The organism is Shewanella sp. SP2S2-6 (assembly GCF_031931965.1).
Taxonomy (GTDB): Bacteria; Pseudomonadota; Gammaproteobacteria; order Enterobacterales; family Shewanellaceae; genus Shewanella; species Shewanella baltica.
Genome location: NZ_JAUOEQ010000004.1, coordinates 57396 through 115066, shown reverse-complemented (window position 1 = coordinate 115066; position 57671 = coordinate 57396). Strand labels below are relative to the sequence as shown.

The following is a 57671-nucleotide window of genomic DNA, read 5'->3' as shown; positions in this document are numbered from 1 at the left end:
TTAGCAAAGCGGCAATTTTACTTTCTAATGCTTCGGGTTTCGTGGTCGATGCAAATCGTTCAATCGCTTCGCCTTGGCGATTAACTAAAAATTTGGTGAAATTCCATTTGATACCTTGAGTACCTAATACACCGGGAGCAGCTTTCTTAAGGTATTGATAAAGTGGATGAGTATGTTCGCCATTCACTTCTATTTTAGAAAATAGCGGAAACGTCACGCCAAAATTCAATTCACAAAAGGCTTGAATTCCTTGCTCATCGGCTTTTTCTTGGGCGCCAAATTGATTGCAAGGAAAGCCTAAAATCACTAATCCTTGATCTTTGTATTCTTGATATAATGCTTCTAATCCCTTGTATTGCGGTGTAAATCCACATTCACTGGCGGTGTTAACGATCAAGAGTACTTTGCCTCGATACTGCTCTAAACTTACTGTGTTGCCTTGAATGTCAGTCGCTGATTGGCTGTATATATTCGTAGTCATGTTCACCTCCATAGGATCTTAGTCAAACAGCATAAACCCAAAAATGATTTTCAGCAATATAGTTGTGTGCAATTCATTTTGCGGGTTTGCTAATTTACTTAATTATCAATATAGTTACAGCAATTTTGTAGCTAAAGAAAAGGGCATCTGTGTGACAGAAAATGACGCAGAATACGAAACAAACATGCAAGCGGACGTGGGGCAGGTTGTTCAACAACTCACTGAAGTTGAAGGCGAAGAACAAGCTGAAGTGTTTAGCGAAATTTTGAATGACTCAGAACCTGGAACCATAGCCTTAGCGCTTGAATCCTTGCCCTTGGATGAGCGTTACGAGCGTTGGCAGCAAGTTGAATTTGCTGACCGAGTGACAGTGTTGAGCTTAATGCGTGCCGATCCGCGCATGGGGATCCTCAAACGGATGCCCGACAATGAAGTGGACTTGCTATTTGCTCAGTTAAGCCCAGAAGATTTAATTGAGTGGAGTGATTATCTCCCTGAAAGTTTTACCGATCGCGCCTTGGCTCAGATGGGCGAGCGTCAGCGACAACGATTCGAACTCTACGATCAGTACTCTGAGAATGAAATCGGCCGTTATACCGATCATCAAATGTTGGTGCTCAGTGATAAGGCGAGCGTTGCGCAGGCACAGCGCTTTTTCCGCCGTATTGAACTCGATTGTAACGACAATTTGTTTATCGTTGATGATCAGGATAAGTATCAAGGCACAGTGCGTCGGTATGACATTTTTAAACATAATCCCGATGAATTATTGATTTCACTCTTGTCCGAGGATAGCCGTGCGTTATCCGCTGACACAAGTTTATTGGAAGCGGCCGAAGCGATAGAGCACAGCCGCGAAATCGAATTGCCTGTGATCGATGAGTCTGGAGAGTTAATTGGTCGCGTGACGCTGCGAACTGCGACCGCTTTAGTGCGTGAACATTATGAAGCGCAGTTGATGGCAACTGCGGGTATGGATGAGTCCGACGACTTGTTCGCGCCGATTATGAAAGGCGCCCAGCGCCGCGCTGTGTGGCTCGGGATCAATTTACTGACGGCTTTCCTCGCTTCGGCGACGATTGGCTTATTTGAAAATGTGTTATCCCAAGTGGTTGCGTTAGCTGTATTGATGCCGATTGTGGCTTCTATGGGCGGCATTGCGGGTAGTCAGTCGTTGACGCTGATGATCCGCGGCATGGCTATGGGACAGATTTCAGCGGGTAACTTGTTTTCGTTAATGAAGAACGAACTCGGCATTGGCATAGTTAACGGTTTTTTGTGGGCGATAGTTATAGGTTTAGTCGCGGGCTGGTGGTTCGGTGAAGCGACCATAGGCATAGTGATTGGCTGCGCAATTTTGATTAACATGGCCGTGGCAGCAATTGCTGGTGTGGTCGTGCCTATGGTGCTGCAGAAGTTTAATCAAGATGCGGCGCTGTCGGGTTCAGTGATCTTGACCACAGTGACAGATGTGGTGGGCTTCTTTACTTTCTTAGGTATGGCGACCCTCTTGTATCTGTAGTGCATTGGTATATAAACAGTTATAGCAATAGTGCTCTGTTAGATTTGTAGTTTGAGAGTGAAAGCGAAGTGGGATATGAGTGCACAGCTAAGTGGCGTGCATTCCTCGTATGTTGGCAACATTAACGGTTTAATCTGGATATGAGTGACATTCAGTTTGTAATAAGTGAACAGCCAGAGGAATTAGCGCTGGCGGCACAATTGATTGATGGGCGTGATGATAACGCCCATCCGCTGGACCATCAGGTATTTTTCGATTCTCGTGCGGTGATCTTAGCGAAAACCCTTGAGGGCGAGATAGTCGGTTGCGCTGCGATAAAAGCCGGTAAAAGCACTGTTGGTGAACTGGGTTATCTGGTGGTGTCGTCCCATTATCGACGTCAAGGCATTGCCCAAGGTTTAACGCAAAAACGTATCGAAGTGGCGAAGGCTTTAGGGATCTCGATTTTATACGCCACTATTCGCGCCGAGAATACGTCGAGCCAAGCCAATTTGTTGAAGGCGGGCTTTCAATTTTGGCGTGATTATTTGAGTATCCGCGGCACGGGCAACACAGTGGGTTGGTATTATTTAGCCTTAAGTGCCAATGTCGACGCTGAAGCGATAATGCAGTCTTTAGTGGGTGATCGTATTCAAGCGGTGTAATTGTGCTGTAAGTGAAAAGGCTTAGATCTTCAACTGTTTCGAGTTTGTTTTACATTTGTATATCCATCGCGAAAAATCCCCATTTATACGCAAATAGGCTGATTTTCTTTATTTATTCGGTATGATCCGCGGCTATTACCCACAGTCATTTATTGAGGTGTTTTTATGGCTAAGTTCAGAGTAGCAAGTGTTTTATTATTGAGTGCGGCAGCGCTGCAAGTGAATGCGTCAGAATTTAATCTTGGGTTGAATAACGATGTGGTTTCTACTGAGTTAGAACTGCAATTGAGCAAAGATACTAACGCAGTGTTAGGTTATATCTATGCTGACGAGGGCGGCCATATTGCCCAAGGTGCAATGCACATGACCCATGATGTGGGCGTGCATCACTTTGAAGTTGGCGCTAAGTTAAGCCAGCTTTGGTCTGATTATTCTCCAAATGGTAGCGCCATTTCTGTTGGTGGCCGTTATGCGCTATCTATGGGACCTAATATTTCATTACACGCCGCCGCTTACTACGCACCGTCAGTCTTATCGTTTGGTAATGTTGATGGTCAATATGAGCTCGATTCAAAAGTACAATACCGCGTAACGCCAAACATGGCGTTTTATGTTGGTTATCGCAAGATTGCCTATGAGTACGATGATGCGCGCGATTTTACTTTCGAAGATGGCGTGTATATTGGCGGCAAATTCCGCTTCTAAAATCAATCGTTTTATCTCACTGCGTTAATTTAGCAGTCGATGACAAGAGCCGGCCGAGGTCAACTTCGCCGGCTTTTCCATTTTGCTTTTAGCTCGCTGTAGCTGGGCAATATGGATGAGAAAATGACTAATCCGATACCGATTAACATCACTAGGCTGAGTTCTTCATCAAGTATCCACCAGCCGAACAAGGCCGCAAAAATCAATCCGGTATATTCTACAGGCGCCATTTGGCTCGCATCGGCACGTCGATAGGCATGGATGATGAGATAAGTCATACCAATATAAAATAGTCCCAACGTTAATCCCACCTGTGCTACTGGCAAACTAAAATCCGCGCCTTCGTATAAGGTCGCTGGTATCAGAAATATCATCGCAAAGGCATTAGACCAAAAGAGCATAGAGAAAGGATGTTCATGGGTCGAATAGGCCTTTAAAATCAAACTATTCAATGCCGACGTCATGGCACCGAAAATGGCTAAACCTATATACAGGTTAAACTCTGTTGGTTGGCTGATGAGTAAAATGCCAGTAAAGCCAATGATCCCCGCAACTGAGCGTCGATAGCCGATGCGTTCATGTAAAAATAACGCAGAAAGCACCAGAAGTAACAAAGGTGAGGTATAAATCACGGCGGTTACTGTTGCGAGGGGAAGATGCAAAATGGCGAGCATAAAAATGGCGTTGCCGAGCCCAATCAATAGGGCGCGGGAAAGATGCACTTTATAATAAGGGCTCAGCTTGAGGTTACCCTGTAAGCGCCATACGAAAGGCAGCACTAGCAAGGTGGCAAAGAGTTGTCTGTAGAGCACCAGTTGGAACACGGGTACATCATTTTCAAGCAACTTCACTAACAGGTTGCCACTGGCAATCAGTAATTGTGCGGCTAAAATCATCAATAGAGGCAGCATAGGAACCCAGCAAAAAATAAGTCAGTATTAAGTTGTATTTTTGATTTCAGGCCACGGTTTGGATTTTGAGACTAAAATACCTCCATACGACATGGGATATTCGACTAATTTAGCCTAATTGATTGTAAAAAACTAAATGTAGCCATAAAGTTAACCTACAATTCCAACTATCGACTAAGATTGACAGCATTAGCATTTACTTCATAGCTGTTTAAATGATCTATGGCCCTTTAACTTAATAAGCCGATGAACAAACTTAAACAAACCCTATTTTGGTGTTTTTTACTTTTTATATGGACATTAAGTCCCTCTGTATTAAGCGCTGAAATTGCGTTCGATTCGCCGTATTTGTTCCATGCTCAAGCGGATCAACAGCCCCCGAAACAGTTTGATGCTGTGCCCAATTGGATGGGCCAACTCGATGAAGCTAATTCTGTGAGTTTAACTGGCGGTGACTATTGGATGATCACGCCTGTGATGGTCAATCAGCGTCAGTCGAATTGGGTAGTGGATGCGAGTAATTCAATTATCGAATCTGTTGATTACTGGATACTCGGTAGTGATGGCAGTACACAACATGCCCACAGCGGTTACACCGCCCCCTACGAATTTTTATTCGATTATGGCCGTAAGGTTACCTTAAATATGGGTACGGATTATTGGCTGTTAGTTAAGCTGAGTAGCCGTTATTATTCATCGCCTCCCGAGATTGCCCTACAAAGCGTGACGGATCATCAGTTGATGTCTGATCGCCTCGCCATGGCCGTGCTGCTGTGCCTAGGCGGCTTATTATTTATCGCCTTATATAATATTCTGATTTATATCTCTATTCTCGATAAAGCTTTTCTTTATTATGGCCTTTACGTCTTCGCGTATTTTGGTGGCTGGGCACTGACCTTCCATTTGCCAGCGCACTTGTTTAATTTCCATTATCTTGAGTTGCATCATCTGTTTTTCATCAGTTTGCCCATTTTTAATATCATGTTTTACAAGCACTTCTTGCAGTTACCTAGCTACTCACCGCGACTGTGGCGCCTCAGTCAGTATTTAATGTTTGCTTGTATTGTGGCTTTGCCGACCAGTATTTGGTTGTTGTCCTATACGGCGATTATTGCCTCTGTGCTAATTATGCTGTGGATTGCCCTAGCGATTACCTGCGGTAATGTATGCTTGATGAAAGGCTTTGCTCCTGCGCGTTATTTTATTCTCGCCTTTACTTGTTTACTCTTGCCTGCGGTAATTATTTTACCCGGTAATATGGGGCTAACCCCTGATTTCATTGAACATGCTGAGCTGGCGACGCTGATGGGTGGCACGGCCGATGCGCTGCTGTTGTCCTTAGCGTTAGCGAATAAGCTTAAGTTACTGGCGGAGGAACGTAAGGCGCATATTGAAGAGTTAGCGATTGCATGGGAAAAGGCACGTTTAGATGGTTTGACCCGAGTAGGTAATCGCTATGCCTTTGATGAGTATATGAATTCGCAACTAGGCTTCGCCGATAAAGTAGTGCAGCCAATGGCGTTAGCGCTATTGAATATTGATAGTCTGAAAAGTGTTAACGAAACGCTCGGCCATCAAGAGGGCGATAGGCTATTGCAAATGATAGTGAAATTATTGCAAGCAACGGATCTCGCGCATATAAAGCTTTATCGTATTAGTGGTGATGAGTTTGTAGTTGTGACACCTTCTGTGGGTATCCCACTATTACTGAGTACATTGAATGGGTTAGGCGAACAATTAGCCAGCCAAGGCTTTAAGGATTGTCAGTGTAGTTTCGGAATATCGTTAAATTCTGAGGTGGCCGATCCCCATGAATGGCTGCGTTCTGCTGATACTCATTTGTACCAATCGCGAATAGATAAGCGTCGCCAAGAGTATGCCGATACCCGTGGTGTCGATGTGAGACTGCATTTAAGCTAGCCAATTCAGCATTCAATAAAATCATTTTCATGGGATGCTAGAACAAAACTAGACAACATAGAAAGGCGCAGATAAATTCTGCGCCTTGTTGTTTTTACCTTAAGTATAAAATTGCTTATCTAAGCTATAAATATCAGTATTCTAACTATCAACTTACTCAAGCGGCTTTATCTGAGTGACGGTTGAAATCACTTGTCCATGGCGCAAGCGGGTTTGCAGGCTATCACCGATTGTCAGCTTATCCGTGGAGTCGACCACTTGATTGTGGATGTCAGTGGTGATGCTGTAGCCACGGCTCAAGGTCGCAAGCGGGCTGACGGTTTCGAGTTGATGGGCCGCGTATTTTATCCGTTGCTCACTTTGGCTGAGTTTGTCCTGTAATGCATCCTGTAAGCGACTCGCAAGATAACTTAGGCGGTTCCCCTCAATGGCGAGCTTATGCTTGGGAGATTGCTGTTCAAGGCGACTTGCGAGCAACTGCTGACGGCGGCTGAGTATGTGCAAGCGATTCGACAGCGCCGACTCCAGTCTTAATTGCATCTCATCGAATCTTTGCTCGAACTGCTGCAAGGTCCGTTTGGGATCTTGGCGCTGCAATCTGTGCTCAAGCAAGCTGAGCCGTCTTTCTTGCTTAAGTTGATAATGTTTCGCACTTTGTTGCAGGCGAGATAAAGCTGTTGCGAGTTTTTGCGTCTTATTGTCGCTATCTTGGGATAACAACTCTGCACCTGCAGATGGTGTTGGGGCGCGAATATCGGCAACGTAATCACTGATGGTGGTGTCGACTTCGTGGCCGACGGCGCTGACCACGGGCAGGGCGCTGTTATAAATTGTGTGGGCGAGGGCTTCGCTGTTAAAACACCACAAATCTTCAAGCGAACCGCCACCACGGGTAAGCAATAATACGTCGACCTCTAAACGTTGGTTGGCGATATTGATTGCCTGACAAATACTCTGTGCCGCAGTTTCGCCTTGAACTTGAGTCGGATAGATAATGACTTCGATTGAAGGGTCGCGCCTTGCGAGTACGTGTAAGACATCGCGAATCGCTGCGCCGGTTGGCGAAGTAATTACGCCAATGCGTTGGATGTTTTTTGGCAGCAATCTTTTGGTGTCGGCGGCGAATAATCCTTCGGCGGCGAGCTTCATTTTGAGTGCATCGAATTGCTGGGCGAGTAGTCCATCCCCTGCTGGCAGCATGGACTCAATCAATAATTGATAGTCGCCTCTGGGTTCATACACGCTGATCGCGCCTTTGACTAACACTTGCTGACCATTGATGGGCTTAAAGCTGACCGTTTGGTTACGGCCTTTAAACATGGCACAACGGATCTGGGAAGAGTGGTCTTTTAAGGTGAGATACCAATGACCTGAGCTGGGGGAGGAAAAGTTGGATATTTCACCATTTAGCCAAATTTTACCCAGTTGTCCCTCGAGAATTTGTCTGACTTCACCATTGAGTCGCGAGACAGTATAAATATTGTTTTTGGCGCCTTGCATCGAATTACTCAATTAAATGGGGATATTTGCTATTTTCCATTTACCAGTGCCGATATGCAAGGTATAATCCCGCCGCAATATTTCACCTCTAAATCCTACTCAACTGGGGAGATGTTGCATATGCTACGTTTAATTAAAGAAGCGCTTACTTTTGACGATGTGTTGCTTGTTCCTGCGCATTCGACTGTACTCCCAAATACCGCCATTCTTAAAACTCGCCTGACCAATACCATTGAATTGAATATTCCGCTTGTGTCTGCCGCTATGGACACAGTCACCGAAGCTCGTCTTGCGATCGCTATGGCGCAAGAAGGCGGTTTAGGTTTTATTCATAAAAACATGAGCATTGAAAAACAAGCCGAAGAAGTGCGTAAAGTAAAAATTTACGAAGCGGGCGTGGTTCAACAACCTGTGACTGTGACGCCATCTACGACCTTAGCCGATCTGAAAGTATTAACACTGAAGAATGGTTTTGCTGGTTATCCCGTGGTTAACGAAGCAAACGAGTTGGTTGGTATCATTACTGGCCGTGACGTACGTTTCGTCACAGATTGGAGCAAAACGGTAGAAGAAGTGATGACGCCTAAAGCGCGATTAGTCACAGTTGCCGAAGGCACTAAATTAGATGAAGTGCAAAAATTGATGCACTCACACCGTATCGAAAAAGTCCTTGTTGTTGATGATAACTTCAAACTGAAAGGTTTGATCACAGTTAAAGACTTCGAGAAAGCCGAACGTAAACCTAACGCCTGTAAAGATGAGTTAGGTCGTCTACGTGTTGGCGCCGCCGTTGGCGCGGGTGCTGGTAACGAAGAGCGCGTTGATGCACTGGTTAAAGCTGGCGTTGACGTATTACTTATCGATTCTTCCCACGGCCATTCTGAAGGCGTTTTGCAACGCATTCGTGAAACGCGTGCTAAACACCCAACATTGCAAATTATTGGTGGTAACGTAGCTACGGCTGAAGGTGCATTAGCACTGGTTGAAGCTGGCGTTAACGCAGTTAAAGTGGGTATTGGCCCTGGCTCAATTTGTACGACGCGTATTGTAACCGGCGTTGGCGTGCCACAAATCACAGCAGTTTCAGATGCAGCCGCAGCCGTAAAAGGCTTAGGTATTCCGGTTATTGCCGACGGTGGCGTACGTTTCTCTGGCGACTTAGCTAAAGCATTAGCGGCCGGTGCATCTTGCATCATGGCTGGTTCAATGTTTGCAGGTACCGATGAAGCGCCGGGCGAAACTGAACTTTATCAAGGCCGTGCGTATAAATCTTATCGCGGCATGGGTTCACTAGGCGCTATGTCTCAAGGTTCATCTGACCGTTATTTCCAATCTGACAATGCTGCCGACAAACTCGTGCCAGAAGGCATTGAAGGTCGCGTACCTTACAAAGGTAAGTTGAAGGAAATCATCCATCAGCATATGGGTGGCCTACGTTCATGCATGGGCTTAACCGGTTGTGCCACCATTCAAGAATTGAATGAAAAAGCCCAATTTGTGAAAGTAACTTCAGCTGGTATGGGGGAGTCCCACGTGCACGATGTGACTATCACTAAAGAAGCGCCGAACTACCGTTCAGGTTCTTAATCGTTTGATAAAAGGGGCGGCGATAAGCCGCCTCTTTGTAAAGCGTGTGATCCAATACTCAAGGCTGGCTATCGCCGCGTTGAGCAATGTTAAAACAATAGATGAGATAAAGGTTACCCATGAGCGATATTCATGAGCACAAGATACTGATCCTCGATTTTGGATCTCAGTACACTCAACTGATTGCCCGTCGTATCCGTGAAATCGGTGTGTACTGTGAATTATGGGCTTGGGATGTAACAGAAGCCCAAATCCGCGAATTTGCCCCGAACGGTATTATTCTTGCTGGCGGACCTGAAAGTGTAACGGCTGAAAACTCGCCGCGTGCGCCTGAATACGTATTTACTGCGGGTGTGCCTGTACTGGGCATTTGCTACGGCATGCAAACCATGTCTGAGCAGCTGGGCGGTAAAGTGAACCAAGGTGTGGGCGAAGGTGAATTCGGCTACGCTCAAATTGAAATGCTGACAGATTCGTTACTATTCAAAGGCATAGAAGACGCAGTTAACAGCGAAGGCAAACCCTTACTCGACGTATGGATGAGCCACGGCGATAAAGTATCGGCCATTCCTGAAGGATTTGTGGCGGTCGCTAAAACGGATACTTGCCCATTTGCTGCTATGGCAAACGAAGAGAAGCAATTCTTCGGCGTACAGTTCCACCCAGAAGTGACCCACACTCGCCAAGGCATGCGGATGTTATCGCACTTTGCCTTAGACATTTGTGGTTGTGCGGCGAACTGGAAACCTTCCTCTATCATCGAAGATGCGATTGAGCGCTTGAAGAAGCAAATCGGCGATGATGAGGTGATTTTAGGGCTATCGGGCGGTGTCGATTCTTCGGTTGTGGCTATGTTGCTGCACCGTGCTATCGGTAAAAAACTGACCTGCGTATTCGTTGATAACGGTTTATTGCGTTTGAACGAAGCCGAGCAAGTGATGGAAATGTTTGGCGATCATTTCGGCCTGAATATCATTCACGTTGATGCGGAAAACCGTTTCCTTGACGCGATGAAAGGCGAAGCCGATCCAGAAGCTAAGCGTAAGATCATCGGCCGTGTATTTGTGGAAATTTTCGATGAAGAATCGAAAAAATGCGCTAATGCAAAATGGTTAGCGCAAGGCACGATTTATCCAGACGTGATTGAATCTGCTGGCAGCGCCACAGGTAAAGCACATGTGATCAAATCTCACCATAACGTTGGCGGTTTGCCAGACGATATGGAACTAGGATTAGTTGAGCCACTGCGCGAACTGTTTAAAGATGAAGTGCGCAAAATTGGTCTTGAGTTAGGTCTGCCATACAACATGCTTTATCGTCACCCGTTCCCAGGACCAGGTCTTGGTGTGCGTGTATTAGGTGAAGTGAAGAAAGAATACTGTGACTTATTGCGCCGCGCCGATGCTATCTTCATTGAAGAACTGCATAAAGCCGACCTGTACAATAAAGTCAGCCAAGCCTTTACCGTGTTCTTACCTGTACGCTCAGTCGGTGTTATGGGTGATGGCCGTAAATATGATTGGGTTGTGTCACTGCGCGCCGTTGAAACCGTTGATTTTATGACGGCCCATTGGGCACATCTGCCCTATGATTTCTTAGGTCGCGTATCGAACCGCATCATCAACGAAGTCGATGGTATTTCCCGTGTGGTTTACGATATTTCTGGCAAGCCGCCAGCGACGATCGAATGGGAATAAGTTAATTATTTGAATTAACGATTAAAAGGCGCCTAGTGCGCCTTTTTTGTTGTTTGATAGATTAACTTAAGTTGAATGGCTCAACCGTGAAATATCTGTGTTTGACTGATATAATCCGGCATTATTTTTTGGCTAATCGGTAGAGGGTGTGAGTGGATCAAACGCAGCAAGATGAACAATCGCAGCAGGACGAACATTGGATGCAAGTGGCTATGTTGATGGCCGAGAAAGCTGAAGCCGAGGGCGAAGTACCTGTGGGTGCGGTATTAGTCAAAGACGGCCAGCAAATTGCGACGGGTTACAATTTATCCATTAGCCAACACGATCCTAGCGCCCATGCGGAAATTTTATGTTTGCGGGAAGCGGGGCGTTTGGTCGAAAACTATCGCCTGTTAGACGCGACTTTATATGTCACCCTTGAACCTTGTGCTATGTGTGCCGGTGCCATGGTGCACAGCCGGATCGCGCGGGTGGTTTTTGGTGCTCGGGATGAAAAAACCGGTGCAGCGGGGACTGTAGTGAATTTACTGCAACACCCAGCATTTAATCATCAAGTTGAAGTGACATCGGGTGTATTAGCCGACGCTTGTAGCGCGCAATTGAGTCGTTTTTTTAAACGGCGTAGAGAGGAAAAAAAAGCCCTGAAACAGGCTCAAAAGGCGCAGCAAGCGATTGAGTAAACAGAGGTAAAAGCGACAGGATTAATCCTGAGACTGTATAAAAGTAAAGAACAGTTTCTGACGATTCAAAATACGACGATGGCGAACTTTAAGTAAAGTACGACGACGCGCGACAGTATTGCTGATGGTTTTTCTTCTCATATTGACCCCATTCATTGTTATTATCGATGCCCTGCAGAGATGTATCGCAGGTCATAACCCTAAGACAGTAGCAGTTGCACTTGAGTGCAGCAATAGCACTGGTCAGATAAGCTGATCTAAGTGATGTTTTAATCGTAAACCTGAGTTGGATTCAGCCCAGTTAAGCCAGCTTGGTTCTGGATCTATTTTTGGCTCTGGCTCTAGCTTCTAAACCTAAGCTCACTGAGATCACTGAGCTTAGGTCTAGAAGCTCGGCTCTTGACCTAAGTGTCTAGAAACCTAGCTCTAACGCTTGGCTCAGGCGATGCAGATTACTTAGGTTGTTCTGGGCTCAATGTTCCAGCGGGAATGGCGGGTTCTTCCGACGCAAGATCGCTCGGTTCTTCTTCGGGGTTTTGCTGTTTCGACTGATTATCCACCCAGACTAACGTGTCGTAGTAGCGGCGAATACTGTCGACGTAATGGACGGCTTCACTGCCACGGGCATAGCCGTAGCGGGTTTTTTGATAGTATTTACGCTTTTGCAGTAGCGGCAGCACTTTCTTTAAATCTCGCCATGCATTGGGATTTAACTCCATCGATTCGGCTAGTTTACGCGCATCTTCAACATGGGCGTATCCAATGTTGTATGACGCCAGTGCAAACCACATACGTTGACTCTCGGGAATCGATTCCGGCAGACGATTGATCATATCGTTCAAATAAGCCGCGCCGCCGCGGATACTTTCTTCCGCATCCAAACGATTGGTGATGCCAATTTCTTTTGCCGTAGGTTGAGTCAACATCATCATGCCGCGCACCCCCGTTGCCGATCGGGCATGGGGATTCCAATGGGACTCTTGATAGCTAGTCGCCGCAAGCTTACGCCAATCTAAATTGCCCGCATGGGTTTCAAATAACTGACGATAGCGAGGCAAAACGGTTTCGATAGCGCGGATAAATGCCCGAGTATCGACATAATCGAAGCGTTTCACATGGCCAAAGTATTTCTCGTTGAGATGATCGAGCGTACCAGCCAGTTTTTCTTGGTGCCAAAAGGCCAGCAATTGGCTCATGAGTTCATCACTGCGGGTCGGCGGCAACAGCCAGACTACATCGAGCTTTTCTTCAAGTACGGGGCCTGAGCGTAGATCGGGTAAGTAGCGGCGGTTGATTTGTACGCTGCTGGAATCGGCTATGGTGTAGTCAATTTCTTTGTTGGCGATCATCGCCAGCAATTCTTCGCTGTCTTTGTCGGTAATTTGATCCCACACCAGCGTTGGATAATGCTTTTGCAATTGAGTTAATGTCTCGACAAAGGAAGAGTCGGCGATGACAGTGATCTTACCTTTTAGGTCGCTGATGTCTTTGGGCGCTGGCATGCCTTCGCGATACACCAATACTTGATTAACGCGGTACAGCGGCGGTCCTAGGCGGAACTGTTCACGCCTTGCGGGTGTTTCTGTCATGCCCGCAGCAATCAGGTCGATTTCATTCTTTTTAAGGGCTTCGTACAGTTCGGTGCGGTTAGTGTAGGGCACCATTTTCAAGGGCACATCTAAGTATTCGGCGAACAATACCGCCATATCGTAATCGAAACCGCTATCACCTTGGCCCGATGTCATATAAATCTGTGGGCCGTAAAGTGTGCCGACTCTTAACTCAGTTAATTTTTTCGGCACGAATTCTGTTTCGTCCACGGTCACCTGCTGACAGGCAGTCAGTAAGAAACCTAAGATAAGAGCGAACAGGAATCGTGTCATTAAATATGCTTATAGTAAATAAAATCAATATTATAGATAGCGAGTTAACAGTGGGACATGCGTGGTGAACTGGCCGACATTGGTGGGATTATATCCGTTTGTCTGCGATAACGTAAAAAAATCATTCGTGGGGGGAAAATGGCGGCTTAAAATGGTCGCGTTTTTTATATCACAGGAAACACTGTTTTGCGTAAGGTCACAGGTGATTTGTGGCAGACATTTCCTTATAATAGCGCCACCTCTGACCCCTGCAATAATAAATAATAAGGTGAATAGACGTGATGGAGATCATCCGCGGAGCCCCTGCACTCTCGACGTTTAGGGTGCAAAAGCTGATGGAGGCCTGCGAAAACGCTGCGCTTCCGGTACGCCAAATCTATGCTGAGTATGTTCATTTAGCGGATTTGAGCGAGTTGCTCGACACAAATGAACGCCAGCAGCTTGAAAAAATTCTCACCTATGGACCAGCGATAGAAGCTCATATCCCCCAAGGTTCACTCCTGTTTGTCACTCCTCGCCCCGGTACTATTTCTCCTTGGTCTTCAAAAGCCACTGACATCGCGCACAATTGTGGCCTTGGTAAAGTGAAGCGTTTGGAGCGAGGCGTTGCGTATTATGTCGAGTCAGATGTACTGACAGTGGCGCAGCAACAAGTCTTAAATGCGCTGTTGCACGATCGCATGGTTGAAATCATGCTTGATGATTTTGCCAAAGCCGATGTGTTATTCAAACGCACTGAGCCTGCGCCGTTTAAAAGCGTCAATATTCTTGCCGAAGGTCGCCGCGCACTTGAAATGGCTAACACAGCATTGGGCCTTGCCTTAGCCGAAGATGAAATCGACTATTTAGTCGAAAACTTCGTCCGTTTAGGCCGTAATCCCCATGACATCGAATTGATGATGTTTGCTCAAGCGAACTCTGAGCATTGTCGTCATAAGATTTTTAACGCAGATTGGACCATTGACGGTGAAGTTCAGCCTAAGTCATTGTTCAAAATGATTAAGAACACCTTTGAAACCACGCCTGATCACGTGTTATCTGCCTACAAAGATAACGCCGCTGTGATGGAAGGCTCGGTTGCCGGTCGTTTCTTCCCCGATCCTGATGGGGTGTACAACTACCACACTGAACCTATGCACATCCTGATGAAAGTGGAAACCCACAACCATCCAACCGCCATCAGCCCCTATCCTGGCGCTGCAACCGGTTCAGGTGGTGAAATCCGTGATGAAGGCGCAACGGGTCGTGGTTCTAAACCTAAAGCTGGTTTAACGGGCTTTAGCGTATCAAATTTAAAAATCCCGGGTTTTGTTCAACCATGGGAAGGGAACTACGGTAAGCCAGATCGTATCGTTAGCGCGCTCGATATCATGACCGAAGGCCCTCTGGGCGGTGCGGCATTTAACAACGAGTTTGGTCGTCCTGCGCTGGTCGGTTATTTCCGTACCTACGAGCAGGAAGTCAGCAGCCATAACGGCGTTGAAGTGCGTGGTTACCACAAGCCCATTATGTTGGCCGGTGGTTTAGGTAACATTCGCGAAGAACATGTACAGAAGGGCGAAATCACCGTTGGCGCTAAGCTGATTGTGCTGGGTGGCCCAGCGATGAACATTGGTTTGGGTGGCGGCGCCGCTTCATCTATGGCATCGGGTCAATCGAGTGAAGATCTCGACTTTGCTTCTGTGCAACGTGAAAACCCCGAAATGGAACGTCGTTGTCAGGAAGTGATTGACCGCTGTTGGCAGCTTGGCGATAAAAACCCTATCCAATTTATCCACGATGTGGGCGCGGGCGGTTTGTCGAACGCTTTCCCTGAACTTGTGAATGACGGCGAGCGCGGCGGTTTATTTAATCTGCGTAACGTGCCTTCAGATGAGCCAGGCATGAGCCCGCTGGAAATCTGGTGTAACGAATCACAAGAGCGTTATGTGATGTCCGTTGCCCCTGAAAACCTCGCACTATTTACTGCAATTTGTGAGCGCGAGCGCGCACCGTTTGCGGTTGTGGGTGAAGCGACGGCGGAGAAACACCTGACGCTTAGCGACAGCCATTTCGATAATAATCCTATCGATTTACCGCTTGAAGTCTTATTAGGCAAAGCGCCTAAGATGAGCCGCGATGTGGTATCGGCTAAAGCGGTATCACCCGCGTTAGCGCAAGATAATATTGAAGTTAAAGAAGCGGTTAAACGCGTACTGAGCTTGCCTACCGTTGCGGATAAAACCTTCCTTATCACCATTGGTGACCGCACTGTTACGGGTTTAGTTAACCGTGACCAAATGGTGGGTCCATGGCAAGTGCCTGTGGCCGATTGCGCGGTCACAGCGGCAAGTTTTGATACCTACGCCGGTGAAGCTATGTCACTGGGCGAGCGTACACCGCTGGCACTGCTTGATTTTGGCGCCTCTGCCCGTATGGCAGTGGCTGAATCCATCATGAACATCGCCGGTGCCGATATCGGTTCATTTAAGCGTATCAAGCTTTCTGCCAACTGGATGTCTGCCGCGGGTCACCCCGGTGAAGATGCGGGTCTTTATGAAGCGGTGAAAGCCGTGGGTGAAGAACTGTGTCCAGAGCTCAGCCTGACTATTCCGGTCGGTAAAGACTCTATGTCGATGAAGACCGCATGGCAGCAAGATGGCGCGGATAAAACCGTGACATCGCCTATGTCATTGGTCATCACTGCCTTTGGTGTGGTGCAAGATATTCGCAATACAGTGACGCCAGAGCTGCGCACAGATAGAGGCGAAACGTCTTTGCTGTTAGTGGATTTAGGCGCGGGTAAAAATCGTTTAGGCGGTTCTTGTTTAGCTCAAGTGTTTGGTGAGTTGGGTGATGTTGCGCCGGATCTTGATGATGCTGCACTGCTGCGCGGTTTCTTCGAAACCATGCAAAATCTAGTGGCTAAGAAATCCGTTATTGCTTACCACGACCGTAGCGACGGCGGTTTATTCACTACCTTAGTGGAAATGGCGTTTGCGGGTAATACAGGTCTGAATATCGATTTAGAAGATCTACAGGGTACGGATTTAGAGCGACTCTTTAATGAAGAACTCGGCGCTGTGCTGCAAGTGAGCCGCGACAATGCGGCGAAAATTGCCGCTCAGTTTGCTATCGCAGGCGTGCCTTGCCACGTGATCGGCACGTTAGCTGAAGATCAACGCATCACCATTAACGATGGCGCGCGTGAAATCTTCAGTGATAGCCGTGTAGCGCTGCGCACTGTGTGGTCAGAAACCACCTATCGTATGCAAGCACTGCGTGATAACCCAGCCTGCGCACTTGAAGAGTTCAAACTTAAGCAAGACGAAACCGATTTAGGCTTAACCGTTAACTTAAGTTTTGATCCAAGTGCTGACGTTGCCGCGCCTTATATCCTTAAGGGCGCTGCACCTAAGATGGCGATTTTGCGTGAGCAGGGCGTTAACTCCCACGTAGAAATGGCCGCTGCTTTTGACCGCGCTGGATTTGAAAGCCGCGACGTACACATGTCGGACATTTTATCTGGCCGTATTAGCCTAGAGGATTTCCAAGGTCTTGTGGCCTGTGGTGGCTTCTCTTATGGTGACGTATTAGGCGCAGGTGAAGGTTGGGCTAAGTCGATCCTGTTTAACGAGCGTGCCCGCGATGAGTTTTCGCGTTTCTTTGAACGTGACTCAAGTTTTGCCCTTGGCGTGTGTAACGGTTGCCAAATGCTGTCAAACCTGAAAGAAATTATTCCAGGAAGCGAACATTGGCCGCGTTTTGTGCGTAACCGCTCAGAGCGTTTCGAAGCGCGTTTCAGCTTAGTTGAAGTGCAACAGAGCCCGTCGTTATTCTTCCAAGGTATGGCGGGTTCGCGTATGCCTATCGCCGTATCACACGGTGAAGGTTTGGCTGAGTTTGCCAGCGCTGAAGCGCTGGCGATGGCCGAAGCGTCAGGCACAATTGCCCTGCGCTTTGTCAATGGCAAGGGCGATATCGCAACTCAGTATCCACAAAACCCGAACGGTTCTCCAAATGGCCTAACGGGCATTTGTACCACTGACGGACGCGTTACTTTGATGATGCCGCATCCTGAACGTGTGTTCAGAACGGTCGCTAACTCTTGGCATCCTGATGCTTGGGGTGAAGATAGCCCTTGGATGCGTATGTTCCGTAATGCGCGAGTGACCTTAGGTTAAGCGAGTAAACTCAGCGGCTTTTACCTGTATTGATGGGTAAAAGTGGGTTTAGTTAATCGTAAAAAAGGAGCGATAATTTCGCTCCTTTTTTTATATTTAAAATGCACTTTTATGAAATATCTTTGATTTCAAATCATTAACACTTATTGCAAATAATCTAATGGACCAAAGTGAAAAAATAGCTTCTTTCATCGGTAAATACCTATTAATAGGTATGTTGCATACTTGATGCTGGAAGCGACGTTTTATGGGGTTCTAGAGTTGAAGGCAGATGTTGCGGCTTTAGAATAGAAAAAGCCCCCACTCTCAAAGAGATGGGGGCTCGTTTTGCGCTAACAAAACTTCAAATTAATGCAATAAATTTCACGAGTAATTCTGGGGATTATTTCAGCTCATTAGCTGTATAAAGTTCAACAAAAACACGCTTGTAGCTGTTAACCAGACGTTCAAATAATTTAGTCATATCGATATCTCCACACCAAAAGTTAATACCTATGTGCGCGAAGTTGGCATTGACTGGGCTACGACACCAGTTCTACCAAATTGTCTCCTTAACACAGGACATATATTAAACAACTCAGGTTAGCTTCTCAAACGAGAAAAAATACAATTATTCATTATTAAAACTAATGAATTTTGATGCTGTTTTTATATTCTCATTTCTATGTATGTATTTATATATTGATTTTAAAGGTTTTAAATTAATTTTCGCTGAAAATATTTTTATGTTTTTTTAGTTAATTTGTTGCAACATTATTTGTTTGTTAGTTTTTTGGCAGCTGGAGCTGATTTGTGGTGGCTAATCAATAAAAGTAGGTGTTTACACTAATTAATGCGTGCTCACTACTCCTGTTTTGTGTGGTTGTCAATCCCTCTCAATGGGGAAGTGTGTGCCTCACCGCAAAACCCACCTAAACCACTGAGTTTGATTGATTTGCATCAAAGCGAGGTGGTATAAAATAGCCACAAATGAAAGCGAATAAATATCTTAACTATCTGATATTTATATCGATGAGATCATTTGATTGATTAAGTGGTAGGGTGTTGGTCTCAGTTACTTGCGATAGTGTGACTCGCGTCTCAATATGCGACGGATATTGGTACTTTTTAACCCTTGCTGCTTCGAACTAATGAAAAAGATTAAATTTAACGGTTTATACTGATGTTCAGATATAAACACAAAATGAAAACTCACTATCCTACAAAGGCACTTGCTGTGATTGACGCGGGTTTTGTCATAGCAATTGGACGCACCAAGTAAGGAGTCACCGATGATTGTTGAAGAGGTTGTTGAGCTATCGCGGTTGCAGTTTGCGCTGACAGCCATGTATCACTTCCTGTTTGTTCCCTTGACCTTGGGGTTGGCATTTTTGCTGGCTATCATGGAATCACTGTATGTGATGACAGATAAACAAATTTATAAAGATATGACTAAGTTCTGGGGTAAGTTATTTGGTATTAACTTTGCCTTGGGGGTTACCACAGGTTTGGCAATGGAATTCCAGTTTGGTACTAACTGGTCTTACTATTCGCATTACGTAGGGGACATCTTTGGTGCGCCTCTGGCTATTGAAGGTTTAATGGCCTTCTTCCTCGAATCTACCTTCGTCGGTATGTTCTTCTTCGGTTGGGATCGTTTCACTAAACGTCAACATTTAGTGGTGACTTGGTTAGTGGCCTTTGGCTCTAACATGTCGGCATTGTGGATTTTAGTGGCAAACGGTTGGATGCAAAACCCTGTGGGTTCTGTGTTCAACTACGAAACCATGCGCATGGAAATGACCAGCTTCGCAGAAGTGGTGTTTAACCCTGTTGCGCAGGTGAAGTTTGTTCACACTGTGGCTTCGGGTTATGTGGCGGGTGCCATGTTTGTGCTGGCGATCAGTGCTTATTACATCCTCAAGAAACGTGACTTACCTTTTGCCCGTCGCTCATTTGCTATTGCGGCAAGCTTTGGTATGGCGGCGATTTTATCGGTTATCGTCTTAGGTGATGAATCTGGTTATAAAGTCGGTGAAGCACAGCGTGTTAAGTTAGCGGCAATTGAAGCTGAATGGCACACAGAACCTGCTCCTGCGGCCTTTACTGCGGTTGGTTTCCCAAATCAAGAAACCATGCACACGGATTATGCGATCAAAATTCCTTATGCGATGGGCATTGTGGCAACACGTTCATTGGATGAAGAAGTCACGGGGATCCGTGATTTGATTGCTGAGCATGAAGTGCGTATCCGTAACGGTATGAAAGCTTATGCCATGTTAGTGAAGCTGCGTGCGGGTGAAGAAACCCCTGAACTGCGTGCGGCCTTTGAAGAAGCAAAAGTCGACTTAGGCTATGGTTTCTTACTGAAACGCTACACAGACAAAGTGGTTGATGCCACTGAAGAGCAAATTAAAGCAGCAGCTAAAGATTCTATCCCGAACGTAGCACCGATTTTCTGGAGCTTCCGTGTGATGGTGGGTCTAGGCTTTATCATGTTGTTCGTATTTGCTGCGGCTTTCTGGCAAAGCACACGTCATCAAATCGCTGAGAAGAAATGGGTACTTAAAGCTGCACTTTATAGCTTGCCATTACCTTGGATCGCGATTGAGTGTGGTTGGTTTGTGGCTGAGTATGGTCGTCAACCTTGGACGATTTCTGAGGTACTACCGACCTTTATGTCTGCATCGAGTTTAACGACTGGCGACTTATGGTTCAGTATCCTTTCTATCACCCTGTTCTACACTGTGCTGCTGGTGATTGAGATGTTCTTGATGTTTAAGTTTGCCCGCATTGGTCCGAGCAGTTTAAAAACTGGTCGTTATCATTTCGAGAACCTAGAAGCCTAAGCAGAGGATTTCATTATGTTTGATTATGAAATATTAAGAGTTATCTGGTGGGCTCTGATCGGCGTACTGTTCATCGGATTTGCGGTTACTGACGGTTTTGACATGGGTGTCGGTGCGTTACTGCCAATCATAGGCAAAGACGATACTGAACGCCGTATCATGGTCAACACTATTGCTCCCCATTGGGACGGCAACCAAGTGTGGTTAATCACAGCAGGTGGTGCGTTATTTGCCGCTTGGCCTATGGTGTATGCAGTGTCTTTCTCTGGCTTCTATGTCGCCATGATGTTAGTGCTGTTTGCCCTTTACATGCGTCCAGTCGGATTCGATTACCGTTCTAAAATTGAAAATCCAAAGTGGCGTAAGTCGTGGGACTGGGCCTTGTTTGCCGGCGGTTTTGTACCTCCACTGATCATAGGCGTAGCCTTTGGCAACTTGTTACAAGGCGTACCGTTTGAATTCGATGAGTTCCTACGTGCGACTTACCACGGTGGTCTATTCGGTCTGTTGAATCCTTTCGGTCTACTGGCAGGTCTTGTGAGCGTGAGCATGTTTATGATGCAAGGCGCTTCTTGGCTACAAATGAAGACTGATAGCGAGCTGCGAGTTCGTGCTGCGAAAGCCACGCAATTCTTCGCACTATTAGTGGCTGTGTTGTTTGCAGCAGCAGGCGTGTGGTTAGCCAATGGTATTGATGGTTATGTCGTGACATCAGTCCTTGACCATAATGCGGTGTCTAACCCAGCAATGAAAACAGTCGCGATTGAAGCGGGTGCTTGGCTTGCCAACTATGACAAATACCCCATCACTATGTTGTTCCCTTTCTTAGGTGTGCTATTGCCGCTGTTAGTGATTCTGGTGAGCCGCTTTAACCGTTCAGGTTTTGCGTTCCTATTCAGTTCGCTGACTGTCGCTATGGTGATTTTGACGTGCGGTGCAGCTATGTTCCCATTCGTTATGCCATCATCACTAGACCCTAACGTCAGTTTGACTATGTGGGATGCAACAGCCAGTAAAACTACCTTAGGGGTGATGACTGCTGCCGCTGCGATTTTCGTCCCTATAGTATTGAGCTACACTGTTTGGACTTATTTCAAAATGTTTGGCCGTATCGGTCGTAAACATATTGAAGATAACAAAGCCTCACTCTATTAGGCATTAAGGAGCATCTGCTATGTGGTATTTTACGTGGATATTAGGGGTTTTGTTGGCCTGTTCTTTCGGGATTATCAATGCCCTGTGGCTTGAGAATACTGAGAACATGGACAGATCGGCAGATGATGCCGAGTAACGTCTAAACTCGATTTAAAAAACCTCGCACTAGCGGGGTTTTTTATTGGGATTTATTTACTGGGTGAGGTAAGGTTTAGCCTGTGTTGGGCTCTTTTAAAATAGCTATCCTCAATAACTATCTCCTCAAGTCGCTTTCTTGAATGATGCCCAAAACTGTTGGAATCGCGGCCATAAAAAATGCCACCCAGTGTGGGTGGCATTTGATAAACAACTCATTAAAAATTTGAGCTAGTGGTGTTAATTGAACCTGTCGAGCGAGTCTATCTAGGCCTTAAACTGGCTTATTTGGCGTTTTAAAGCCGCCGCTAAGGAAGACAGTTCATTGGCTGAATGTACGGTTTCAGTGGCACGGTGCTCGCCCTCATTTGCTAGTTCACTGATCTGATGCAGATTGTGAGTAATTTCCTCTGCAACACTGCTTTGCTGTTCAGTTGCTGAGGCGATATTACGTGAACTAATGGCGAGTTCACCAATCCGGCGGGTGATTTCCTTAAGCTGCTCGCCGGTTGCTTCGCCCTGTGCTGCGGATTCCATACCTAATTGATGACTCTGACCCATTTGCTCTGTGGTGCTTTTCACTTGGGTTTGTAGCTTTCCAATTGTTTGGCCAATTTCTAAAATGGATGATTGGGTGCGCTGGGCTAAGGTTCTCACCTCATCGGCAACGACCGCAAAGCCTCGACCTTGATCGCCTGCGCGCGCCGCTTCAATCGCCGCATTGAGTGCCAGTAAGTTTGTCTGCTCGGCAATGCTGTTAATCACTTCGGTGACTTTACTGATGGCTTCACTTTCGTGACTGACTTTTTCAACCGACTGATGACTGTTACTGAGCTGTTCACTGAGCTTGAGTAAATCTTGCACTACTTTAACTTGCTGATCTTGGCCTTCTTTGGCTGCGGCATCCACTTGCTGGCTCTGAACTGCGCCGTCTTGGGCATGGTTCGCCACATCACGAATAGAGGTCGACATTTCTTCAATGGCTGTGGCAATTTGATCCGTTTGTAGCATTAAGGCCTGAGCTTCTTCGCCATTCTGTTTGGCGATACTTTGTGCCTTAGAAGCCTGCTGCTCTAAACTCATCACCGAATCCTGCAGGGCAATGATCAACTGCCTTAACTCTGAGGACATGGTCGATACACTGGTGGTGATGCGATCAACTTCGTTTTGACTCTGTGGTTCCGATGGCGCTAAGTGATGACTAAAATTGCCACTGCCTAGCCTTTCCATATGCACTTGTAGGGCATGTAACGGTTTAAGTGCACGGATTAATACTACTGAAAGCAGTGCTGTGATCAGCGCAATCCCTGTGAGGGCAACGATAGCGTTGATAGTGAGTAACTGCATACTTTCTTCATTGAGTTCACTTGCCTTAACTTGGCCTACCAACATCCAATTCCAGCCGGTTACGGTTTGGCTATAGGCAAACATAGGCTCATTTTTACTATTGCTATAACTGTACTCAGAATCATCTTTCGTGGCCTCAGCCACACTTAACCCATCGAGCATACTCTCGGTGATAACGTCGCCAGCATTAAACTGAGGATGCGCGACTAGTACATTGTCCGCTTTACGCACTAACAGAAAACGGCCGCTTTCTTCTAGGGTGAGTCTGTTTACTGCATCTTTTAATTGTTTTAACGAGCTGGTGATGTCAAAGCCAATATATAAGATACCAATGACTTGGCCTTGGACGTCCTTTACTGGGCGATAGACTGTCATATAGTCTTTGCCGAAGAGTTTGGCGTAGCCTTCGTATTCTTGGCCGCTGATCAGCGCTTGATAGCCTGGATGCGTTTTGCCGAGGAAGGTGCCTAGTGCACGGCTACCATCGGCTTTTTTGAGTGAGGTCGACACCCGCATAAAATCATCGCCATCACGCACGAATACCGTTGCCGTGCCGCCTGTCAGGTTAGCAAAACGATCGACTTTACTTTTTGAGGAGTTAATTTGTTCTTGTTCGTGCATGAGGGCGGGGGAGCTGACTCCCATCACATTGACGGTTTTATTTGGTTTACTAAATTGCCCTGGATACATTTCCTTAAACACATCGGCGTTGCGCCTTGCAAGCTGCAAAAGGCTATCGTATTGCAGTTCTAACATGTCTGAAACGGCTCGCATTTCGGACTTCATGGCACTCATGCCTTTATCTTCTAATACATTTGAAGCGGCTTTGTAGGAAACGGTACTGAGTATGCCGAAAATGGTGAGTGTGAGAATAAACGCGAGGGCACCTATTTGTTTTGCAATAGGCCAATTTTTATAATTCATCGTACGATCCTATAGGTAACGGTTACATCAATGTAGCCTAAGTCTCACTCCATGGTCTTGATATGGGTCTAGTATTTAAGCAATTGTATAGTCAATTCTTTGATATTTTACCAGTTTTAGACTTGAGTTAATGGATTCATTCCACAGACATGTCGGCAGATAAAAAGTCCTGCTAACTGGCCGTATTGTGATGGCATGGACTAAGCTGCTTAAGGTGAATGGAGTTCATAGTGTCAGAACCATTATAGGGGAAGTGTATATGCTAGGTGAGAATCATGCGTTAGTTTATGAGTTTCCTGATTTTGTCGATCAAATTAAGCATCTAAAAGTCAATAATAGCTCCTTTGCGACTATGGCCAGTCGTTACCATGAGCTCGACAATAAAATTAGGGCACTGGAGTTAACTAAAGTGCCCACCGCCGATGAGCACTTTTTAGCGTTAAAATTAGAGCGGTTAAACCTCAAAGATAAACTGTATCAATACCTAGTCCACGATGCGATTTAAGCTGGAATGGCGGACTGATTGTTCGCCATACGGGTTTTCATCAACAGTAGATACATAGTCGGTACCCAAACCAGAGAGAGCAAAGTCGTCAGCAGCGTGCCGCCCGCGATAGCAATGGCAAAGGGAGGCCAAAATCCGCCGCCAGCAATGATAAGCGGGATAAACCCGCCCACTGTGGTGATGGTTGTTGAGCTGATATGGCGGCCACAACTGCTGACGGTTGAGACTATGGTTTCCATATCGCCGAGTCTAGCACTCGGCATATCCTCAAGTTCAGCCAAGATCACTATGGCAGCGTTAATGGCCAGTCCCATCAAGCCTAGTAAACCTATGATGACAGGGAATCCAAAGGGATAGCCGAACACAAACACGGCTAATAGGCCAAGCCCGGCTGATTGTATCGCGCTCAACAAAATGATGGCCGTGAGCCTAAAGGAGTTGAACGACAACACCACAGTGGCCAATAGCAAGGTGACGACTAACATCACATTGGACAGTAAATTGCCGACCGCTTCGTTACGTTTCGCGCTTTCACCGCCGATTTCAATGCGATAACCTGATGGCAGCGCGAGTTGTGCCACTTTATCTTTGACATCGTTCAGCACTTGGGCGGGTAACACACCACTGACAATATAGGCTTCTATGGTATTCACCCTTTGGCCGTTACGTCTTGGAATGGCGCCGCGGCTCACTTGTACTTCGTTGTGGGCGAGGGCTGAGAGCGCGACCGACTCACCCGAAGGTGTCACTAATTGAATTTCTGAAAGGCGGGTGACTTGTTCGCGACTGCCATCACCGAGTCGCACTCGAACGGGTAATGACTCCGTTTGCTCAAGTACGCTGCCCCCGATAACGCCCGTGGTCGACATTTGGATCTGCTTGGCAATATCCGTCAGACTTAAACCACTCATCAGGCTGGCATCTTCATTCACTTGCAGCCACAGCTTAGGCGCACCGGCACTTAAAGTGGCTCGGGTATGGAGTACGTCCGGCGTTTGCGCGAGGATATTGCGGACTTCGTCGCCCAGCGATCGCAACGTATCGAGATTCGGACCGAAGATCATCAACTCTACCGGCGCATTAAAGGGCGGACCTTGCTCGAGTTTGCGTACTAGTACTTGTGCTTCGGGGAAAGCACTGTCGAACTGCTGTTGTAATTCGGGGATCAGCTCATTGGCACGTTCAAAGTCGGTCACTTTCACCATGGCCTGCGCATAGTTAGTCGCGCCCTGTTGGCGTTGCGTCAGGTTGTAATAAAATGAGGGCGTATTGCCGCCCACCACCCAATCGACTTGAGTTATCCCTTTGACGGCATGGAGCTTTTTATCCATCAGTTGCACTTGGTTCAAGGTGTTGTCTAAACTCACATGGGGCGCAAGATAGACTTCAATTTGGAACATGTCCCTGTCCGATGGCGGAAAGAATTGCTCTGTCATCTTGCCCGAGGCGTAAAAACCTAATACTGGCGTAATGCCGATAAGCAGCGCACTGATAATAGGGCGCTTAAGGGCGATTCTGAGGCTCGCTTGAAAATATTGGCTCAGCAGCGGGAGATTGATCCCGTGTTGATACCAGACATCATGTTTGCCTTCATGGCTAAATCGTCCCGCGAGTCCCGCAATTATCGTGTGGGAAATCAGGTAAGAGCCCAGCAGCGCAAACATCACTGACATGGCAATGCCACCGACAAACTCTCCTGCGGCACCGGGCATCAGCACTATGGGCGCAAAGGCTAGAATCGTGGTAATCGTTGAACCTGCTAAGGGTAACCAAAGGTGGTGTATGGTTTCACTCACTGCGGCTAGGCGGCTCATCCCTTGTTGGCGCCGTTGTGAGATGGCATCGACAATCACAATCGCATTATCCACCATGATCCCAAGGGCGACGACGAGTCCAGTCACCGACATTTGATGTATGGGCAGGCCGATATATTTCATGCAGGCCAAGGTAAACAGTGCCGTGAGGGGCAATGAAATCGCTACTATGATGGCGTTTCGTAGTCCGAGGGTGAGTAGCAATACCAGCAAGATGATCACAAATCCTTGCAGCAGGTTAACCACGAGTCCGCCAAGGCGATCGCTGGTGTAACTGTTTTGCTCGAATAGCCATTGGATCTGGATATTGGCGGGCACTTCGCGATTAAGTTCATCGACGACGCTATTCACTTGTGCTTGCCAGAGATCGACACGGCTATTGTTAAGCATGCGCGCGGCGACAAAAACGCCTTGTTCACCATCGACTAAGGCTATGCTGTCCGCGGGCGTTTTGGCTTGGCGCGTGATAGTGGCAATATCTCCAAGGCGAATAATTTGGCCTTGGTTATCAATTTTGAGTGGCACTTGGCGAATGCGAGTTAAGGAGTCGAGTTCGCCCGAGACTTCGACTAAGGCGCGAAACTCACGATTGTTGATTTCACCCGCAGCAATTTTACTGTCGGCGCCGCTGAGAATATGGGCGATGGAAGCGGGAGTGAGTTGTAACTGGCTCATCTTGTTGCCATCGAGCTGCACTAACATTTCTTCGGTCGGTGCGCCGTAGAGTTTGACAAAATCTGTGCCCGACAACAGCCTGAGCCTGCTCTGTAATTCCTTAGCATAGCGGTTGAGCATATCGACTCGAACGGGCGTATTACTGTTCCACACTAAGCTTAAAATGGCGGTGTAGGCATAACCAATTTGATCATCGAGTGTCGGGGATGGTATGCCCTCGGGCAGATTGATTTTCGCATCGGCTAATAAATCCCGCGCCCGAGACCACACGGGATCTGTCTCCATGACAGTGTCTTTCAATTCTAACTGTATGACTGAAATCCCCGGCCGAGAGGTCGACTGGATCAGCTTGATTTCTTCTAAGCGTCTGAGCTGATTTTCGAGCACTTCCGTGACTAAGGCTTCGACCCGCTCGGCCGAAGCACCGGGGTACGGGGTGATCACAGAGGCGAAACGGTTGGTTATGTGTGGATCTTCAGTACGCGGCAGACTCGAGATAGCGCCAAAGCCCGCGACCAGTAATAGTGCAATAACGAGGCTGACTAAGCGGCCGTTTTCAACAAAGGCTTTAATCATAACTACCTCGTGGCTGCGGCAATGGGAGACACGGCTTGGCCTACGACCAGCTTATGGAGTCCTTGGCTGACATAGATTTCATTGGGCTGAATCGCGCCTTGAATGTAGGCCATGTTTTGGGTGGTGTAGAGGATTTCCACATCTCGGCGCTCTATGATGGATTGCTGTTCATCATTTGCGATGACATACAGATTCCATAATCCGCGAATGCCATCCGTTAGCGCTGAAATTGGCACCCAATACCCAGCTTGCTCAATTTGCTGCTGTTGATGCAGATACGCAATTTCACCGTTAATCACACGGGCATCTTGGGGCAGGCTGATCCTAAGTTGTAGGGTGCGACTGATGGGATTCACTTCGGCGCTGATACCGGCAATTTCGGCGGTAAAGGTTTGGTCTTGCACGCTGACTTGTACTTGCAGTCCGGCGTGAAACTGCTCCGCTAACGCGACAGGTACGCCAATGTAGGCTTCAGGATTGATATTGCCCACTAAGGTGAAAATGGGGCTCCCCGCGGCAACCACTTCGCCTAAGTTATGCAGTCTTTGGCTGATGGTGCCGTCGAAGGGCGCCACTAAGATGGATTTATCGAGCTTAAGTTGATTGGCATGCTGTGAGGCAAGTAGGCGGTTTTTCGCCGCGGCTAAGCTATTTAATTGTGAGCGGTTTTCATCTAATAGCTGTTCAGAGACATAACCCGATTTTTTCAATTCTTGATTACGTTTTAGAGTGCTGGTGGCCAGATCAACATCGGCTTGGGTTTGCGCCAGACTCGCTTGTATCTCTTGACGCTCGGCTTCGAGTAGTCGGGTATCGAGAATTGCCAGTATTTGACCTTGCTTCACTTTGATACCGGAATCGGCCTGTAGCTCGTTTAACTTACCAGCCAGTTCAAAGCCGATGCCAGTTGTGTTGCCCGCACGGATAGTCCCCGTGAAGGTTTGCTCGTGCTGATAGCTTGGGGTCAGGATCAACGCTTTGCTTGTGACTGTGGGCAGTATGGTTGTCGTGGCGTGTTCAGTGACTTCCTTTTGACAGGCGGATAATGTGACTAAAGCAAACACGCAGACGCTGATAGTGCGCCAAGAACGTCGGGCAGTTCGATCCATTTTAAGTGCTTCCGCTGTAAGTTAAACGTTAATGCAATGTAACTAGACTTGCAAGTCTAGTTGTGCGGAACTAGACTGTCTAGTCTATTTTGTGCTTAACTAATGCCAATTTATTATGTCTATCTATTCGAGAGTCGATATGACGCATTCCTCTGAGACGCAGTTACCTCTGAGCCGTAGCGAACAAAAACGTCAGCAAGTGCTTGTAGCTGCTATTGATTTATTTTGTCGTCAAGGGTTTCCCCATACCAGTATGGATGAGGTTGCCAAGCTTGCGGGCGTGTCGAAACAAACCGTCTATTCCCATTACGGCAGCAAAGATGAATTATTTGTTGCGGCAATCGAATCTAAATGTGTTGGCCATAATCTTAATGATGATTTGTTAAGTGATCCCACTAAGCCTGAATCGGCATTAACTCAGTTTGCCCTGCAGTTTGGGGAGATGATCGTCAGCCCTGAAGCTATTACGGTATTCAAAGCCTGTGTGGCGCAATCCGAAAGTCATCCCGAAGTGTCGCAGTTGTTCTTCGACGCGGGCCCGAAACATATAGTGGGATTATTGGCGGATTATTTAGTGACAGTAGAAGCCCTAGGGCAATATCGATTTGGTAACGTTCACCATAGTGCGGTGCGTTTATGTTTAATGTTGTTTGGTGAGCTAAAACTCAAATTAGAATTGGGCTTGGCGGCCGATGAACTCGTTAGCGATAGGAATGAGTATATTTTGGGTTGTGCAGACATGTTCCTGAAGGCGCATCGGGTTTAATAAAACTTGCACAATATAAAAGTATCATTTTGTATCTCAACATTGAAAGCATGAACCTTTTAGCTTGATAGCGCGTATTATGCGCAAAAAATCTGTTAATCATTTTAAATGCAAGGAGCTGACGTGGCTAATCGAGAACTCTCACCATCGAGCGCAAAACTGCGCCTGCTGAAAAGCGCTGTATTACTGTTGCCGTTAATGAGTTGTGCCGCTATTGCAGCGGATAAACCTTCGCAGGAATACAAGCCTTTTAGATTAAGTGTCGCGCAGATCAGCACCCAGAGTGCCGAGGTTGCCAATGGTAATACTGAGCTACAAAGGGACAGTTTATTACTGAGTGCAGGGATGAATGTTCCGTTAAATCAGCAATGGTCTTTGGGCTTTCGTGTGGGTTACGACAGGCTGGATTATGATTGGCGCAATATCACGCTCACTGGTGCTAACAATGTCGCCCCGCTGTTTGGTACCGACGGGCAGAATTGGGATCATATCAATCGTTACCGTGCCGGAGTGTCGTTAAATTATCGCATGGATAAACATTGGGCCTTCTTTTTAGCGCCGCAGATCCAATATGCCTACGCCGACACTGCATCGGCCAGCGAAGCCCAGAGTTACGGTATTGTGGCGTCTGCCATGTATGCATTTGATTCAGGAAATATGATTGGCTTTGGCGTCGCGTATCTCAATGATATCGATGAAGTTCGCACTGTGCCATATCTCGCCATGCGCTGGCAGATAGATGAACATTGGGCACTCGCCAATCCTTTCCAAGCCGGTTTTAGTGGTCCTGCAGGATTAGAGCTGAGTTATCGATTTAATTCCGATTGGAATGTCGGCTTTGGTAGTTCGCGTCGTACTGAGCGATTCCTGATCGAAGACGATGACACTGTAGTGGAAACGAACGAATGGGTGAGTTATCTGCGCGGTGGTTGGCGAGCAACGTCTGCAATAACAGTGAATCTTTACGCCGGATATTACTTTGATGGGGAGCTAGAAGTGACCGACCAAGCCGCGCTTGATATGGATAGCCAAGGCGCTGCGGCCTTGGATATCGAATTAAAATTCTAACGTTAATGTCAGTTATTTGCCTAGCATGGCCTCTTTGAGGCTTTTCTGGGCTGGCTTGTCACCTAGCCAAATTTTTAACAGTGCTTGACGGAACATTTCACCTTCGATGGTGGCTTGTTCCTGACCATTTTTATAGGCCGTCACGCCGCGGGCTTTATTGGCGACTAAGGTAAATTGGTCACCTTCTTTAATTTCTTCGTTAAACAGCGCCATAAATGCATCGATTTGCGGTTGAATATCGGCGGTGTTTTCTGCGGTCGCGTGCTCAAAACCTTCAGTGATCGCATCGCGCATTTTTTCTGAGGTGATCATGCCAGAGGTAATATTAAGGCGGATTGCCGCAATCGGAGCATCGATAACCGCTGCTGTGCTACTCAAGGCTGCTGGCAAATACAGACTGCCCACATATAAATCCATAAAGAACTTACTGCGAACGCCCGAGCCATTGAGCTGTAATGCTTGGCTATTTAACGTCACAGTATCGGCGACTTGCACACCTGATACTTCTTTGGCCATTAATGTGTGGGGTAATAACAGCGCGCTTGCTAGGGTAAGAGTGGAGAGTAACTTCATAATACACCTCATTTTCTATTTTAATTATTGGGTTTAAAGCAGATTTTATGAGTATTTACAGCAGAAAGTTGACCCCAACTTCTCAAATACTCGACACCGAAAATGGATGTTAATCTAAAGAAGAGGGGAGAGATAGGCTAATTGTGCCAAAGCATCATTCGAAAATGGTTAAATATGGCATACTCATCATTAAGTATGAGCATGCCAACAAGATGACTTATCGCGTAAAAGTATTGAAGTAATGGTATTGGCGTAAAACTATCGGCGGCAAATCATCCGCGAGTGCCTAGCTTGTACTGACCACTCTGTTCGAACATCACAGCTTGTTTCTGTTTTGGTGAGATCAAAATTGGACCGTCGTCGAAGAAGAGAAAACACTTCCAATTACGGACGAACACATCCCAACGAGTTTCAATAATCTGATATTTTTCATAGCAAAAATAGACGGTTGTCTCATCGGACCATTGAATGAACTCGGCTAACATGTCAGGTAAACAGCTATCTTCACTATCCCAAGCACTCTGCCAATGATCTGTTTCCACCCAAGCATCAGCCTTCGCCGCCCAGTCTCCCTTAGTAAATTGCTCCGCACGACTACTCTTGTTACTGATCCATTGATTCCAGATTTCCATCGCACTTTTATCTGTTAACGGCAGGATATGCGCCTTGTCCTCGTCTGTGACAGGCAAGTCTTTGTGGTTGAAAATCCACTTACGGCGGTATTGATCTAGCGGGATATAAGTGTTGGCCACATTAGCTCTTTATTACATAGTTAATTATGACCAATTATACCTAAGGTTAGCGGACTTGTGGATCTTAAGCTTACATAATTTGTCAATTTGACTTCAGTTCTAAATCACGGTAGAGCTGTTGTAAATGTGTTTGTGCTGCAAAGTTGTTCGGATCTAATGTTAATATTTCTGTTAATACGCTCACGGCTTGTTCGGGTTGGCCTATATCCTTCCAAAAAAGCCCAAATTTGAGAAGCACCGGAATATCAGTTGGGTATTTTTCTAAATAGTTTAGATAATAGTCTAACGCTTGTTGGTACTTACCTTGAAGCTTAAGTATCTGAGCATAGTGAGGTAAGTAATCGTCACTAAATACAATAATTTTACTATAAGTGTTTTCAGCCAGCGTAATATCCTTGAGTTTCAGAGAGAGTAATATAATTTGTTTTAGTTCAGTTTCCGTACGATACTCTTCTGAGATATTAAGTATAGACTCTAGTGCTGCGGACTCTTCGTGCAGAAGTAAAAATTGGTAACTCGAGGCTAAATAATATAAACGGGTTAACTCTGGGGTATTTTTGATAAATGGACTGATGTATTGAATCATTTTACTGATCCCAAGTAAGTGCTGATTTTGCATTAAGATAGCCAGTTTTTTAAATGCATCTTCCACATTATTGACAGTAGCCTCTTTTACACTGGTACTGTGATTATTTTGGCTAAGATACTGTAAGTATTCCTGTTCAATCTCATCGAGTAGAGCTATATCTGCATCATTCAACTTCTGATGGTCGGGCATATAGTTTTGTTTCCAAATTAATGCTCGGCCTAGCTGATTATCCTGCCGCCACTGTCTAGCAATCGCCGGTATATCTGTTGGCACAGTGAGTTCAGCTAATCTTATTTCCACTCTGGATGCGGCATCATTGATTAAGACGCTAAGTTCAGTGGCTATGTTTAAATATGCCTTATAGTAAATGTTATTATTTGTACTGAGATCTAATTGTGACCAATGTTCGCTCTGTTTTGTCGATAGGAAATGTGAGAATTCGTAGTAGCCGTAAAATTTAATTAAGCTTCCAAAATGGTGGTATTTTCGATTGAGTGTTTTTTCAATCTTGTCTATTTTTCTGTGTAGTTCGACAACGGTGTGTGTGGTACCCTCTATTTTTAGCATGGTATTTGAATAATGCAGGGCCTTTTTGAGCAATTTTATTAAGGCATTAAAAGTGTTTGAGGTTAAAGAGAGATCAGTTAGGGTATTTGCTAATAGCTTACGTCTTTGTTCGATAGATAGTTTGTGCTTACTTGGTTGAAGTATAGCTCTATCTTCAGGTGTAATTGTTGCTAGCACCAGTTGTTCTGGTGAAAGCTGTTGTATACCCTCAATTCTTGCAGCGTTTGCTGATAAATTGATACACTTTGCATGGTAAAAAGTCACTTCTTCTTGTAAAGATTGCATGGCTTGAAGGAGTTGTATTGGAGTTTCTGCCATTTCACCTGAATAGGTTTCTACCCACTCGAACATGACTCCTAAATTAGGGCCAATATCTGCGCCGAATGTATTCTTTGCATGGGTTGCACCAGACTGAGAATGACAAAAATCAGAGCCACAAAGTAATATTTGTTCAAATCCCATTTCTTCGGCAATTTGCACTGCGGCATTCGTTACGGTAGGGCCTTTTGGCAAAATATTATCGCTATCTCGAGAATCCCAAGGTATTCGTGGACCTGTGTATAGCACACTGCCTGCCCACTGTCCGAGTAATAGTGGACTAACATGATATGAGCAAATAAATAGACTATTTTCGTACAAGGCCATCATTTCTTTATTTACTGTCAACGCATGATCTTGGGGATCGACCGAAACTATGATATCCACAGGAATTCCTGCAATAGTCAGTTTATGCGCTACTCTCGATACAGCGAAAATAACCAACTGTTCTCGATGGCTTTTTATCCAGTCGATATGCTCATCTAAAGAAGGGCCTCCGCCTAAGACTATGCAGGTTTTACCCATGAATTTCTGTTTTAGTATGGATGCGGGCTGAAGAGTTTCGCTTAAATTAATTAGTTGCTTTTTAATAAAAATTTTCTGGGAAAATCCGATATTGCTTTCGAAGTGCTCGTGTTCTATTTTTTTTTCAACGAAATAATTTAATTGTGCATATTCATCAATGTAGTTCCCTGAAACTGCAATTGAACGATGAACTTTAAATTGATTTTTAGCAATAAAAATATTATTACGAGTTTCTTTTAATAATGCATCAAACATCTCAGGTGAACATATTTCAATTGATTCAGATAGTTCGTCTGGGACTTCAATTGTTAGTAAGTTCAGTACTGCATTAAAGTCTACAAAAATAAATTTACTGCCATCGGGAATAGCTAGCTCCATGACATAGTTAGCAAGTAAACCAGAATCCAGACCTATGACTATGTGTAGGGTATCTTTATGGGAAAACTCGGCCTTATACCTATTATTAAATAGCGTTTTCGAGTCGCATTGCTCAAAGGTGTTGCGATTAATGCTCGGTAGATAGTACTCATTGAATTGACTAACCGAGAAAACAGCGGAGAGAATGGGTTCGTTTACTGTCATCATCTGTTGTGCACCTTGTTATCTCGTTAGAGTCAAATTTTTGGCAAACATTGAGTATGTATGGACAATTTTCGCATATTTTCATGCTGATAACATAATGAAATCAAATTGATTTTGTAAACTTTAGCACGATTGCCTCACAAATAGTTATTGTATCTCTGGGACTTAATATCAAAATTTGTATAAAAAACGCTCGTTTTTTGCTTTTGATGATTTTGCTAATTTAGGGAAATAAGTCAAATTGCTCTGGATTAGACTTTTACTGTAGTCATATTGATGATTAAAACCACAGTTTGGAATAGATTGTCGTAAAAATTCTAAAAACGGTCGACAATTCAAATTAAGTTACTAAAATTATATAAATTTATGCATGGTTGTGGTTTAGTAGCTTTCATGTTTTTACCTATGGTAATCATCGTTTTGGCCTTACCGCCAGTGAATTTTGGTATGTTTTTTGCTTTATAACTAATGTTCCAACCTTAGTAGGTTGTGATATACCTAGTCAGATAGTGTTGGCACTACAGTGATCATTCGGAGCGTATATGTTTGACAATAAATCGATTCTCATAACAGGTGGAACAGGTTCTTTTGGTCAAAAATATACTAAAATGATATTGGCGAAATATAAACCAAAACGGTTGATTATTTTTTCACGTGATGAGCTAAAACAATACGAAATGCAGCAAGTTTATAACGCGTCTTGTATGCGTTATTTCATAGGTGATGTACGTGATGCTGATAGACTTGTCCAAGCGTTGAAAGATGTTGATTACGTGATTCATGCCGCTGCGTTAAAACAAGTACCTGCCGCCGAGTACAATCCTATGGAGTGTATTAAAACTAACATTCATGGTGCTGAGAATGTGATCAAAGCAGCAATCGCGAATAAAGTCAGGCGGGTAATTGCATTATCAACAGATAAAGCTGCGAATCCGATCAATTTATATGGAGCGACTAAGTTGGCTTCTGACAAATTGTTTGTTGCTGGAAATAATATTGTGGGTGAAGGTAATACCCGGTTTTCAGTGGTGCGATACGGTAATGTTGTTGGTTCTCGTGGTTCAGTAGTACCTTTTTTCAAATCATTAGTGAATAACGGTGCCGTTTCTTTACCTATCACTCATCCCGATATGACTCGCTTTTGGATTACCTTGCAAGATGGGGTGGACTTTGTGCTTAAGAATTTTTCCCGGATGCAAGGTGGTGAGATTTTTGTCCCTAAAATTCCGTCTGTTCGCATCACTGACTTAGCTGATGCCTATGGTGCAGGATTAAAGCGTGAAATTGTAGGTATACGCCCAGGTGAGAAAATGCATGAAATTATGTGTCCTGGGGATGATTCGCATCATACACTTGAGTTCGATGACCATTTTGTTATTACACCGAGCATTTCATTTTTTGGTAAGAATAATAACTATTCTACTAATATGTTAGGTGAAACAGGCACCTTAGTCGAACAAGGATTTGAGTATCATTCGGGTAATAATCCTCATTTCTTATCAATTGAGCAAATAAAGTTACTCGATGAGGAAGCATAATGATTCCTTATGGACATCAATCAATAAGTCAATCAGACATCGATGCAGTTACGGCTGTTTTGACTTCTGACTATCTGACCCAAGGTTCCCAGGTGCCTATGTTCGAATCGGCAGTTGCAACTGTAACTCGGGCAGAGTATGCCGTAGCGGGTAACAGTGCGACCTCTATGTTACATGTGGCCTGTTTAGCACTGGGTGTTTTACAACAAGATATCGTTTGGACTTCTCCGATCACTTTTGTAGCATCAGCTAATTGTGCTCTCTATTGTGGTGCGAAGGTTGATTTTGTTGATGTTGATCCCCTCACTGGTAACATGTGTGCAATTGCTCTCGCTAACAAACTACAAGAAGCCAAAAAGCAAGGTTGTCTTCCTAAGGTTATAATACCCGTTCATTTATGTGGCCATAGTTGCAACATGGATGTGATAGGAGCGCTTGCAAAGCAGTATGGTGTAAGGGTTATAGAAGATGCCTCACATGCTATAGGTGGGCAATATCAGGATCAATATATTGGTCAGTGTCAGTATAGTGACATTACGGTATTTAGTTTTCATCCTGTTAAAATTATTACTACTGCTGAAGGAGGTGTCGCGACAACTAATTGTGCAGAACTTGCTAAGGCGATGGTTTTATATCGCAGCCACGGTGTGACACGGGATAAAGATATGATGCTAAGACCTGATGAAGGGGATTGGTATTATGAGCAGCATTTTTTGGGCTTCAATTATCGTATGACGGACTTACAAGCTGCGTTAGGAAATAGCCAAATTACGCGTCTAGATGAGTTTGTAGCTAAACGTAATCAATTAGCTAGTCGATATCATTTCCTATTGAAAGACACTGGGGTTGAATTTGTCTCTCCGTTAGATAATACACTTAGTGCTTACCATCTTATGATGATTTTATTGCCTGAGAATATCGCCCGTAAAGTGGTTTTTGATGCGATGAGAGCGGCAGGTATTTGTGTGCATGTTCATTATTTCCCTGTGCATTTACAACCGTATTATTTAAATCTAGGTTTTGCTGAGCATGATTTCCCTCAAGCTGAGCACTTTTATCGCCATTGCTTAACCTTGCCGCTTTATCCCGATCTTAGTGACGAACAGTTAGTTTTTATTACTGAAACATTAAAAGGATTATTGTAGTGAACATAGCAATAATTCCCGCCCGTGGTGGTAGTAAACGTATACCGAGAAAAAATATTAAGGCATTTAATGGCAAACCCATTATTGCTTATACAATTGAAGCTGCATTAATTAGCGGTTGTTTCGATCGTGTTATAGTATCAACTGACGATGATGAAATTGCCGCTGTTGCGCTACAATATGGTGCTGAAGTTCCCTTTGTCCGTCCCTTAGCATTAGCCGATGATTTTGCGACGACAGGTGTGGTGGTGACGCATGCGCTTAACTGGTTAATAGAGTCTCACTCTAAGCCTTCGTTTGCTTGCGTTATGTATGCCACGGCCCCCTTTATTCGAGCGGAAATATTAAAAGACGCATATGCGATATTAAAGCAAAACAAGCATAAAAAGTTTTGCTTTGGCGTAGCAGAATTTCCCTCTTCAATTCAACGTGCCTTTAAAATAACGACTAACGGAGATGTTGAGATGTTTCAACCTGAGTATTTTAATACTCGCTCTCAAGATCTTGAAAAAGCTTACCATGATGCCGGTCAGTTCTATTGGGGCACGACAGAAGGCTTCTTGGAGAGCAAGGGGATGTTTTCGAGTGATTCTATACCATATCCATTACCTCGCCACCAAGTTCAAGATATTGACACTCCAGACGATTGGGTAAGAGCCGAGGCACTATATCAAGTGATGCTCAAGCAAAGTGCCTAAGATGAAGAGGATCGTTTTTAGAGTCAATGCTGGGCAGGGGATAGGGATTGGTCACTTAGTCCGTTGTGCCGTGCTTGCAAGAGAATTGATTCAACAAGGTCATAAATGCCTTTTGGTATTGGGAGCGGTCGAGCAGGAGTTATCTGCATTTGTTGAAGGACTCGATTATATTTCACTCAATTTAGTATCGCCAACTTGCTCAGATGAGTCACATGATGCTGTGTTATTTCTGAGCGTGGCGAATAATTTTTACGCAGACTGGGTTGTCGTGGATGACTATTATTTGGGTCGAGAATGGGAGTTATTGATTAAAGCACATGGCTATCAAGTATTGTCTATTGATGATCTTTGTCGCCCCCATGAGTGCGACATCTTGTTAGATGTACGTTGGCGTGGGGACAATACGTCTCTTTTTTACCAAGGTAAATTACCTTCACACTGTATGGCCTTACTTGGCCCAGAGTTTGTGCTGTTATCTGAACATTATCAACAAGCCGTTATACATTCGCAGCCTGCAGAACTGCCTTATACTCTCTTAGTAGGTCTTGGTGGTGGCGGAGATATTGTTACTATTCGCAAGTTAATAGAGAATTTAGAACCGTTAGCGAAACGAAATCAGATAAAGATTCAGGTTATCCTTGGGCCTCTGTTTGATGACCCTCTTACTTTTATCACTGAATGTGCGGACACTCCTTGGGTTGAGCCGCTCATTGGTATTAAAGAATTGTACCCTTACCTAAAGGCGTGCGATTTATATATAGGTGCAGCAGGCGGAATTTTATATCAATTGCTTGCGCTCAATAAACCAGCATTGACCTTTTCAACGTCAGAGAACCAAGTCACGCCAATAGATCAGTTAGAAGATATCGGCCACTTCTTCCATCTTGACCAATGGAGTGAGCAAGATGTTGCTTGTCTTCCTGAATTTGTGGATGCGGTTATAAGGCATAATGGCCGAGTCCAAGGTTTGCTTAATTCATCTCGATTTCATTTAGATGGGCTAGGGGTCCAAAGAGTCGTCAAAGCCATGATGGGCGAATTAACACCTGAGGAGAAAGTGAAACATTCTGCACCGTGTGTTGAGTTGATCCTCTCGAAACATCATAGTTTACGTCCTGTTAGCGATCGAGATATTAATCATTACCTTGATAGCCGTAACTTAGTAGCTAATGCGCAAAATATGATTAATGTGCAGCCCATTCCGCGTTTAGCGCACTATGCATGGTGGTTCAACACACAACGTGAGTCTTATTTACTGTCAAAAAACGGACAAGCTTGCTTGTATATTTGGCATCAAGTGAGACAAGTTGCACAACTACATTTTTTAATTGGCGGTTGGTTTGTTTGTGACGATGACACGGGATTCCAAGATGCGCTACTTGCACTTAATTGGCAGTTAACTCATTGTGATAAAAAGTATTCTGGTATTCCTTGGATTGCGGTTATTCATCGTGAGAACAAGTATGTGAAGCTGATGAATGATTATCTTGGCTTTGAGACAATAGACGAAACGCATCCCTATGCTTCAGCCATTGGCACGGTATTTGCTGATGCACATTATAGTCAGTTTTTCTTTGTAACTCGGACGACTAAGCCAGATCCGCAGCTACACAATATACAGGTGGTGGCAAAATGATCGCGATGGAAGTAACCCCACAACCGTTGAAGTTGGGATTTATTGGCGGTTCTTATACTTCGGCCGTGGGTTACGCCCATGGTGCAGCTAGTCAGTTGGACGGGCGTTGGCAATTAGTTTCTGGATGCTTTTCCCGCGATATAGATACCAGTTTAAAAACGGGCGCGACATGGCATCTTCCTGCAGATCGTGTGTATTCCGATTGGCAGCAATATATTGCCAAAGAGGCGGCGTTGCTCGATGCCGTTGTCGTGCTAACTCCAACACCAAGTCACGTTGATGTCGTATGTGCCTTGCTGCAAGCAGGAGTCGCTGTTATATGTGAAAAAGCGATGGCGGCGGATTTACAGCAATCGATAGCGATCCAAAAAGCCCTCGATGAGACTAAAGGATTCCTCGCTGTGACCTTTAACTACAGCGGTTATCCTATGGTGCGAGTGTTACGCAGGCATGTACAAGAAGGCACTTTTGGGGAGCTTAAACAGATCCAAATTGAGTTTCACTCAGATGGTTTTATTCAAGCACCAGAAAAAATGCATCCTCAAGCTTGGCGTTTGGTGGATGGTGCAATCCCTACGATTTTATTAGATCTTGCCGTGCATGTGCAGCATCTGAGTGAGTTTATTACTGGACAAATTCCCTTGAGCGTAAATGCCGATTTTCATCATTTCTCGATTTTTGATGGCATAGTCGATGACGCCTATTTGTGGGCAAAATTTGAAAAGGGGATGCGGGCTTCCTATTGGGTTAGTAAGACAGCTTTAGGCCATCGTAATGGGCTTAGAGTCAGATTATTTGGTGAACAGGCGAGTGCAGAGTGGTATCAGGAGGAGCCGGAGCGTCTGCATATCTACGGTAAAGACTCTGTGCGGATGACCTATGATAGAGGCAATTGTCATTTTAAAGAAGAAGTCCGCGAACGCTTTAAACCTGGACATCCCGCTGGCTTTGTTGAAGCTTTTGCTAATCTTTATAACGATATTGCCGATGCACTAGTTATGTTCCGTAAAAAGGGGCAATTTCAGTCGCCTTATGTATTTGGTTGGCAGCATGCCCATGATGGTCTCGTTATGTTAGACGCTGCTGTACAGTCAAATAAAACTGAGAGATGGGTTGAGATAAATTAAAGGTTATGTGCAAATGAAGATTAATATTGGTGAGCGCGGGATTGGTGACGAAGAGCCCTGTTATGTGATTGCTGAGTTATCGGGAAATCATGGCGGAGATATCCGTAAAGCAGTTACCCTACTTAAAGCCGCTGCCGATGCGGGAGCCGATGCCATTAAACTGCAAGTATATCGTCCTGATACTATTACGCTAAATGTGGATCATGGTGATTTTGCTATCCCAATGGATAACGCATGGGCAGCTTATAAAAATCTTTATGAATTATATGAATATGCTCATACTCCTTGGGAATGGCTACCTGAATTATTTGCCGAGGCCGCGAAACTTGGGGTTGAGTTATTTGGTTCTGTCTTCGACGAGACGTCAGTCGACGAGCTAGAAAAATTTGCTGTAAAGGCTTATAAAATAGCGTCTCCCGAAATTGTCGATCTAGCATTGCTAGAAAAAGTCGCCAAGACAGGTAAGCCAGTCATAGTCTCTACTGGGCTGGCAAGCTTAGAAGATATTTGTCGTGCGGTAACTTGTCTTAAGCAACACGGTTGTGAGCAAATAATTTTACTCAAATGCACAACAGCCTATCCTACACCTCCAGCAGAAGTTAACCTAAAAACGATACAGCATTTAAAAGACACATTCCAATGTCCTGCTGGACTTTCTGACCATACAGTTGGTATAGGCGTATCGATTGCAGCTGTTGCGTTAGGCGCAAATGTAATTGAAAAACATATAAAATTGGATGATGGAGAAGAAACTGTCGATAGCTTCTTCTCACTAACAGTCGCTGAATTTCAAACGATGCTGGCAGAGATCCGTCGAGCGGAATTGGCGGTTGGCAAAGTAGATTACAGCTTAACGCCCGGTGCGAATAAGAATCGAAATGGACGACGCTCACTGTATATTTCGGCACCGATGCAGCAGGGTGATATTTTTACTGAGCTGAATGTTAAATCTGTGCGGCCAGGTTTCGGTCTTGACCCACAATATAAGTCACTAATTTTGGGGCGCAAAGCGGGTAAAGATCTCATCGCTGGCGACAGATTAAGCTGGGATGTTATTCAATAGTCTGAAATGTTTCATTTAAAAATGGGTGAGTAGTAATGACAATAAATGACGTGACAAATTTTATCATCGATTATGTGCGGCAACATTTAGAAGATGACAGTCAGATTATTGATGAAAATTGCAATTTTGTTTCAACTGGCTACTTAGACTCATTTGCTATTTTGAGTCTTATCATGACATTAGAAAGTCAATACGAGATTAAGTTCGCGCCAAGTGAACTCGCAGAGTCTGAGCTCCAAGTCATAGGTAATTTAGCGCAAGTGGTGGTGAATAAAATTGCGGGTAGAGACTGATGTCTTGCTTATATGAGAGATTTAGGCTGGTTGCCCAGCAGTTTCATGATAAAACTGCGTTGATCGATGGCGATGAGTGTTATACCTATGGCCAGCTGTTGTCACTCATTGAATTATGGTGCAAGCAGATTGTACTGATTTGCCAAACTCAAAGACCGCGAGTAGCGCTGTTAACTGACTCTCTATTACATTCTTTTACTGTCTCTGTTGCGATCGCAAAATTAGATGGTGCATGTATACCTACGAATGCACAAATGCTGGCACCACAGTTGTTGGCCGGATGGAACGCGACAGATGTTAATCTTGTGGTTTACGATCGTAGTGTTAGCGCAAAAGTGCATTCTTTAGCCTTGCCGTTTGGTATTATAGCCACTGATGCATTGGCGATACCTACGGGGAATATTCCTTCCAATCACAATACTTACGCTAATAATATTGAATTTACTCAAGATGATTGCCATGCGTCAGAAGCGCTTAGCTCGTTGGTCCAAGAAGCCATAGATAACGACTTTTTGATCACCCTTTCATCTGGCTCAACCGGTGATCCTAAACCTATTGTGGTGTCACAAAGTGTCAAACTTGCAAGAGCGCAACAGACTTGGGATCTGTATCATTTAACGTCTGACGATGTAGTGCTATGTGCTTCACCATTTTTTCATTCTTTAGGTCAGCGACTTAGTTTTGTACCCTTATTATTGGGAGCCACTTTAGTGAGATTGGCCCCCTTTACGCCAAAACAGTGGTTAGTGTTAGTTGAGCAACATGCGGTGAGTTTTGTGATCAGTGTCTCGTCGCACCTGTATGCCTTAAAAGATGAACTACTCGATAACGCGATAGCATTAAAGTCACTGAAAACTATAGTGACGTCATCAGCTCCTATAGATGCGGCTTTTAAAGAGAAAATTTTTGACGCAATTGGCTGTGATTTTCACGAAATTTATGGCGCGACAGAAATTGCCGTCGCAACCAATTTAGCGCCCTGTGATGCAAAATTTAAATTTAATACTGTCGGCTACCCATGTGAAGCGATCGATGTTCGAATACTCAATTCAAATCTATGCGTCTGTGGGATCAATGAGGTTGGGGAAATAGCAGTAAGGTCTCCACTAGCGTTTAGCGGTTATTACCATAAACCTGAATTAACATTGGCTGCGTGGCATGGAGATTATTTTCTAACTGGCGATCTCGGTAAACTCGATAGCGAAGGTTTTTTAACTTACGTTGGTCGTAAAAAAGACGTTATTATTTCGGGGGGCATCAATATATATCCGAAGGATATTGAGGCTGTACTCTCCACGCATGAAAGAGTGTTAGAAGTGGCTGTTATCGGTGTAGATGACCAGTTGCTAGGTGAAGTTATCGTCGCCATCTGTATTGTAAAAGATGCAGATCGTTTAGAGCCACAGCTTCGAGCCTTAACGAACCGTTCATTAGCGCCTTTTCAGCGTCCTCTAAAATACTTTTTCCCAGAAAAATTGCCATTAACGGCAACGGGAAAAGTGTCTAAGAAATTGTTGAGGGAACAGTATAATTCCTTAAATAATGGTTGGACAGCCGTACTTGAAACGATGTTGTACGGGAGGAAAGGCTAATGAGTGAAAGGTATATTTTTGGTGCAGGCATTCAAGGTGAAATTTTTTTTCAAAGTTTTCAATTCTCATCGATCACACTTGATGGTTTTATTGATGCTTATAGTCAACAGACTCATCTATATGACTTGCCGATAATACGCCAAGAAGATATCGAGAACAAAGACGCCGAAATATATATATCAGTAGGGTTATTAAGTCGACGTATCAAGTCTGAGCTTGTGGCACAGGGCTTTACTAGAGTATATGACTTTACAGAGTCCATTTTTGCTTGTCCTGCTATTATCCAACAATTAATTCCCCACAGTCTTTGGTATTCAGCCGTGATTGATGAAATGGTGGAACTCGAGCAATTGGCAAAAGTAAGGGGTCTGTTATTTGATGATAAGAGTCGGCAATTATTAGATCAAATAGTTCGTTTTCGTCAACATCATCGAGTTGAAGATTATCCAATCCCCGATCCTCATATTCAATATTTTGCTGAAGATATACCTGTTTTTAACCATTTGTCAGCACTGCGTTTTATTGATGCGGGTGCATATAATGGCGATACGTTAACCTCATTATTTACCGCTGCGCAATTACATGCACTACCGGTAGAATACTGCGCTAGTTTTGAGCCTGACCCCATTAATCTATATAAATTAAACTGTAGAGTTAAAGCCTTGGGGTTGGAACATCAGGGGCGAGTATTTATTTACCCTGCTGGCGTATGGAGTAAGTGCTGTTTGTTAGCTTTTGATGCTGAACACAGTACTTCAAGCCGATTAACCGGAACCACGGGATCACAAGATAATTTGGTGAGTTGTGTGGCACTCGATGACGTGGTTTTTGGAGGATCACCCAACTTTATCAAAATGGACATAGAAGGGGCTGAAATGGCGGCTCTTTTAGGGGCAAAGAATATTATTCAAACATATCGCCCTGTTTTGGCAATTTGTCTCTATCACAATCCTAGCGATTTATGGGATATTCCTTTGATGATCAACGATATGGTTCCAGACTATGACATGTACATTAGAGTCTATGGTGATATGTTATTGGAAACTGTGCTGTATTGTATCCCAAAAAAACGCAGTGAAAATGTTGGACCCGATAAGGAATAATAAATATATGTGGAAAGAGCAAGTTAACGCCATGATATCAGACATGCGTAATGAGGATCCCAGTTATCAGCCAAGTCACTTCTGGCAACATGGTGCAAAGAGCTTGCAGCAGGATCTAGCCGATTACGGGATTGAAAATTTTCGAACGCTAAATAGCGCCCTAGGCTATTTCGTTCCAACATATTTATTTCATGGCTGGGTTTTACAGCCAGAACGTTATCAAAATATGTTAACTGTTTGTGATGGCGCCCTTCAAAATGACCGGCGCGCCATGATGTCAATGACGGAGTTTTTATCGGGTGAAACTCATGCTAAAAGTGACTATCGAGTGTATAAAGCGAGTGAGCAGTTACGTGCCCCGTTTACACAAAATTTCAGTGAAAGCCATGTAGGTAACCCATTAGAACAGTTTGAGTTTGATGGACATTTTTATAGTCGCTCTAGTTTAAATTATCTACTAGGATTAAATTTTCTTAAGCAACATATACAAGATATTTCGGTCAAAACTGTCTTAGAAATCGGTGGTGGTTTCGGTTCACTCGGTGAGATTCTACTAAGTGATAGCAGAAATGAGACTTTTTATATAAACGTAGATATTCCTCCGACCTGTCTCTTTTCCAGTTATTATTTAAAACAGGTATTGGGTGCACATCTTGTGGCAGATTATGCCCAGTTACAAATTTACCCAGATTTGAATATTGATACACTACGTACTGAGTTTAGTGCCGTAGTCATGTGTCCTTGGCAGTTACCTGAACTCACTGGCGAAATTGATCTTTTTGTGAATTTTATCTCCTTCCAAGAAATGGAGCCTGAAATAGTACAAAATTATCTGCAACATGTAACACGGTTAAAAAGTAAATACGTGCTATTGCGTAATCTTCGCGAAGGAAAACAGGTCGCAAAAGACCACTCTCATGTTGGTGTTAAAGTGCCTATCTTGGGAGATGATTATGATAAATTCCTACCTGAGTACGAGCTTATTGCCACAAACGTATTACCTTTTGGTTTTCAAACAATTGATAAATTTCATTCAGAATTACGACTTTACAAAAGAAGTTAATATACATAAGCCTTGTCAAAATTAGGTTAGTGAAATAAGGAATTAAGTTATGAAAGCGGTTATTTTGGCTGGTGGATATGGAACACGTATTTCTGAAGAAACTTTGTTCAAACCAAAACCGATGATTGAAATTGGTGGTAAACCGATTTTATGGCATATAATGAAGCTATATTCCGCTTATGGTATTAATGACTTTATAATTTGTTGTGGGTACAAGGGATATGTAATTAAAGAGTATTTTGCAAATTATTTTCTTCATATGTCCGATGTGACCTTTGATATGCGAAATAATAAGATGGAAGTACATCATCAGATGGTTGAGCCTTGGAGGGTAACCTTAGTCGATACAGGTCAAGAGACTATGACTGGAGGACGATTAAAACGAGTAGCCGAATATATTGAAGGAGAATCAGCTTTTTGTTTTACATATGGTGATGGGCTCTGCGATGTTAATATCCAGAATGTAATTGATTTTCATATGGCTAAAAAAGTGAAAGCGACTTTAACTGCAACTCAAGCCCCAGGCCGTTTTGGAGCGCTCAATATTTCTGGTGACCTTGTAACGACCTTTAAAGAAAAACCAAAGGATGATAGTTCTCTGATTAATGGTGGTTTTTTTGTTTTATCTCCTGAAGTATTAAATTATATTGAGGGTGATAACACTAGTTGGGAAGAGGGACCTGTACAAATGCTTGCAGAGGAAAATAATCTCGCAGTGTTTAAACATAATGGTTTCTGGCAACCCATGGACACACTTAGAGATCAGAAATACCTTCAGGAAATGTGGCAGAATAATCAGGCACCGTGGAAGATATGGTAACAAATCAGCAATTTTTTAAGGGAAAAAAAATCTTAATCACAGGACATACTGGGTTTAAGGGGAGTTGGCTTTGTTGTCTGCTTAAACATTATGGTGCAGAAGTCATTGGTTTCTCTCTTGCCCCTTTAACCCAGCCTAATATGTTTACCTTGTTAAATATCAATGCGAATATTGAGTCTATTATTGGTGACATCCGAGACTTTGATACTATAAAAAGAGTGTTAATCGATCATCAACCTGAGATTGTCATTCACATGGCAGCGCAAGCATTAGTTCGTCATAGTTATGACCATCCTGTTGAAACTTATAGCACTAATGTAATGGGTCTTATTAATGTTTTTGAAGCAATACGATTAACAGAGAGTGTTAAATGTGTCCTCAATGTAACTTCCGATAAGTGCTATCAAAACAGGGAATGGCATTGGGGATATCGAGAAAGTGATTCCCTTGGTGGATTAGATCCTTACAGTAGTAGCAAAGCATGTTCAGAGTTAGTTACCAGTTGTTACCGTAATTCTTATTTAAGTCAATCTGGAGTGATCGTGGCTTCAGCAAGAGCGGGAAACGTTATTGGTGGTGGTGATTGGTCTGAAGATCGATTAGTGCCAGATCTAGTTCAAGCTTTCAGTTTACAACAGATAGCAAGTATTCGAAATCCGAGTGCTATCCGTCCGTGGCAACATGTTTTGGAACCTTTATCTGGTTACTTAGAACTGATCAATTACCTTTTGAGTCGTGATGGGAATCCTGATGAAACTTCTTACGCTTGGAATTTTGGTCCAGCAGAAACCGATGCAAAAACTGTTGAATGGGTAGCGCAACAGCTAGCAAAAAACTGGGGAGATGGTGCATATGTCAAAAGTGAACCTCAAATTAATGCTCCACACGAAGCTCATTTTCTTAAGTTAGATACATCTAAGTCACGCAGTATTTTAAATTGGCAATCTAAGTGGGAAATTGAACTGGCCATTGAGAAAACGATAGAGTGGTACAGTGGGTTTTATCAAGGTAAGAATATGGCATCAATAACCCAAACACAGATTCATGAATATTTGAATGATAAAGGTGATTAGCTTGACTGATACTTCTAAAAAATTGACAAAAATTAGAAAAGATATCGCTGATTTGGTCAAAGAGTATGCTGCAATTAAAGCCATACCCCAAAAATTTTATGGTGGTGATACGCCTATTCCACCTTCTGGAAAGCTTATTGGGGTTGATGAATACTCCAACATGGTTGAAGCATCACTTGATGGATGGTTAACAACAGGCAGATTTAATGACACTTTTGAAACTGATTTGTCATCAATACTAGATATAAAAAATGTCTTAACGACTAATTCAGGTTCTTCAGCAAATTTATTAGCGTTAGCAGCATTAACTTCATCACGCTTAGGTGACAGAGCATTATTACCTGGTGATGAAGTTATTACAGTTGCTGCAGGCTTTCCTACAACGGTTAATCCATTAATTCAATATGGATTAATACCAGTGTTCGTTGATGTTATGCTGCCAACATATAATATTAATCCTGATTTAATCGAAGAAGCTATCAGTAAAAAAACCAAAGCCATTATGTTAGCTCATACTTTAGGTAATCCATTTGATATTGATGTGATTATGCATTTGGCTAAAAAATATAATCTATGGGTAATTGAAGATTGCTGCGATGCATTAGGATCGACTTATCAACCATCATTGGCTTATTCTAAAGGACGTAATACATGTATTGAATCTGGCGTGGAGCGTTTGGTTGGCACTTTTGGTGATTTGGGGACATTGAGTTTTTATCCTGCACATCATATTACAATGGGTGAAGGTGGGGCTGTATTTACGGATAGTGCGCTTCTAAAGAGTACTGTAGAGTCATTTCGCGATTGGGGACGGGATTGTTATTGTGCTCCAGGAAAAGATAATACCTGCAATAAACGTTACTGTTGGAAGCTAGGGAGTTTACCTCAAGGTTATGACCACAAGTATATTTATAGCCACGTAGGTTACAACCTAAAGATTACTGATATGCAAGCGGCCTGTGGTTTAGCACAATTAGGTCATTTAGCTGAGTTTATTATGGCTAGAAAACGCAATTTTGAGTATCTAAAGACGGGCTTAAAATCTTGTGAAGAATACCTTATCTTACCTGAAGCAACGCCGAAGTCATCACCCTCTTGGTTTGGTTTTCCATTAACATTAAAACGTGATAAGGGCATCGAACGCTTAACATTACTTCAGTTTTTGGAATCTCGGCGAATAGGTACCAGACTTTTATTTGCTGGCAATGTAACTCGTCAGCCCTACATGAAAGATAAAAAATATCGAGTCTCAGGTCGTCTTAATACGACTGATTTAGTGATGGAAAGCTCATTTTGGATTGGTGTCCAACCAGCGTTAACAACGGAAATGCTAGATTATGTAATTGAATCTTTTGAAGATTTTTTCTTAAAAGAAAAAAGACTTTAGTTTTTTTGTAATCAGGTCGATACAAGTGTGTTAATGCTTGCGTGCTGATTTATAGGGTAGCTTGAGAAAGGAGAAGGACTATTAATACTTTAGAAAGAGAAATGCTTAATATTCTTAAGCAACTCAAAGATAACCATGGTGTCGTTGCCGTTAAAGCAGAATTTGAGGCAGAAGGTACTCGAAGTGATGAGTTTTTACGTTTGTTAGAGATCACTCGCAGAGCAGGCTTAGATGTAGCACTAAAAATTGGTGGCGCTGAGGCAATTCGCGATTTATTTGAAGCAAAACAATTCGGAGCTGATTACGTTGTTGCGCCTATGGTTGAAACGCCTTATGCATTAAGCAAATATATAGGAGCATATGAAACTGCGTTTACAAAGGACGAACTCGAGGATACTTCATTCTTATTCAATGTTGAGACAAAGACAACATTTAACAACCTAGCGCAAATTATTGATGTGATAGTTTCATCTGCGACTAAACCTGGAATTGTCTTTGGCCGTGTTGATTTTACTCAATCAAATGGAATGAAGCGTGGTGATGTTAATTCTGACAAAATTCTTGAATATTGTCTCGAGGTTGCTCGACAATGTAAGTTAGCAGGTATTGAGTTTGTAGTTGGTGGTGGTGTGTCATTAGATGCAATCGATTTTTTGCAAGCTCTAAAGGCAACGTATCTAACTCGTTTTGAAACAAGGAAAATCATTTTCAATGCAGATGCTTTGTCCATGGCTAAGCTCAGAAAGGGGTTGCTATTAGCTGTTGAGTTTGAACTGTTATGGCTTCAGAATAAGCATAATTACTATGCATGTATTGCTAAAGAAGATGAAACTCGGCTGGAATTGCTATCTACTCGAGTATTACAACTTCGGCAAGAAGTTGGCTAATTAGATGTCTATTCAGTTAGTTATTTTCGATCTTGATGGAACTTTGGTTGATAGTGCCAGAGAAGTGACGCAAGTTATTAATGAAATGCGTCGAGTTCGTGATCTTAAGCCTTTAAACCAAGATAGTCTATTGCAGGAGATGGGTCATGGAGCCGATAGGATTTTATCCTTGGCACTTCCTCAGTCAATTGAACCCGTTACATGCCTTGTTGCAGAGTTTCGGGACCGTTATAAATTGATATCAACACCGAAATCTTCTCTCTATCCAAATGTAGAAGCAACACTCAAGTTTTTGAAAAAAATTGGTTTTAAGTTAGCTGTATGCACAAATAAACCTTCAGCGCTCTGTGATAAAGTTTTACTTGAAACTGAAATTGCAGAGTATTTTGACGTTGTTATATCAGGTAGGCCTGAACATATAGCGAAACCGAATGCTGAACCTGTCTTAAGAGTGTTACAACAACTTGGCCTAGAACCTGCTAGTGCATTATTAGTTGGGGATACCACCATTGATCAAAAAGCGGCTAAGGCGGCCAATGTGCCCTTTATTTTTTTCAGCTCGGGCTATGATGATGGTGTAGCAAGAGGAGATATATATTGTGATATCAATGATATGTCGCAGCTCTTAGCTATGCGTCCGTTTAGTTTTAAAACTATTTCGTGTATATAGGACCCAACTATGACTAACGATGAGATTGTCGCCAAAGTACAACCGCGAATATATTCAGCGGTAAAAGTACCCATTGAAGATAGAGTACCTTTAAAAACACCATTTTCAGTTCATATAGATGTGTCAAGTATTTGCAATTACCGCTGTAGTTTTTGTTTTCAAGCCGACAATAGAGCAATGAAAAAGGTTGACTTGAAGCGTGGGAAAATGAGCGTGGAAATGTTCAAGAAGATTGTTAATGATCTTGCTGAATTCCCTGAAAAGATTAAAAAAATTAAAATTGGTAATCATGGGGAACCTACATTACACCAAGATCTTCCTGAAATGATTAAGTATGCTAAAGAAAAAAATGTTGCAGAAATTATCGAAGTTTTTACTAATGGTTCGAAGTTAACACCTGAGTTAAACCGTGCACTAGTGGATGCTGGATTACAACGTATTAATGTATCAATTGAAGGTTTAAGTGATGAAAGATACATGCAGGTTGCCGGTGTAAAGCAGAATTTTAATGAGATAGTTGAAGGTGTAAGACATCTTCATAGCATTAAAGGGCCTGAACTTACTATTTATGTGAAAATCGCGGACCAAACAAGTGCTCTTGATAAAGGTAATAACACAACATTCATTCTAGATGAAACAGAACGTCAATATTTTTTTGATACTTTTGGTGGTATTTGCGATGAAATTTTCATAGAGAAAATAGTACCTCAATGGGCAGAAACACAACTCGATAAGCAAAATGAAGTTGCTAAAACGGGGATGTATAATCAAAAAATAAAAAAATATAAAGATATTTGTCCGTTCACATTCATGTATTTGCATTTTAATTGTGATGGTCAAACTAGTCCTTGTACTTTGGATTGGCCAAGAAAGGTTGTCATTGGCAATGTAAATGAACAAAGTGTAAAAGAAATATGGGAAGGAAAGTCTCTACATCAATTACGAGTTGCTATGCTAAAAGGACGAAGAGAGCAGATTAATTTTTGTAATAACTGTTCTGCTCCTATGGTTTGTGTTGATGAGGATCTTGATCCACATAAGGAAAAAGTTTTAGCAGCGTTAAATGCATTAGATGAATCACTTGATGATAATGAGTGGATACAGTCTAATGAGTGGAAAATAAAAGAAATATTATAATTAACTATAGGTGAGTGAAATGTCTGTTGGTATAAAATTACTGGTGTTGGGATCCAATGGTTTTATTGGTAAAAACGCAGTGGAATATTATTCTGCGAAAGGTTATGAAGTATACTCACCAAAAAGACATGAGTTGAATTTACTTGATACGTGTGCTGTAGAAAAATATCTAGCGAATTTATGCCCAGATGTTGTCTTAATGAGTGCTGTAAATATAAACTCATTAAATGAAAATTTGATTTTATATTTTAACTTAGCCCGATGTTCACATCTTTTTGGTCGGATGATTACAATAGGTTCAGGTGCAGAATATGATATGAAAAATTACGAACCTATGATGAGTGAGGAATATTTTGGTAAGCATATCCCATCAGATACATATGGGTTGTCAAAATTTGTTATTTCAAATGATGTTGAAAAGTTTTCTAATAACATTGTTAATTTGCGAGTGTTTGGAATATTTGGTAAGTATGAGGATTATTCTCGTAGGTTTATTTCTAACAATATCTGTAGAATACTTTCTGGATTAGAAGTTTCTATTAATCAGGATATGTTTTTTGATTATCTTTATGTAGATGATTTTTTGTTGGCTGCTGAAATATTTTTTAAATCAGAATTTGTTTATAGGAATTATAATATATGTAGTGGTTATTCGATATCTTTGTTTAAGCTCGCCGAAATCATTAATGAAGTCGGTAATACAGATTCTGCAGTATTTGTAAAGCAGGAGGGGAGCAGAGGTGAATATTCAGGAAACAACTCACGTTATGTGAGTGAATTTGGCCCCTTAAAAATTACTCCATTTAAAGATTCAATTTCAAACCTTTATAAATGGTATGAAAAGCATCCTCAAAAAAATCAAATTTGTCAAAAAATCATCGAGATGGAACAGCTCAAATGATAAAATCAAAAGTGAGTTTACTGGTTCAGTTAGAAAAACGTCCAATCGTGATATGGGGCGCTAGAATGACGGGTATGGGGTTCTTACGTTTTTCTCTTGCAAACTCACTTAATATTGTCCGGTTTATTGACTCAGATCTTGCATTGCAGAATAAATTAGTCAATGACGTATTAGTTAGCTCACCAGATGTTTTGGCTACGATGAAAAAAGAGTATGAAAATTTAGCTATTGTTATTGCTGTATCATTAAAAGAGTCTGAAATTATTTCAATGCTAATGGATATGGGATTTTCTGCCCATGATTACATTTTGTATTCTGATTATTGCGAGTCTTTCTATACCATTGATATTATGGGGTCGTGTAATCTTAAGTGTCCATCTTGCGCACATAGTATAGATGGCGACAAAACGCCAATTGGTCGCATGTCATTGAATAACCTTGAAAAAGTGGTTGATAAGATTATTGGTGAGAACGAAATCGTAACTCACGTTAGCTTGTATAGCTGGGGTGAGCCATTTTTACATAAAAATTTACCTGAAATTATTTCATATTTACATGTAAACGGCATAGCTGTAGCACTATCCAGTAATTTATCTATCGACTCAGATGAATTATTGGGTAACGTTATTCGACAGTCACCTGAATATCTCAAAGTATCGTTGTCTGGTTATTATCCAGACACATATGAAAAAACTCATACGGGTGGAAATATTGATTTAGTAAAATCAAATATGTATCGTTTGAGATATTATTTAGATAAGTTTAAATCTAAAACCTTTGTTGATGTAAATTATCATTTGTACAATGATAATAATGGATTAAATTTAGAAAAAATGCGGATGCTTTGTGAAGAGTTAAAATTCTCTCTTTCAACTACTTACTCACTTGTTATGCCTCTTGAGCGTTGCTTAGACTATCTAGATGGAATTCATGACCCACAGACAGAAAAATTGAATTCAATGCTATTAGTAAATATTGAAGAGGGATTAGAGGCAAGTTCTAAGTATCGTTCTAAAATTTGTCCATTTAAAGAAAATCAGATAAATATTAACTGGGATTTAAAGGTACCAGTTTGCTGTACTGTTTTTAATCGAGATGGCATTACTGTTTCTGATAACTATCTTGAATCTACATTGGAGCAAATTAACTCAAATAAAAATAGTGCTAAGATTTGTGGTAAATGCATTAAATATGGTTTGCCTGCCTATAATATGGGTTTGAATCAGCAAAAATGGAAAGAAATTGCATCGACTAAGATTAGTCTTGACCATCAATAGCTAGATATTTGATAGGACTAAGTTATGACGTATTTTGAACAAATAGAACACTGTCGTTTGTGTCGCGCAGAGCTTCCAGGTAATGCGTTAATTACCCTTTTCCCATTTCCAAAAGCCGCGCAGCATTTTTTAACTAGCAAGCAGTTAGATAACGAATCGCCAATCGAACTTGCAGTTTTTCAATGTAATAAATGTGATTTAGTACAGCTTAAAGCTGCTCCAGTGAGTTATTTCAGAGAAGTTATTACTGCTGCTGTTTTGTCACCGCATTCTAGAACTACGCGGTTAAATGAAATTACAACTTTTGTTAAGAAATACAATTTACTAGGAAAAACTGCGCTTGAAATAGGTTGCGGTAAAGGTGGCATGTTAGATGTTATAGTTGATGCTGGTCTTCGTGCTGAAGGTATAGAATATTCAGAGAATTCCGTAGAAGAGGGTGTTCTTTTTGAGAGAAGTATGATTTGTGGTTATCTACCAGATCAGAAAATAACTAAGAAAGCAGAAGTATTTTTCTCATTTAACTATTTGGAACATCAACCAGACATAAAACAATTTATAGATTCGATTTACACTAACTCAACAGATAATGCTGTAGGATATATTACAGTACCTAATTTGTCATACCTTCTCGAATCAAAGTGTCTATATGAGTTCGTTGCTGATCATTTAGTATACTTTACAGTTAGTACTTTACGTAGAGCATTTGAATTTAATGGGTTCGATGTGCTCGAGTGTCAGGAAATTAATAAGAGTAATGATATTTTAGCAATTGTAAGAAAACGAAGTTCATTAAGATTAGACTCGTATATGGAAGAAGTAAATTCTTTAAGTGCCGAATTAAATACACTAGTCGATAAATATGTCTCTGTTGGGAAAAAAGTTGCTGTCTGGGGAGCTGGGCACAGAACATTAGCTTTACTTGCTATTAGTAAGTTGAATAATATTGAGTTTATTATTGATTCAGCTCCATTTAAGCAAGGGCTATTCAGTCCTGTTATGTTGACTAAAATAGTTTCACCAGAGACATTAGAATATTCAGATGTAGATGCAGTGATTGTAATGGTGCCGGGAATTTACCCTCAAGAAGTTTTAAACATCGTAAAGAATTTCAAGCGAAAATTTAACACTTATCTTCTCGTAGGAAATAAAATAGTCGCTTACTAAAGAGTTTATATAAATGAATATCAAATTATCGGACTATATTGCACAGCGATTAGTTGAATTAGGAATCGAGCAGGTTTTTATGGTGACTGGTGGAGGTGCTATGCACCTTAATCAATCACTTGGTAGGCATAATGGTTTGAACTGTATCTTTAATCATCATGAACAAGCCTGCGCTATGGCTGCAGAGTCATATAGTCGCTTAACTCATCGCCCAGCCCTTGTTAATGTGACTACTGGTCCTGGTGGAACAAATGCAATTACTGGTGTTCATGGTGCTTGGACAGACTCTCTGAGTATGTTAGTCATATCAGGGCAAGTTAAGTATCAAACAACGATTCAAAGTACTGGGATGTCATTGCGACAATATGGTGATCAAGAGATTGATATTTGTAAGATAGTGCACTCTATTACTAAATACTCACAGATGATTAGCGATCCATCTTCAATTCGCTATCACCTTGAAAAGGCATTTTATCTTGCAACGCATGGACGTCCTGGCCCTTGTTGGTTAGATGTTCCGATTGATGTTCAAAGCTCATTCATTAATCCAGATGAACTTGTAGGATTTAATCCGGAAGAATTAGAGCACCCATGGCTTAGTTTGGATTTGTTAAGTGAGTCAGCAGAAATTATTAGTGCAATCGAATTGTCTGAAAGGCCTGTTATTTTAGCCGGTTCTGGAGTTAGGATTAGCCGCTCATACGAGCCATTTCTTCAGTTAATCGATAGATTTCAAGTCCCAGTAGTTACAGGTTGGAACGCTCATGATTTATTACCCGACGAACATTCTTTATATGTAGGTAGACCAGGAACAGTTGGAAATCGCTCAGGTAATTTTGTCATTCAAAATGCAGATTTAATTCTTATATTAGGGTGCCGATTAAATATTCGGCAAATTAGTTATAATTGGACTGCATTTGCACCTAAAGCTTATAAGATTATGGTTGATATTGATGAGTTGGAAATGCAAAAGCCAAGTTTAATTATCGATAAACCTATACAAGCAGACCTAGCTGATCTGATACCATTTCTTTTACAGCAGAATATTGCTGCCCAACCTAAACATCGAGTTTGGTTAGATTGGTGTAAAGATAGATTGAAGCGATATCCTGTTGTATTAAAAGAGTATTGGAATTCATCTAAAGTGAATCCATATTGCTTTATGGATACGTTTTTCAAGATGCTATCTGATGACCAAATAGTCGTTGCCGCAAATGGGTCTGCTTGCGTGATTGGCTTCCAAGCTGCAGTAATTAAATCTAAAACTCGTTTATGGACAAATTCTGGCTCCGCATCTATGGGGTACGAGTTACCAGCTTCAATAGGAGCCTCTTATGGGGCTCCAGCTATGCCTATTGTCTGTTTTGCTGGCGATGGTAGTATTATGATGAATCTCCAAGAACTTGAAACTATCGTTGGTAATAAATTGCCAATTAAGATATTCATTTTAAATAATGCAGGTTACTCATCAATTTATCAAACACAAAAGAACTTTTTTGATGGTGTTGAAGTTGGTGCGAGTAGAAACTCTGGTGTTACATTTCCAAAATTTGAGTCATTGAGTAAGGGTTTCGGTTTACCTTATTTTAAATGTGATAATCATGCTTCTATGGAGAGTACTATTAAACAAGTGATGGTTCATTCTGGTCCAGTTATCTGTGAGCTTATTCTTGATGATACTCAGGCTTTCTCTCCTAAGTTAGCGTCAAAACAGCTTTCAGATGGAAGTATAGTATCGCCATCACTAGAAGATATGTCTCCTTTTTTATCTCAAAATGAAATGGCTGAAAATATTTGGAAAATTTCTGAGAAATAATGAAAATGCATCCAGGTTTAAATACAACGTTGGCTATTGTTATGCCAACTTATAATAGGGCTGAGTTTGTAGATTTTTTTTTAAAAAAACATATTGAACGACTTAAGTTATTTAACATAGGGCTTTATATTTCTAATAATGCATCTACAGATAATACGCTTGAGGTAATTGCTTATTGGAAAAATAAATACGAATTTATTTTTGTTAAATCTCTGACTAAAACTGTGACCTCAGATGAGAATATTGAAAATGCAGTTTTTATGCCGAATTCAAAATATATTTGGATACTAGGTGATTCTTATGAAATATTACCATCAGTTTTAGATGGAATTTTAGGAACATTAGTTGGGTCTAACGAGTACGACTTTATCTTAACTAACTTGGTTGGACGTTATAGACATAATACTGAAATTGTTTATAATAATAAAAATTTAGTAATTGATGAATTGACACCAATCATTGCGTGTATTAGTTGCAACATTATTAATAGGAAGTTGATTTCTCATCCTAGATTTGAAAAGTATAGGGGGACTGATTTTGGTATTGTCGGCTTTGTGCTTGATTATATTGCAAGTAATCATTTTAGTTTACTTTTTTGTAGAGATTTAAGTGTAGTAACTCTTAAAACGCCAGTCAGAAAAGTTGGATGGCCCTCAAGATTTTTTGAAATAATGTTTTATAATTGGCCATCTTTCGTTGCTAATTTACCGGATGTATATTCGGATAGAAGTAAAGATATTGCAAAAAAATTATTAGTAACTCACTCTGGTTTATTAA

Annotated in this window: 45 protein-coding genes (2 of these 45 cut by a window edge); 35 read left to right on the top strand and 10 right to left on the bottom strand. The window is 42.9% G+C overall.

Features of this window, described 5'->3' with window-relative positions; genetic code table 11:
• Window positions 1-481: the 5' portion of a glutathione peroxidase gene (locus tag Q4Q57_RS05070; RefSeq protein ID WP_006080908.1), read on the bottom strand. 5 nt of this gene lie to the left of the window's left edge; 481 of the gene's 486 nt are visible here — the first part of the coding sequence; it begins with the start codon at window positions 479-481; its stop codon lies beyond the left edge, outside the window.
• Window positions 482-632: 151 nt separating this feature from the next.
• Between Q4Q57_RS05070 and Q4Q57_RS05065 the strand changes: the two genes are divergently transcribed.
• The 3 genes from Q4Q57_RS05065 to Q4Q57_RS05055 all read left to right on the top strand — a co-directional run bounded on the left by Q4Q57_RS05065 (window position 633) and on the right by Q4Q57_RS05055 (window position 3352).
• A complete protein-coding gene (locus Q4Q57_RS05065; RefSeq protein ID WP_011846297.1) occupies window positions 633-2003 on the top strand; it encodes a magnesium transporter in 1371 nt (456 codons plus the stop codon).
• A gap of 140 nt (window positions 2004-2143) precedes the next feature.
• Window positions 2144-2647 carry a GNAT family N-acetyltransferase gene (locus tag Q4Q57_RS05060; protein ID WP_311890052.1) on the top strand — a complete coding sequence of 168 codons (504 nt, stop codon included), beginning with the start codon at window positions 2144-2146 and terminating at the stop codon, window positions 2645-2647.
• Between the two features lie 165 nt (window positions 2648-2812).
• Entirely contained in the window at window positions 2813-3352 is a 540-nt protein-coding gene (locus Q4Q57_RS05055; protein ID WP_012196813.1) for a YfaZ family outer membrane protein, read from the top strand.
• A 59-nt stretch (window positions 3353-3411) separates the two neighbouring features.
• Here the strand turns inward: Q4Q57_RS05055 and Q4Q57_RS05050 are convergent, their stop codons facing one another.
• The gene (locus Q4Q57_RS05050) at window positions 3412-4263 is read right to left on the bottom strand and encodes a DMT family transporter (RefSeq protein WP_311890051.1); all 852 of its coding nucleotides are present in this window, start codon (window positions 4261-4263) and stop codon (window positions 3412-3414) included.
• Between the two features lie 246 nt (window positions 4264-4509).
• Between Q4Q57_RS05050 and Q4Q57_RS05045 the strand changes: the two genes are divergently transcribed.
• Window positions 4510-6183 (top strand): diguanylate cyclase, encoded by a 1674-nt coding sequence (locus Q4Q57_RS05045; RefSeq protein ID WP_311890050.1) that lies wholly within the window; start codon window positions 4510-4512, stop codon window positions 6181-6183.
• A gap of 153 nt (window positions 6184-6336) precedes the next feature.
• Here Q4Q57_RS05045 and xseA read toward each other — a convergent pair whose 3' ends face one another.
• On the bottom strand, window positions 6337-7683 hold the full coding sequence (gene xseA / locus Q4Q57_RS05040; RefSeq protein ID WP_311890049.1) for an exodeoxyribonuclease VII large subunit: 1347 nt from the start codon (window positions 7681-7683) through the stop codon (window positions 6337-6339).
• A 120-nt stretch (window positions 7684-7803) separates the two neighbouring features.
• Between xseA and guaB the strand changes: the two genes are divergently transcribed.
• The 3 genes from guaB to tadA all read left to right on the top strand — a co-directional run bounded on the left by guaB (window position 7804) and on the right by tadA (window position 11647).
• Complete coding sequence (gene guaB / locus Q4Q57_RS05035; RefSeq protein WP_106651111.1) at window positions 7804-9270, top strand: IMP dehydrogenase; 1467 nt, start codon at window positions 7804-7806, stop codon at window positions 9268-9270.
• Window positions 9271-9389: 119 nt separating this feature from the next.
• Window positions 9390-10967: a glutamine-hydrolyzing GMP synthase gene (gene guaA, locus Q4Q57_RS05030; RefSeq protein ID WP_311890048.1), complete on the top strand. Its 1578-nt coding sequence runs from the start codon at window positions 9390-9392 to the stop codon at window positions 10965-10967.
• 152 nt (window positions 10968-11119) lie between these two features.
• Window positions 11120-11647 carry a tRNA adenosine(34) deaminase TadA gene (gene tadA / locus Q4Q57_RS05025; RefSeq protein ID WP_259527777.1) on the top strand — a complete coding sequence of 176 codons (528 nt, stop codon included), beginning with the start codon at window positions 11120-11122 and terminating at the stop codon, window positions 11645-11647.
• A gap of 452 nt (window positions 11648-12099) precedes the next feature.
• On the opposite strand, the gene mltF is transcribed toward tadA, so the two are convergent.
• Window positions 12100-13530 (bottom strand): membrane-bound lytic murein transglycosylase MltF, encoded by a 1431-nt coding sequence (gene mltF / locus Q4Q57_RS05020; RefSeq protein ID WP_006082473.1) that lies wholly within the window; start codon window positions 13528-13530, stop codon window positions 12100-12102.
• Between the two features lie 281 nt (window positions 13531-13811).
• Between mltF and purL the strand changes: the two genes are divergently transcribed.
• The 4 genes from purL to cydX all read left to right on the top strand — a co-directional run bounded on the left by purL (window position 13812) and on the right by cydX (window position 21812).
• Entirely contained in the window at window positions 13812-17693 is a 3882-nt protein-coding gene (gene purL / locus Q4Q57_RS05015; protein ID WP_311890097.1) for a phosphoribosylformylglycinamidine synthase, read from the top strand.
• Window positions 17694-18964: 1271 nt separating this feature from the next.
• Entirely contained in the window at window positions 18965-20521 is a 1557-nt protein-coding gene (locus Q4Q57_RS05010) for a cytochrome ubiquinol oxidase subunit I (RefSeq protein ID WP_106651106.1), read from the top strand.
• 15 nt (window positions 20522-20536) lie between these two features.
• Complete coding sequence (cydB, locus tag Q4Q57_RS05005) at window positions 20537-21676, top strand: cytochrome d ubiquinol oxidase subunit II (protein ID WP_106651105.1); 1140 nt, start codon at window positions 20537-20539, stop codon at window positions 21674-21676.
• Between the two features lie 19 nt (window positions 21677-21695).
• A complete protein-coding gene (gene cydX, locus Q4Q57_RS05000) occupies window positions 21696-21812 on the top strand; it encodes a cytochrome bd-I oxidase subunit CydX (RefSeq protein WP_006082469.1) in 117 nt (38 codons plus the stop codon).
• 266 nt (window positions 21813-22078) lie between these two features.
• Here cydX and Q4Q57_RS04995 read toward each other — a convergent pair whose 3' ends face one another.
• Window positions 22079-24082 carry a methyl-accepting chemotaxis protein gene (locus tag Q4Q57_RS04995; RefSeq protein ID WP_311890047.1) on the bottom strand — a complete coding sequence of 668 codons (2004 nt, stop codon included), beginning with the start codon at window positions 24080-24082 and terminating at the stop codon, window positions 22079-22081.
• A 259-nt stretch (window positions 24083-24341) separates the two neighbouring features.
• Between Q4Q57_RS04995 and Q4Q57_RS04990 the strand changes: the two genes are divergently transcribed.
• Window positions 24342-24587 carry a YdcH family protein gene (locus tag Q4Q57_RS04990; protein ID WP_115334205.1) on the top strand — a complete coding sequence of 82 codons (246 nt, stop codon included), beginning with the start codon at window positions 24342-24344 and terminating at the stop codon, window positions 24585-24587.
• Here Q4Q57_RS04990 and Q4Q57_RS04985 read toward each other — a convergent pair.
• Both Q4Q57_RS04985 and Q4Q57_RS04980 read right to left on the bottom strand, forming a co-directional pair.
• Window positions 24584-27652, bottom strand: coding sequence for an efflux RND transporter permease subunit (locus Q4Q57_RS04985; RefSeq protein ID WP_311890046.1), 3069 nt, complete (start codon window positions 27650-27652; stop codon window positions 24584-24586). The genes Q4Q57_RS04990 and Q4Q57_RS04985 overlap by 4 nt on opposite strands.
• A 2-nt stretch (window positions 27653-27654) precedes the next feature.
• Window positions 27655-28761 carry an efflux RND transporter periplasmic adaptor subunit gene (locus Q4Q57_RS04980; protein WP_259520119.1) on the bottom strand — a complete coding sequence of 369 codons (1107 nt, stop codon included), beginning with the start codon at window positions 28759-28761 and terminating at the stop codon, window positions 27655-27657.
• Window positions 28762-28900: 139 nt separating this feature from the next.
• Between Q4Q57_RS04980 and Q4Q57_RS04975 the strand changes: the two genes are divergently transcribed.
• Window positions 28901-29527 carry a TetR/AcrR family transcriptional regulator gene (locus tag Q4Q57_RS04975; protein ID WP_311890045.1) on the top strand — a complete coding sequence of 209 codons (627 nt, stop codon included), beginning with the start codon at window positions 28901-28903 and terminating at the stop codon, window positions 29525-29527.
• A 123-nt stretch (window positions 29528-29650) separates the two neighbouring features.
• Window positions 29651-30595, top strand: coding sequence for a DUF6268 family outer membrane beta-barrel protein (locus Q4Q57_RS04970; protein WP_311890044.1), 945 nt, complete (start codon window positions 29651-29653; stop codon window positions 30593-30595).
• 12 nt (window positions 30596-30607) lie between these two features.
• Here the strand turns inward: Q4Q57_RS04970 and Q4Q57_RS04965 are convergent, their stop codons facing one another.
• The 3 genes from Q4Q57_RS04965 to Q4Q57_RS04955 all read right to left on the bottom strand — a co-directional run bounded on the left by Q4Q57_RS04965 (window position 30608) and on the right by Q4Q57_RS04955 (window position 34504).
• On the bottom strand, window positions 30608-31168 hold the full coding sequence (locus Q4Q57_RS04965; RefSeq protein WP_311890043.1) for a chalcone isomerase family protein: 561 nt from the start codon (window positions 31166-31168) through the stop codon (window positions 30608-30610).
• Between the two features lie 272 nt (window positions 31169-31440).
• Complete coding sequence (locus Q4Q57_RS04960; RefSeq protein WP_311890042.1) at window positions 31441-31920, bottom strand: DUF2947 domain-containing protein; 480 nt, start codon at window positions 31918-31920, stop codon at window positions 31441-31443.
• Between the two features lie 82 nt (window positions 31921-32002).
• Complete coding sequence (locus tag Q4Q57_RS04955) at window positions 32003-34504, bottom strand: 6-hydroxymethylpterin diphosphokinase MptE-like protein (protein WP_311890041.1); 2502 nt, start codon at window positions 34502-34504, stop codon at window positions 32003-32005.
• 539 nt (window positions 34505-35043) lie between these two features.
• Here Q4Q57_RS04955 and pseB point away from each other — a divergent pair.
• The 21 genes from pseB to Q4Q57_RS04850 form a co-directional block, all read left to right on the top strand.
• Complete coding sequence (pseB, locus tag Q4Q57_RS04950) at window positions 35044-36039, top strand: UDP-N-acetylglucosamine 4,6-dehydratase (inverting) (RefSeq protein ID WP_311890040.1); 996 nt, start codon at window positions 35044-35046, stop codon at window positions 36037-36039.
• Entirely contained in the window at window positions 36039-37184 is a 1146-nt protein-coding gene (gene pseC, locus Q4Q57_RS04945; RefSeq protein WP_311890039.1) for a UDP-4-amino-4,6-dideoxy-N-acetyl-beta-L-altrosamine transaminase, read from the top strand. The genes pseB and pseC overlap by 1 nt, the downstream gene beginning before the upstream one ends.
• Window positions 37184-37882 carry a pseudaminic acid cytidylyltransferase gene (pseF, locus tag Q4Q57_RS04940; RefSeq protein WP_311890038.1) on the top strand — a complete coding sequence of 233 codons (699 nt, stop codon included), beginning with the start codon at window positions 37184-37186 and terminating at the stop codon, window positions 37880-37882. The genes pseC and pseF overlap by 1 nt, the downstream gene beginning before the upstream one ends.
• Window position 37883: 1 nt before the next feature.
• Complete coding sequence (pseG, locus tag Q4Q57_RS04935) at window positions 37884-39518, top strand: UDP-2,4-diacetamido-2,4,6-trideoxy-beta-L-altropyranose hydrolase (RefSeq protein WP_311890037.1); 1635 nt, start codon at window positions 37884-37886, stop codon at window positions 39516-39518.
• 5 nt (window positions 39519-39523) lie between these two features.
• Window positions 39524-40645, top strand: a complete 1122-nt coding sequence (locus Q4Q57_RS04930) for a Gfo/Idh/MocA family oxidoreductase (protein ID WP_311890036.1) — start codon at window positions 39524-39526, stop codon at window positions 40643-40645.
• Between the two features lie 13 nt (window positions 40646-40658).
• Window positions 40659-41708: a pseudaminic acid synthase gene (gene pseI, locus Q4Q57_RS04925; protein WP_311890035.1), complete on the top strand. Its 1050-nt coding sequence runs from the start codon at window positions 40659-40661 to the stop codon at window positions 41706-41708.
• Between the two features lie 35 nt (window positions 41709-41743).
• Window positions 41744-42001: an acyl carrier protein gene (locus Q4Q57_RS04920; protein ID WP_311890034.1), complete on the top strand. Its 258-nt coding sequence runs from the start codon at window positions 41744-41746 to the stop codon at window positions 41999-42001.
• The gene (locus tag Q4Q57_RS04915; RefSeq protein ID WP_311890033.1) at window positions 42001-43593 is read left to right on the top strand and encodes a class I adenylate-forming enzyme family protein; all 1593 of its coding nucleotides are present in this window, start codon (window positions 42001-42003) and stop codon (window positions 43591-43593) included. The genes Q4Q57_RS04920 and Q4Q57_RS04915 overlap by 1 nt, the downstream gene beginning before the upstream one ends.
• The gene (locus tag Q4Q57_RS04910; protein ID WP_311890032.1) at window positions 43593-44696 is read left to right on the top strand and encodes an FkbM family methyltransferase; all 1104 of its coding nucleotides are present in this window, start codon (window positions 43593-43595) and stop codon (window positions 44694-44696) included. Before Q4Q57_RS04915 ends, Q4Q57_RS04910 begins: the two co-directional genes overlap by 1 nt.
• A gap of 7 nt (window positions 44697-44703) precedes the next feature.
• Complete coding sequence (locus Q4Q57_RS04905; RefSeq protein WP_311890031.1) at window positions 44704-45759, top strand: putative sugar O-methyltransferase; 1056 nt, start codon at window positions 44704-44706, stop codon at window positions 45757-45759.
• Between the two features lie 49 nt (window positions 45760-45808).
• Window positions 45809-46579: a glucose-1-phosphate cytidylyltransferase gene (gene rfbF / locus Q4Q57_RS04900; protein ID WP_263196077.1), complete on the top strand. Its 771-nt coding sequence runs from the start codon at window positions 45809-45811 to the stop codon at window positions 46577-46579.
• Window positions 46573-47652: a CDP-glucose 4,6-dehydratase gene (gene rfbG / locus Q4Q57_RS04895; protein ID WP_263196119.1), complete on the top strand. Its 1080-nt coding sequence runs from the start codon at window positions 46573-46575 to the stop codon at window positions 47650-47652. The genes rfbF and rfbG overlap by 7 nt, the downstream gene beginning before the upstream one ends.
• A 1-nt stretch (window position 47653) precedes the next feature.
• The gene (gene rfbH, locus Q4Q57_RS04890) at window positions 47654-49039 is read left to right on the top strand and encodes a lipopolysaccharide biosynthesis protein RfbH (RefSeq protein WP_311890030.1); all 1386 of its coding nucleotides are present in this window, start codon (window positions 47654-47656) and stop codon (window positions 49037-49039) included.
• 101 nt (window positions 49040-49140) lie between these two features.
• Window positions 49141-49926, top strand: coding sequence for an aldolase/citrate lyase family protein (locus Q4Q57_RS04885; protein WP_263196075.1), 786 nt, complete (start codon window positions 49141-49143; stop codon window positions 49924-49926).
• 4 nt (window positions 49927-49930) lie between these two features.
• Entirely contained in the window at window positions 49931-50596 is a 666-nt protein-coding gene (locus Q4Q57_RS04880) for an HAD-IA family hydrolase (RefSeq protein ID WP_311890029.1), read from the top strand.
• A gap of 9 nt (window positions 50597-50605) precedes the next feature.
• Window positions 50606-51733: a radical SAM/SPASM domain-containing protein gene (locus Q4Q57_RS04875; RefSeq protein WP_311890028.1), complete on the top strand. Its 1128-nt coding sequence runs from the start codon at window positions 50606-50608 to the stop codon at window positions 51731-51733.
• A gap of 19 nt (window positions 51734-51752) precedes the next feature.
• Window positions 51753-52634 (top strand): NAD(P)-dependent oxidoreductase, encoded by an 882-nt coding sequence (locus Q4Q57_RS04870; RefSeq protein ID WP_311890027.1) that lies wholly within the window; start codon window positions 51753-51755, stop codon window positions 52632-52634.
• A complete protein-coding gene (locus Q4Q57_RS04865) occupies window positions 52631-53911 on the top strand; it encodes a radical SAM protein (RefSeq protein ID WP_311890026.1) in 1281 nt (426 codons plus the stop codon). The genes Q4Q57_RS04870 and Q4Q57_RS04865 overlap by 4 nt, the downstream gene beginning before the upstream one ends.
• A gap of 24 nt (window positions 53912-53935) precedes the next feature.
• Window positions 53936-55078, top strand: coding sequence for a class I SAM-dependent methyltransferase (locus tag Q4Q57_RS04860; protein ID WP_311890025.1), 1143 nt, complete (start codon window positions 53936-53938; stop codon window positions 55076-55078).
• 13 nt (window positions 55079-55091) lie between these two features.
• Entirely contained in the window at window positions 55092-56894 is a 1803-nt protein-coding gene (locus Q4Q57_RS04855) for a thiamine pyrophosphate-binding protein (RefSeq protein ID WP_311890024.1), read from the top strand.
• A protein-coding gene (locus tag Q4Q57_RS04850; protein ID WP_311890023.1) for a glycosyltransferase family 2 protein crosses the window boundary here: on the top strand, window positions 56894-57671 show its 5' portion. It continues 230 nt past the right edge of the window; 778 of the gene's 1008 nt are visible here — the first part of the coding sequence; it begins with the start codon at window positions 56894-56896; the stop codon falls past the right edge of the window. Before Q4Q57_RS04855 ends, Q4Q57_RS04850 begins: the two co-directional genes overlap by 1 nt.

Bases quoted from the DNA above. Each gene is read 5' to 3' on its own strand.
- Q4Q57_RS05060 (WP_311890052.1), top strand. From the start codon at position 2,144: ATGAGTGACATTCAGTTTGTAATAAGTGAACAGCCAGAGGAATTAGCG.
- Q4Q57_RS05055 (WP_012196813.1), top strand. From the start codon at position 2,813: ATGGCTAAGTTCAGAGTAGCAAGTGTTTTATTATTGAGTGCGGCAGCG.
- Q4Q57_RS05050 (WP_311890051.1), bottom strand. From the start codon at position 4,263: ATGCTGCCTCTATTGATGATTTTAGCCGCACAATTACTGATTGCCAGT.
- Q4Q57_RS05045 (WP_311890050.1), top strand. From the start codon at position 4,510: ATGAACAAACTTAAACAAACCCTATTTTGGTGTTTTTTACTTTTTATA.
- xseA (WP_311890049.1), bottom strand. From the start codon at position 7,683: ATGCAAGGCGCCAAAAACAATATTTATACTGTCTCGCGACTCAATGGT.
- guaB (WP_106651111.1), top strand. From the start codon at position 7,804: ATGCTACGTTTAATTAAAGAAGCGCTTACTTTTGACGATGTGTTGCTT.
- guaA (WP_311890048.1), top strand. From the start codon at position 9,390: ATGAGCGATATTCATGAGCACAAGATACTGATCCTCGATTTTGGATCT.
- mltF (WP_006082473.1), bottom strand. From the start codon at position 13,530: ATGACACGATTCCTGTTCGCTCTTATCTTAGGTTTCTTACTGACTGCC.
- purL (WP_311890097.1), top strand. From the start codon at position 13,812: ATGGAGATCATCCGCGGAGCCCCTGCACTCTCGACGTTTAGGGTGCAA.
- Q4Q57_RS05010 (WP_106651106.1), top strand. From the start codon at position 18,965: ATGATTGTTGAAGAGGTTGTTGAGCTATCGCGGTTGCAGTTTGCGCTG.
- cydB (WP_106651105.1), top strand. From the start codon at position 20,537: ATGTTTGATTATGAAATATTAAGAGTTATCTGGTGGGCTCTGATCGGC.
- cydX (WP_006082469.1), top strand. From the start codon at position 21,696: ATGTGGTATTTTACGTGGATATTAGGGGTTTTGTTGGCCTGTTCTTTC.
- Q4Q57_RS04995 (WP_311890047.1), bottom strand. From the start codon at position 24,082: ATGAATTATAAAAATTGGCCTATTGCAAAACAAATAGGTGCCCTCGCG.
- Q4Q57_RS04990 (WP_115334205.1), top strand. From the start codon at position 24,342: ATGCTAGGTGAGAATCATGCGTTAGTTTATGAGTTTCCTGATTTTGTC.
- Q4Q57_RS04985 (WP_311890046.1), bottom strand. From the start codon at position 27,652: ATGATTAAAGCCTTTGTTGAAAACGGCCGCTTAGTCAGCCTCGTTATT.
- Q4Q57_RS04980 (WP_259520119.1), bottom strand. From the start codon at position 28,761: ATGGATCGAACTGCCCGACGTTCTTGGCGCACTATCAGCGTCTGCGTG.
- Q4Q57_RS04975 (WP_311890045.1), top strand. From the start codon at position 28,901: ATGACGCATTCCTCTGAGACGCAGTTACCTCTGAGCCGTAGCGAACAA.
- Q4Q57_RS04965 (WP_311890043.1), bottom strand. From the start codon at position 31,168: ATGAAGTTACTCTCCACTCTTACCCTAGCAAGCGCGCTGTTATTACCC.
- Q4Q57_RS04955 (WP_311890041.1), bottom strand. From the start codon at position 34,504: ATGATGACAGTAAACGAACCCATTCTCTCCGCTGTTTTCTCGGTTAGT.
- pseB (WP_311890040.1), top strand. From the start codon at position 35,044: ATGTTTGACAATAAATCGATTCTCATAACAGGTGGAACAGGTTCTTTT.
- pseC (WP_311890039.1), top strand. From the start codon at position 36,039: ATGATTCCTTATGGACATCAATCAATAAGTCAATCAGACATCGATGCA.
- pseG (WP_311890037.1), top strand. From the start codon at position 37,884: ATGAAGAGGATCGTTTTTAGAGTCAATGCTGGGCAGGGGATAGGGATT.
- Q4Q57_RS04930 (WP_311890036.1), top strand. From the start codon at position 39,524: ATGGAAGTAACCCCACAACCGTTGAAGTTGGGATTTATTGGCGGTTCT.
- pseI (WP_311890035.1), top strand. From the start codon at position 40,659: ATGAAGATTAATATTGGTGAGCGCGGGATTGGTGACGAAGAGCCCTGT.
- Q4Q57_RS04920 (WP_311890034.1), top strand. From the start codon at position 41,744: ATGACAATAAATGACGTGACAAATTTTATCATCGATTATGTGCGGCAA.
- Q4Q57_RS04915 (WP_311890033.1), top strand. From the start codon at position 42,001: ATGTCTTGCTTATATGAGAGATTTAGGCTGGTTGCCCAGCAGTTTCAT.
- Q4Q57_RS04910 (WP_311890032.1), top strand. From the start codon at position 43,593: ATGAGTGAAAGGTATATTTTTGGTGCAGGCATTCAAGGTGAAATTTTT.
- Q4Q57_RS04905 (WP_311890031.1), top strand. From the start codon at position 44,704: ATGTGGAAAGAGCAAGTTAACGCCATGATATCAGACATGCGTAATGAG.
- rfbF (WP_263196077.1), top strand. From the start codon at position 45,809: ATGAAAGCGGTTATTTTGGCTGGTGGATATGGAACACGTATTTCTGAA.
- rfbG (WP_263196119.1), top strand. From the start codon at position 46,573: ATGGTAACAAATCAGCAATTTTTTAAGGGAAAAAAAATCTTAATCACA.
- Q4Q57_RS04885 (WP_263196075.1), top strand. From the start codon at position 49,141: ATGCTTAATATTCTTAAGCAACTCAAAGATAACCATGGTGTCGTTGCC.
- Q4Q57_RS04880 (WP_311890029.1), top strand. From the start codon at position 49,931: ATGTCTATTCAGTTAGTTATTTTCGATCTTGATGGAACTTTGGTTGAT.
- Q4Q57_RS04875 (WP_311890028.1), top strand. From the start codon at position 50,606: ATGACTAACGATGAGATTGTCGCCAAAGTACAACCGCGAATATATTCA.
- Q4Q57_RS04870 (WP_311890027.1), top strand. From the start codon at position 51,753: ATGTCTGTTGGTATAAAATTACTGGTGTTGGGATCCAATGGTTTTATT.
- Q4Q57_RS04865 (WP_311890026.1), top strand. From the start codon at position 52,631: ATGATAAAATCAAAAGTGAGTTTACTGGTTCAGTTAGAAAAACGTCCA.
- Q4Q57_RS04860 (WP_311890025.1), top strand. From the start codon at position 53,936: ATGACGTATTTTGAACAAATAGAACACTGTCGTTTGTGTCGCGCAGAG.
- Q4Q57_RS04855 (WP_311890024.1), top strand. From the start codon at position 55,092: ATGAATATCAAATTATCGGACTATATTGCACAGCGATTAGTTGAATTA.